General features: G+C 63.5%; 59 protein-coding genes (2 of these 59 only partly in view). 41 read left to right on the forward strand and 18 right to left on the reverse strand.

What is annotated here, in order from left to right:
• Window positions 1-1,168 carry the 5' portion of an LCP family protein gene (locus V3587_RS16780; protein WP_283376997.1) on the reverse strand. It extends 365 nt beyond the left edge of the window, so the window shows 1,168 of its 1,533 coding nt (coding positions 1-1,168); it begins with the start codon at window positions 1,166-1,168; its stop codon lies beyond the left edge, outside the window.
• Between the two features lie 66 nt (window positions 1,169-1,234).
• Here V3587_RS16780 and rfbD point away from each other — a divergent pair, with 66 nt between their 5' ends.
• From rfbD to V3587_RS16800, 4 genes are read left to right on the forward strand one after another with little or no spacing between them, the layout of a single operon-like run.
• Window positions 1,235-2,074: a dTDP-4-dehydrorhamnose reductase gene (rfbD, locus tag V3587_RS16785; protein ID WP_095969078.1), complete on the forward strand. Its 840-nt coding sequence runs from the start codon at window positions 1,235-1,237 to the stop codon at window positions 2,072-2,074.
• Between the two features lie 43 nt (window positions 2,075-2,117).
• The gene (locus tag V3587_RS16790) at window positions 2,118-3,032 is read left to right on the forward strand and encodes a glycosyltransferase family 2 protein (protein WP_095969079.1); all 915 of its coding nucleotides are present in this window, start codon (window positions 2,118-2,120) and stop codon (window positions 3,030-3,032) included.
• On the forward strand, window positions 3,029-4,111 hold the full coding sequence (locus V3587_RS16795) for a sugar phosphate nucleotidyltransferase (protein ID WP_378374021.1): 1,083 nt from the start codon (window positions 3,029-3,031) through the stop codon (window positions 4,109-4,111). Before V3587_RS16790 ends, V3587_RS16795 begins: the two co-directional genes overlap by 4 nt.
• Window positions 4,112-4,143: 32 nt before the next feature.
• Window positions 4,144-4,914, forward strand: coding sequence for an SGNH/GDSL hydrolase family protein (locus tag V3587_RS16800; protein WP_124566413.1), 771 nt, complete (start codon window positions 4,144-4,146; stop codon window positions 4,912-4,914).
• Here V3587_RS16800 and V3587_RS16805 read toward each other — a convergent pair.
• Genes V3587_RS16805 through cofD form a run of 3 tightly spaced genes read right to left on the reverse strand, consistent with a single transcriptional unit; the run spans window position 4,905 to window position 7,843 of the window.
• Entirely contained in the window at window positions 4,905-5,465 is a 561-nt protein-coding gene (locus tag V3587_RS16805; RefSeq protein WP_095969082.1) for an NUDIX hydrolase, read from the reverse strand. The genes V3587_RS16800 and V3587_RS16805 overlap by 10 nt on opposite strands.
• 3 nt (window positions 5,466-5,468) lie before the next feature.
• Entirely contained in the window at window positions 5,469-6,854 is a 1,386-nt protein-coding gene (locus V3587_RS16810; RefSeq protein ID WP_283376998.1) for a coenzyme F420-0:L-glutamate ligase, read from the reverse strand.
• Window positions 6,851-7,843: a 2-phospho-L-lactate transferase gene (gene cofD, locus V3587_RS16815; protein WP_095969084.1), complete on the reverse strand. Its 993-nt coding sequence runs from the start codon at window positions 7,841-7,843 to the stop codon at window positions 6,851-6,853. Before cofD ends, V3587_RS16810 begins: the two co-directional genes overlap by 4 nt.
• Before the next feature lie 380 nt (window positions 7,844-8,223).
• On the opposite strand from cofD, the gene V3587_RS16820 reads away from it, so the two are divergent.
• Window positions 8,224-8,502, forward strand: coding sequence for a WhiB family transcriptional regulator (locus V3587_RS16820; protein WP_020907098.1), 279 nt, complete (start codon window positions 8,224-8,226; stop codon window positions 8,500-8,502).
• Between the two features lie 193 nt (window positions 8,503-8,695).
• Here the strand turns inward: V3587_RS16820 and V3587_RS16825 are convergent, their stop codons facing one another.
• Window positions 8,696-9,184, reverse strand: coding sequence for a metallopeptidase family protein (locus V3587_RS16825; RefSeq protein ID WP_003940797.1), 489 nt, complete (start codon window positions 9,182-9,184; stop codon window positions 8,696-8,698).
• A gap of 80 nt (window positions 9,185-9,264) precedes the next feature.
• Here V3587_RS16825 and V3587_RS16830 point away from each other — a divergent pair, with 80 nt between their 5' ends.
• From V3587_RS16830 to secA, 18 genes are all read left to right on the forward strand, one after another.
• The gene (locus V3587_RS16830) at window positions 9,265-9,651 is read left to right on the forward strand and encodes a DUF3499 domain-containing protein (protein WP_007731177.1); all 387 of its coding nucleotides are present in this window, start codon (window positions 9,265-9,267) and stop codon (window positions 9,649-9,651) included.
• A gap of 127 nt (window positions 9,652-9,778) precedes the next feature.
• Window positions 9,779-11,152, forward strand: a complete 1,374-nt coding sequence (locus V3587_RS16835; protein ID WP_003941022.1) for a phosphomannomutase/phosphoglucomutase — start codon at window positions 9,779-9,781, stop codon at window positions 11,150-11,152.
• 163 nt (window positions 11,153-11,315) lie between these two features.
• Complete coding sequence (locus V3587_RS16840; protein WP_283376999.1) at window positions 11,316-12,410, forward strand: tobH protein; 1,095 nt, start codon at window positions 11,316-11,318, stop codon at window positions 12,408-12,410.
• On the forward strand, window positions 12,411-13,637 hold the full coding sequence (manA, locus tag V3587_RS16845) for a mannose-6-phosphate isomerase, class I (RefSeq protein WP_283377000.1): 1,227 nt from the start codon (window positions 12,411-12,413) through the stop codon (window positions 13,635-13,637). It abuts the gene before it with no gap.
• Between the two features lie 44 nt (window positions 13,638-13,681).
• Window positions 13,682-14,653 carry a cation diffusion facilitator family transporter gene (locus V3587_RS16850; RefSeq protein ID WP_095969279.1) on the forward strand — a complete coding sequence of 324 codons (972 nt, stop codon included), beginning with the start codon at window positions 13,682-13,684 and terminating at the stop codon, window positions 14,651-14,653.
• An 86-nt stretch (window positions 14,654-14,739) separates the two neighbouring features.
• The gene (locus tag V3587_RS16855; protein ID WP_124566408.1) at window positions 14,740-16,236 is read left to right on the forward strand and encodes an amino acid permease; all 1,497 of its coding nucleotides are present in this window, start codon (window positions 14,740-14,742) and stop codon (window positions 16,234-16,236) included.
• 110 nt (window positions 16,237-16,346) lie between these two features.
• Window positions 16,347-17,573: an alkane 1-monooxygenase gene (locus V3587_RS16860; RefSeq protein ID WP_235171902.1), complete on the forward strand. Its 1,227-nt coding sequence runs from the start codon at window positions 16,347-16,349 to the stop codon at window positions 17,571-17,573.
• Window positions 17,573-17,758, forward strand: a complete 186-nt coding sequence (locus V3587_RS16865; RefSeq protein ID WP_095969089.1) for a rubredoxin — start codon at window positions 17,573-17,575, stop codon at window positions 17,756-17,758. The genes V3587_RS16860 and V3587_RS16865 overlap by 1 nt, the downstream gene beginning before the upstream one ends.
• Window positions 17,755-17,937: a rubredoxin gene (locus V3587_RS16870; RefSeq protein WP_095969090.1), complete on the forward strand. Its 183-nt coding sequence runs from the start codon at window positions 17,755-17,757 to the stop codon at window positions 17,935-17,937. The genes V3587_RS16865 and V3587_RS16870 overlap by 4 nt, the downstream gene beginning before the upstream one ends.
• 48 nt (window positions 17,938-17,985) lie before the next feature.
• Window positions 17,986-18,612, forward strand: coding sequence for a TetR family transcriptional regulator (locus tag V3587_RS16875; RefSeq protein WP_095969091.1), 627 nt, complete (start codon window positions 17,986-17,988; stop codon window positions 18,610-18,612).
• 60 nt (window positions 18,613-18,672) lie between these two features.
• Entirely contained in the window at window positions 18,673-20,151 is a 1,479-nt protein-coding gene (ahcY, locus tag V3587_RS16880) for an adenosylhomocysteinase (RefSeq protein ID WP_003940766.1), read from the forward strand.
• An 80-nt stretch (window positions 20,152-20,231) separates the two neighbouring features.
• Window positions 20,232-20,873: a dTMP kinase gene (locus V3587_RS16885; RefSeq protein WP_095969092.1), complete on the forward strand. Its 642-nt coding sequence runs from the start codon at window positions 20,232-20,234 to the stop codon at window positions 20,871-20,873.
• A gap of 116 nt (window positions 20,874-20,989) precedes the next feature.
• Window positions 20,990-21,667, forward strand: a complete 678-nt coding sequence (gene mtrA / locus V3587_RS16890; protein ID WP_003941013.1) for an MtrAB system response regulator MtrA — start codon at window positions 20,990-20,992, stop codon at window positions 21,665-21,667.
• Window positions 21,664-23,403, forward strand: coding sequence for an MtrAB system histidine kinase MtrB (gene mtrB, locus V3587_RS16895; RefSeq protein ID WP_095969093.1), 1,740 nt, complete (start codon window positions 21,664-21,666; stop codon window positions 23,401-23,403). Before mtrA ends, mtrB begins: the two co-directional genes overlap by 4 nt.
• Window positions 23,400-25,178: an MtrAB system accessory lipoprotein LpqB gene (gene lpqB / locus V3587_RS16900; protein WP_124566405.1), complete on the forward strand. Its 1,779-nt coding sequence runs from the start codon at window positions 23,400-23,402 to the stop codon at window positions 25,176-25,178. Before mtrB ends, lpqB begins: the two co-directional genes overlap by 4 nt.
• A gap of 67 nt (window positions 25,179-25,245) precedes the next feature.
• Window positions 25,246-25,944, forward strand: coding sequence for a ComF family protein (locus V3587_RS16905; protein WP_283377001.1), 699 nt, complete (start codon window positions 25,246-25,248; stop codon window positions 25,942-25,944).
• A 175-nt stretch (window positions 25,945-26,119) separates the two neighbouring features.
• Complete coding sequence (gene hpf, locus V3587_RS16910) at window positions 26,120-26,800, forward strand: ribosome hibernation-promoting factor, HPF/YfiA family (protein ID WP_003940893.1); 681 nt, start codon at window positions 26,120-26,122, stop codon at window positions 26,798-26,800.
• Window positions 26,801-26,931: 131 nt separating this feature from the next.
• A complete protein-coding gene (gene secA, locus V3587_RS16915; protein WP_124566403.1) occupies window positions 26,932-29,775 on the forward strand; it encodes a preprotein translocase subunit SecA in 2,844 nt (947 codons plus the stop codon).
• A gap of 36 nt (window positions 29,776-29,811) precedes the next feature.
• On the opposite strand, the gene V3587_RS16920 is transcribed toward secA, so the two are convergent.
• Window positions 29,812-30,330, reverse strand: a complete 519-nt coding sequence (locus V3587_RS16920) for an Rv3235 family protein (protein WP_283377002.1) — start codon at window positions 30,328-30,330, stop codon at window positions 29,812-29,814.
• Window positions 30,331-30,459: 129 nt separating this feature from the next.
• On the opposite strand from V3587_RS16920, the gene V3587_RS16925 reads away from it, so the two are divergent.
• The 6 genes from V3587_RS16925 to V3587_RS16950 all read left to right on the forward strand — a co-directional run bounded on the left by V3587_RS16925 (window position 30,460) and on the right by V3587_RS16950 (window position 36,690).
• Entirely contained in the window at window positions 30,460-30,885 is a 426-nt protein-coding gene (locus tag V3587_RS16925; protein ID WP_283377003.1) for an HAD-IA family hydrolase, read from the forward strand.
• Entirely contained in the window at window positions 30,879-32,288 is a 1,410-nt protein-coding gene (locus V3587_RS16930) for a WS/DGAT/MGAT family O-acyltransferase (RefSeq protein WP_095969099.1), read from the forward strand. The genes V3587_RS16925 and V3587_RS16930 overlap by 7 nt, the downstream gene beginning before the upstream one ends.
• A 23-nt stretch (window positions 32,289-32,311) precedes the next feature.
• On the forward strand, window positions 32,312-32,812 hold the full coding sequence (locus V3587_RS16935; RefSeq protein WP_020969223.1) for a DUF6912 family protein: 501 nt from the start codon (window positions 32,312-32,314) through the stop codon (window positions 32,810-32,812).
• Between the two features lie 92 nt (window positions 32,813-32,904).
• Entirely contained in the window at window positions 32,905-34,023 is a 1,119-nt protein-coding gene (locus V3587_RS16940) for a ferredoxin reductase (protein WP_042450110.1), read from the forward strand.
• Between the two features lie 24 nt (window positions 34,024-34,047).
• On the forward strand, window positions 34,048-35,310 hold the full coding sequence (locus tag V3587_RS16945) for a fatty acid desaturase family protein (RefSeq protein WP_020907111.1): 1,263 nt from the start codon (window positions 34,048-34,050) through the stop codon (window positions 35,308-35,310).
• A gap of 138 nt (window positions 35,311-35,448) precedes the next feature.
• Window positions 35,449-36,690 (forward strand): fatty acid desaturase family protein, encoded by a 1,242-nt coding sequence (locus V3587_RS16950; protein ID WP_003940700.1) that lies wholly within the window; start codon window positions 35,449-35,451, stop codon window positions 36,688-36,690.
• 101 nt (window positions 36,691-36,791) lie between these two features.
• On the opposite strand, the gene rsgA is transcribed toward V3587_RS16950, so the two are convergent.
• Both rsgA and aroA read right to left on the reverse strand, forming a co-directional pair.
• Window positions 36,792-37,829 carry a ribosome small subunit-dependent GTPase A gene (rsgA, locus tag V3587_RS16955; protein ID WP_124566400.1) on the reverse strand — a complete coding sequence of 346 codons (1,038 nt, stop codon included), beginning with the start codon at window positions 37,827-37,829 and terminating at the stop codon, window positions 36,792-36,794.
• Window positions 37,778-39,091 (reverse strand): 3-phosphoshikimate 1-carboxyvinyltransferase, encoded by a 1,314-nt coding sequence (gene aroA / locus V3587_RS16960; RefSeq protein WP_283377004.1) that lies wholly within the window; start codon window positions 39,089-39,091, stop codon window positions 37,778-37,780. The genes rsgA and aroA overlap by 52 nt, the downstream gene beginning before the upstream one ends.
• 49 nt (window positions 39,092-39,140) lie before the next feature.
• Between aroA and V3587_RS16965 the strand changes: the two genes are divergently transcribed.
• A complete protein-coding gene (locus V3587_RS16965) occupies window positions 39,141-39,893 on the forward strand; it encodes an SOS response-associated peptidase (RefSeq protein WP_283377005.1) in 753 nt (250 codons plus the stop codon).
• Window positions 39,894-39,896: 3 nt separating this feature from the next.
• Here V3587_RS16965 and V3587_RS16970 read toward each other — a convergent pair whose 3' ends face one another.
• The gene (locus V3587_RS16970) at window positions 39,897-40,610 is read right to left on the reverse strand and encodes an SIMPL domain-containing protein (protein ID WP_095969103.1); all 714 of its coding nucleotides are present in this window, start codon (window positions 40,608-40,610) and stop codon (window positions 39,897-39,899) included.
• Window positions 40,611-40,634: 24 nt separating this feature from the next.
• Entirely contained in the window at window positions 40,635-41,129 is a 495-nt protein-coding gene (gene ybaK, locus V3587_RS16975) for a Cys-tRNA(Pro) deacylase (RefSeq protein WP_095969104.1), read from the reverse strand.
• A gap of 206 nt (window positions 41,130-41,335) precedes the next feature.
• Between ybaK and V3587_RS16980 the strand changes: the two genes are divergently transcribed.
• A complete protein-coding gene (locus tag V3587_RS16980) occupies window positions 41,336-42,034 on the forward strand; it encodes a sigma-70 family RNA polymerase sigma factor (RefSeq protein WP_095969105.1) in 699 nt (232 codons plus the stop codon).
• Window positions 42,031-42,312, forward strand: coding sequence for a mycothiol system anti-sigma-R factor (gene rsrA / locus V3587_RS16985; RefSeq protein WP_003940722.1), 282 nt, complete (start codon window positions 42,031-42,033; stop codon window positions 42,310-42,312). The genes V3587_RS16980 and rsrA overlap by 4 nt, the downstream gene beginning before the upstream one ends.
• Window positions 42,313-42,413: 101 nt before the next feature.
• Here the strand turns inward: rsrA and V3587_RS30705 are convergent, their stop codons facing one another.
• Window positions 42,414-42,488, reverse strand: a complete 75-nt coding sequence (locus tag V3587_RS30705; protein ID WP_022597109.1) for a 50S ribosomal protein bL37 — start codon at window positions 42,486-42,488, stop codon at window positions 42,414-42,416.
• A 136-nt stretch (window positions 42,489-42,624) separates the two neighbouring features.
• On the opposite strand from V3587_RS30705, the gene V3587_RS16990 reads away from it, so the two are divergent.
• A complete protein-coding gene (locus tag V3587_RS16990) occupies window positions 42,625-42,840 on the forward strand; it encodes a biotin/lipoyl-binding carrier protein (protein ID WP_007731208.1) in 216 nt (71 codons plus the stop codon).
• Between the two features lie 8 nt (window positions 42,841-42,848).
• Window positions 42,849-44,351, forward strand: coding sequence for a sensor histidine kinase (locus V3587_RS16995; protein WP_095969106.1), 1,503 nt, complete (start codon window positions 42,849-42,851; stop codon window positions 44,349-44,351).
• Window positions 44,352-44,470: 119 nt separating this feature from the next.
• Here the strand turns inward: V3587_RS16995 and V3587_RS17000 are convergent, their stop codons facing one another.
• Window positions 44,471-44,725 (reverse strand): WhiB family transcriptional regulator, encoded by a 255-nt coding sequence (locus V3587_RS17000; protein WP_003940950.1) that lies wholly within the window; start codon window positions 44,723-44,725, stop codon window positions 44,471-44,473.
• 255 nt (window positions 44,726-44,980) lie between these two features.
• Window positions 44,981-45,937: a diacylglycerol/lipid kinase family protein gene (locus V3587_RS17005; RefSeq protein WP_095969107.1), complete on the reverse strand. Its 957-nt coding sequence runs from the start codon at window positions 45,935-45,937 to the stop codon at window positions 44,981-44,983.
• Window positions 45,938-45,978: 41 nt separating this feature from the next.
• On the opposite strand from V3587_RS17005, the gene V3587_RS17010 reads away from it, so the two are divergent.
• A complete protein-coding gene (locus V3587_RS17010) occupies window positions 45,979-46,461 on the forward strand; it encodes a hypothetical protein (protein WP_124566395.1) in 483 nt (160 codons plus the stop codon).
• Window positions 46,462-46,465: 4 nt separating this feature from the next.
• On the opposite strand, the gene V3587_RS17015 is transcribed toward V3587_RS17010, so the two are convergent.
• Together V3587_RS17015 and V3587_RS17020 are read right to left on the reverse strand one after the other, a co-directional pair.
• Window positions 46,466-46,945, reverse strand: a complete 480-nt coding sequence (locus V3587_RS17015; RefSeq protein ID WP_003940724.1) for a GNAT family N-acetyltransferase — start codon at window positions 46,943-46,945, stop codon at window positions 46,466-46,468.
• Between the two features lie 17 nt (window positions 46,946-46,962).
• Window positions 46,963-47,586, reverse strand: a complete 624-nt coding sequence (locus V3587_RS17020; protein WP_095969282.1) for an acid phosphatase — start codon at window positions 47,584-47,586, stop codon at window positions 46,963-46,965.
• 71 nt (window positions 47,587-47,657) lie between these two features.
• Between V3587_RS17020 and V3587_RS17025 the strand changes: the two genes are divergently transcribed.
• Window positions 47,658-48,455, forward strand: coding sequence for a ParA family protein (locus V3587_RS17025; protein ID WP_283377006.1), 798 nt, complete (start codon window positions 47,658-47,660; stop codon window positions 48,453-48,455).
• Between the two features lie 13 nt (window positions 48,456-48,468).
• Here V3587_RS17025 and V3587_RS17030 read toward each other — a convergent pair whose 3' ends face one another.
• Both V3587_RS17030 and V3587_RS17035 read right to left on the reverse strand, forming a co-directional pair.
• Window positions 48,469-49,671, reverse strand: a complete 1,203-nt coding sequence (locus V3587_RS17030) for an Rv3212 family protein (RefSeq protein ID WP_283377007.1) — start codon at window positions 49,669-49,671, stop codon at window positions 48,469-48,471.
• A 9-nt stretch (window positions 49,672-49,680) separates the two neighbouring features.
• Window positions 49,681-51,285, reverse strand: a complete 1,605-nt coding sequence (locus tag V3587_RS17035; RefSeq protein ID WP_095969109.1) for a DEAD/DEAH box helicase — start codon at window positions 51,283-51,285, stop codon at window positions 49,681-49,683.
• 377 nt (window positions 51,286-51,662) lie between these two features.
• On the opposite strand from V3587_RS17035, the gene V3587_RS17040 reads away from it, so the two are divergent.
• A complete protein-coding gene (locus tag V3587_RS17040; RefSeq protein ID WP_166809817.1) occupies window positions 51,663-52,358 on the forward strand; it encodes a ferritin-like fold-containing protein in 696 nt (231 codons plus the stop codon).
• Between the two features lie 108 nt (window positions 52,359-52,466).
• Window positions 52,467-52,697, forward strand: a complete 231-nt coding sequence (locus tag V3587_RS17045) for a DUF3107 domain-containing protein (protein ID WP_003942312.1) — start codon at window positions 52,467-52,469, stop codon at window positions 52,695-52,697.
• A 72-nt stretch (window positions 52,698-52,769) separates the two neighbouring features.
• Here V3587_RS17045 and V3587_RS17050 read toward each other — a convergent pair whose 3' ends face one another.
• Window positions 52,770-53,441: a TetR/AcrR family transcriptional regulator gene (locus V3587_RS17050; protein WP_095969111.1), complete on the reverse strand. Its 672-nt coding sequence runs from the start codon at window positions 53,439-53,441 to the stop codon at window positions 52,770-52,772.
• A 328-nt stretch (window positions 53,442-53,769) separates the two neighbouring features.
• Here V3587_RS17050 and V3587_RS17055 point away from each other — a divergent pair, with 328 nt between their 5' ends.
• The 3 genes in view from V3587_RS17055 to V3587_RS17065 are tightly spaced (at most 47 nt apart) and all read left to right on the forward strand, a layout consistent with a single transcriptional unit that may run on beyond the window.
• Entirely contained in the window at window positions 53,770-54,816 is a 1,047-nt protein-coding gene (locus V3587_RS17055) for a DUF3152 domain-containing protein (protein WP_206029098.1), read from the forward strand.
• Between the two features lie 47 nt (window positions 54,817-54,863).
• Window positions 54,864-56,051, forward strand: a complete 1,188-nt coding sequence (gene moeZ / locus V3587_RS17060) for an adenylyltransferase/sulfurtransferase MoeZ (RefSeq protein WP_166809756.1) — start codon at window positions 54,864-54,866, stop codon at window positions 56,049-56,051.
• 45 nt (window positions 56,052-56,096) lie between these two features.
• A protein-coding gene (locus V3587_RS17065; RefSeq protein WP_007731227.1) for a TIGR02569 family protein crosses the window boundary here: on the forward strand, window positions 56,097-56,473 show its 5' portion. It continues 478 nt past the right edge of the window; 377 of the gene's 855 nt are visible here — the first part of the coding sequence; its start codon is at window positions 56,097-56,099; its stop codon lies beyond the right edge, outside the window.

The following is a 56,473-nucleotide window of genomic DNA, read 5'->3' on the forward strand; positions in this document are numbered from 1 at the left end:
CCAACCCTGCGATGTCACTGGCGTTCGCGACGTCGACGGTGATCGAGGACGCATTCACGGTGGTCGGTGCCTCCGAGGTCTCCTCCGAGTCCTCGCTGTCGGCGCCGACCAGTCCGGCGATGTATTTCTTGACGGCCTTGGGATCGACCTTGACGATGGACTCGCCGTAATCGGTCATGCCGTTGATGTCGAGAACGGGGATGGTCTCGAATTGCACCTTGCCGCCGGCCAGATTCTGCAACTGCTTGGCGAATTCGATGAGGTCCCAGTCGTCGTCGATGACGACGGAACGCTGAACGGCCGAGGTCAACTGACTGAGCTTTCCGGGATCGCTCAACGTTTTCGCGCTGAGTACCTTGCTGACGAGAGAAGCCATGAACACCTGCTGGCGCACGATCCGGTCCAGGTCGCCGCGAGGAAGGTCGTGTCGTTGTCGCACGAAGCTCAGCGCGTCGGCGCCGTCGAGTGTCTGTTTCCCGGCTGCGAAGTTGGCTCCGGACATCGGTTCGTCGACCGGCGCATTGAGACAGACGTCGACTCCACCCACGGCGTTGGTCAGCAGGACGAATCCGAGTAGACCGACTTCGGCGTAGTGATCGACGGTGATGCCGGTCAGATTCGCCACGGCTCCGATGAGCGCGGTTCGGCCGGCTTCCGTCGACTTCTTGTCTGCTTCGGTGTCGGACGACCCGTTGTTGACCAACTTCAGTCGCTCGGTTTCCTTGGTGGCACCGAACGCGGCGTTGATCTTCGACATACCGATACCGGGGACGTTGACGTATGCATCGCGGGGAATCGAGATCGCGGTTGCGGAACTTCCGTCGTTGGGGACGCGGATCAAGATGATGGTGTCGGTGTTGGAGGCGACTTCCTCGCCGGCGCGCAACGAGTCGAGCTCGCTTTGCGAGAGCGGGTTGCCGTGTGCGTCGGTGCGACTGTCGGTACCCACCATCAAGATGTCGATGGCTCCGTCCTTGCCCCCACCGAGGCCGAGGCCGCTGGCAGTGGCCAGGCTGTTTCTCAACGAGTCCACACCCCGCCACGCGAACCCGGTGACCAGCAGTACGAGCACGGAGAGCACCGCGACCGCTATGCGAGCCGGGCTCGTCTTGGTCCGAATCGGCGCAGGTCGTGGACGCGCGCGGCGCTGCGGTTGCTGGTGGGACACTCCTTCAGGTTACTGGTCCGATGCTCGGCCGCGGGTACCTCGGCGCGGCGTGCCAGACTCAACCATGTGACGAATATCCTGCTCACCGGCGCCCGAGGGCAGCTCGGAACACGTATCGATGCTCTCGCAACGTCGGCGGGTCACACTGTGACGGCCGTCGGTTCCCGCGAGCTCGACATCACCGACAGCCGCGCGGTCGACGAGTTCGTCTCGCCTGATTCGGTGGTGATCAACTGCGCTGCGTACACGGCAGTCGATGCTGCCGAGACAGACCAGGAGGCAGCGAGGGCGGTCAACGAGATCGGACCGCTGAATCTCGCGCGAGCGTGTGCGCGTGCCGGTTCGCGGTTGATCCACGTCTCGACGGACTACGTATTTCCGGGCGATGCGAGCACGCCCTACGACGTCGATGCCCCGACCGGTCCCGCGACGGTCTACGGCCGAACCAAACTGGACGGCGAGATCGCTGTTCGAGATTCGGGGGCCGACGTGGCCGTCGTGCGTACCGCGTGGGTGTATTCGGGTGTCGGTACCGATTTTGTGGCCACGATGCGAAGGCTCGAAGCAGAACGAGAATTCGTGAACGTCGTGGACGACCAGATCGGGTCACCCACGTACAGCGTCGATCTGGCCGGCGGCATCGTCGAACTCGCGCTGCGGGACTTCACGGGTGCGTCGACATTCCACGTGACCAACAGCGGGCAAGCCAGTTGGTACGAGTTGGCGCGAGCTGTGTTCGAGGAGATCGGCGCGGACCCGGCACGGGTGCGCCCGTGCAGTAGCGCGGAGTTCGTACGCCCCGCCCCGCGCCCGGCATATTCGGTCTTGTCCGAGCGCGCATGGGTTACCGCGGGAATGACGCCGTTGCGTCCGTGGCGAGAGGCTCTGCACGCCGCTCTGGCGTGAGCATTGTTCGGGGCAGTGGCCGCGGACGGCTAGGCTGACCGGCGTGAGTCCCAAGCTGGCCGTGGTAACGGTGACCTACTCGCCAGGCGAGCATCTCGAGAATTTCTTGAGCACGCTCGCTGTGGCGACGACAGAAAAACCCCAGGTCATCATGGCCGACAATGGGTCGACCGATGGTGCCCCCGAGGCCGCTGATGCCAAGTACGAGCATGTCCGTCTGCTTCGTACCGGTGGAAACATCGGGTACGGGGGAGCGATAAATCGGGCTGTCGCGGAGATCGATTCGTCGATCGAATTCGTCGTGATTTCCAACCCGGACGTCCAATGGGCACCCGGTTCACTCGACGAATTGGTGGCTGCGGCAAATCGGTGGCCAAGGGCCGGTGCACTGGGGCCGAAGGTCCTCGAACCGGACGGCAGTGTCTATCCGTCGGCGCGAACGGTGCCCGACATCACCTCGGGCGTCGGGCACGCGTTGCTCGGTACGGTATGGCCGAAGAACCCGTGGACTGCTCGTTACCGTCAGGAGAACGAGGCCGTCACCGAGCGTGCCGTGGGCTGGCTTTCCGGGTCGTGCCTGTTGGTACGACGCGACGCCTTCGACACCATCTCCGGTTTCGACTCTCGTTACTTCATGTACATGGAGGACGTCGACTTCGGTGACCGCCTCGGAAAAGCCGGGTGGCTCAACGTATTCGTCCCCTCGGCTGTCGTCACGCATGCCAAAGGCCATGCGGCAGGACGTCATCCGGAACTGATGTTGCCCGCCCATCATCGCAGTGCGTACCAGTTCCAGGCTGATCGCCATCCGCACTGGTGGCAGGCTCCGTTGCGACTCGCCCTGCGCGGTGGCCTCGCTGTGCGATCCAAGATCGCCGTAGCTTCAGCAGTCCGCGAGCGCGCTCGCACCGACAACTCGACCGACAACCCAACAGTTTCGAACCACGGGGGAAAATGATGTCCGATCAGAATCCGACCGACGCCGTAATCCTGGTAGGCGGCAAGGGCACTCGGCTGCGTCCGCTGACGTTGTCGGCACCCAAGCCGATGCTTCCGACCGCCGGCCTGCCGTTCCTGACACATCTGCTCGCCCGGATCGAGGCAGCCGGTATCAAGCACGTTGTGCTCGGAACGTCTTTCAAGGCAGAGGTATTCGAGGACTACTTCGGCGACGGCTCCAAGATGGGGCTCGAGATCGACTACGTCTTCGAGACCGAACCACTGGGCACCGGTGGCGGAATCCGCAACGTGCTCCCGAAGTTGCGTGGCGACAACGTCATGGTGTTCAACGGTGACGTGCTCGGCGGCACCGATCTCAACGGCATTCTCGAGACCCACGAGAAGACGGATGCCGACGTGACCCTGCACCTGGTTCGCGTGGGTGACCCGCGTGCATTCGGTTGTGTTCCGACCGACGAAGACGGACGGGTCTCGGCCTTCCTGGAGAAGACGCAGGATCCGCCGACGGATCAGATCAACGCCGGTTGCTACGTGTTCAAGCGCGAGATCATCGAGCAGATCCCCGAAGGACGCCCGGTCTCGGTGGAGCGTGAGGTGTTCCCGAACCTCCTCGCCGAGGGTAAGCGCGTGTTCGGCCACGTCGACTCCTCGTACTGGCGGGACATGGGCACCCCCGAGGACTTCGTTCGTGGTTCCGCCGACCTGGTGCGGGGCATCGCTCCTTCGCCCGCTCTCGAAGGTCCGCGCGGTGAGTCCCTCGTTCACCCCGGAGCCGGAATCGCGCCGGGTGCCGTCCTGATCGGCGGCACGGTCGTCGGTCGAGGAGCCGAAGTCGGCGCAGGTGCGCGCCTCGACGGTGCAATTCTCTTCGACGGCGCGGTTGTGGAAGCCGGCGCGGTGGTCGAACGATCGATCCTCGGATTCGGCGTCCGTATCGGACCCCGAGCACTGGTTCGCGACGCCGTCATCGGTGACGGCGCGGACATCGGTGCGCGATGTGAATTGTTGCGCGGCGCACGCGTGTGGCCGGGCGTGACGTTGCCGGACGGTGGCGTGCGCTTCAGCACAGATGTGTGATCGTTAGCTGACCTACTGGAATACTGGTGGGTATGACTTCTCTTCCGAGCCGCTACGTTGCCCTCGGTGACTCGTTCACCGAGGGCGTCGGCGACGCCGACGAACGATTCCCCAACGGTCTGCGCGGGTGGGCAGACCGAGTGGCCGAGCAGCTGGCGGTGAACAATCCCGAGTTCCGCTACGCCAACCTGGCGATTCGTGGTCGCCTACTCGGACCGATCATCGACGAGCAGTTGGAACCCGCCCTGGCGCTGAAGCCCGATCTGGTGACCATCTACGCCGGCGGAAACGACATGATGCGTCCCAAGCTCGACATCGATGCAGTCGTCGCCCGCTACGATTCGGCAATCGGCCGGCTCACTGCATCCGGCGCCCGGGTTCTGATGTTCACCGCGTACGACACCGGATGGTCCGCCTTCTTCGGCAAGCTCCGCGGACGTCTGGCGATCTACAACGAGCTCGTTCGTGAGGTTGCGGACCGCCATGGTGCGACCCTCGTCGACTTCTGGCGATTCTCCGAATATCAGGACCTTCGGATGTGGGACTGGGATCGACTGCACATGTCGCCCGCCGGGCACGAGAACATGGCGACGCGTGTGCTCGACGTGCTCGGTGTCGAACACGGATTGATCCCGCCCGATCTGGGACCGGCGCCGGTTCTCACGAAAGCCGAAACTCGTCGCGAGGATCGTCAATGGGCACGAGAGTTCTTGGTGCCGTGGGTAGCTCGGCGAGTGAAGGGAACGTCCTCGGGGGACGGCGTAAGCGCCAAGCAACCCGAACTGTCCCCGATTCAGTCCTGATTCTTGCGTTGATGTGCGAGCGCGACCAGGTGGTCGATGGTCTCGCGTTCGGCAGTCGGCGGGAGCGCGTCCACCGGCCACCATCGGAGGTCGGTGGACTCTGCGCTCCGGACGATATGCGAATTATCCGGTGCCACAACGAGAAACCGTAGATCGAGATGTCTGGTCGGGACTCCGAGTGAGCACGTGATCGGATGTGTGTGGGCGGAGAGTAAGTCCGCATCTATCCGAACGTCGTGAATTCCGGACTCCTCACGAGCCTCCCGTAATGCTGCATCGACCACCGTCTCGTCGTCGGGTTCGCAGTGGCCGCCGAGCTGAATCCACCTGCCCACCTTGGGATGCAGCGTCAGCAGGACGTGGCAGCCACTCTCGTCGAGAACCAGAGACGACGCTGTGATGTGTCCCGGTGCGTGGCGACGAAGGCAGCCGTCCGGAGCCGAATCGAGGAACGCGAGCATCGTGTGCCGCAGTGACTCGTCCGCTTCGGAGGGCGTCACCCAGCCCTCCAGGACGCCCTTGGCCGAGGCGTGCAGCGATTCGGCTGACATGACCTACATCTCCACCAACGCGTCCCCGGGGGCGGAGACGGTGCGCGGAGTCAGTGGTTCGAGTGGGTGCCCGATTGCGACCGCGCCGAGTGGCTGCCAATCGGCCGGGAGATCGAGGTGTCGACGCACCAGGTCGGCGGCGAAGATCGTCGAGCCGATCCAGCAGCTTCCCACACCGCGTGTGGCCAGCGAGACCAGCAGTCCCTGCACGGCCGCTCCGGCGGCGACCGTGAACATCGTGGACTCCGCGGCGGTACGTCGGGGGTCCGGGTAACTGTGTGCGCCGTCGGGTACACAGAAGGGAATGACGACCTCGGGGGCGTCGAACAGGATGTTTCCGCGTGCAATCCGCGCGTCGACGGATTCGTCGCTGCGACCGTCGGCGCGAAGATCGGCGGCCCACTGCTCACGCATCTTCTCGAGGAGAGCCGTGCGGACGGACTCGGTGCGCAGCCACACGAATCGCACCGGCCTCGTGTGGTGCGGTGCGGGCGCGGTGAGTGCCTCGGCGATCGAGTTGCGAATGATCTCCGCGTCGACGGGGTCGCTTGCGAACTGTCGGACCGATCGACGCAACAGCAGCGCCTGGCCGCGGCCCATCGCCGTAGCCTCCTCGGTGCCCAGCCAGAACAGATCATCCGGGCCGCGGCGAATCAGATCCTGGCCACTCGAACCGTCGTCCTCGAATCGGAGTCCTCGCACGACGGCGACGGGAACGCCGCCGAGTTTGCCCTTGACCAGATCGCCAGCAGCGGCGATCTCGTCGGCGATCGCGATCTCGGTGACGATCAGTTCGTTGCCCTGACTGTCCTGTGCTCCGAGGTAGCCGTGCAGGACCGGAATGCCGGAGGAACCGATTGCGGCGTCAGTCTGCCCATTGCGCCACGCACGACCCATCGTGTCGGTCACGACGACGGCGACGGACTTGCCCGTGCTCTCGAGAATCCGGGCGCGCAGGCCCGCAGCACTCGCATCCGGATCCACGGGGAGCAGAGCCAGTTCGGCACCGTCGACGTTGGAGCCGTCGATGCCGGATGCGGCCTGCACGATGCCGAGTTTGTTCTCGGTGATCAGAGTGCGGCCCTTGCGTGCCACGACGCGGACGGCCTCCTGATCCACCAGGAGGCGTCGTGCTGCGTCGCGCTCTTCCGGATCGGTGGGCGAGGAAACGATGCGCCCCTCGACTTTGGAGAACACCTTGCTCGTGACGACAACGACGTCGCCACTTTCGATCCACGGCGTCGCGTCGACGACGGCGGCGGCCAGATCGTCTCCCGGCCGGAATTCGGGAAGCCCGAGCACGGGAATGACTTCGATTGCGGCACCGGGGGAGTGATCGCCGGGAGAGTGATTTCTGTCGCGGCTTGCTTCGGTTCCGGGTTCGGTCACAGTTCGACTCCGGCGATCTCGAAAGCCGTTCGAACCATTTTTGCGGTCTCTTCGGGGGACGTCATCAAAAGTGGGATGCTTCGCACGTCCACCCCGTCGATGTCGGCCGTGTCACCTTCGTCGACGAGCCAGCCGTCGAGAATGCCGTTGATCGAACGAGCTCCGTAGTGACGACCGATCGCCTCGGAAGTCGTCTCGACCCCGATCACTTCGAGGCACTCGTCAGCCATGCCGCGCAACGGTTTTCCGCCGATGACAGGGGAGAGGCCGACAACCTTGGCGGCGGTGGTGCGCAGGGCTCCGCGAATGCCCGGCACCGCGAGGATCGCGCCGACGCTCACGACGGGATTGGAGGGTGCGATCAGCACGATGTCGGCACCGTCGATTGCCTCGACCACCCCTGGCGCGGGCTTGGCCTGCTCGGCGCCGACGTGAGCGAAGCTGTGAGTTTCCACCTGTGCCCTGTGGCGTACCCACCACTCCTGGAAATGAATCGCCTTCTGCTCACCGTCTTCCGGATCGGTGATCACGACGTGTGTTTCGCTGCGGTCGTCGCTGACGGGAAGCAGTGCGACACCGGGATTCCAGCGATTGCACAAAGCTTCGGTGATCGCGGACAACGGATATCCCGTGCGGAGCATCTGGCTGCGAATCAAATGCGTTGCGATATCGCGATCTCCGAGGCCGAACCAATCCGGCTTCGCTCCGTATGCCGCGAGTTCTTCTTTCGCATTCCAGGTTTCACCGGCGTGCCCCCACCCGCGTTCGGTATCGATGCCACCGCCGAGTGTGTACATACAAGTGTCCAGATCGGGGCAGATGCGCAGACCGTGCATCCAGACGTCGTCGCCGACGTTGACGACGGCCGTGATGCGATGTGGGCCTTCGTATTTCTCGAGGGATTCACCACCGACGATTCCGAGCGCATTTTGCACACCTTGAAGGAAACGGGCCCCGCCGACGCCGCCAACCAATACAGTCACGTTCACGACAACAGAGCCTAGGCGGTCGGCGCGTCGTCGTGTCTGGCGGGCAGAAGGTCCCGTCAATTGGGGGCCGGAATACTAATGGATTCATCTCGTTTAGCTTGACCGCGACACGCTGGACGTGTGTAATCTCAAATGTGTCATTCCAACCGCTACTTGTGAGTTCACTTGCAGCGGGGCCGGTTTCGAACACAGTTTCGAACGGTCGACGGGGTGGGGTTGAAGATGGAGTGAAAATTCTGCGCTATTACAGGTGAGGAGGCGGAACGATGCCCAATGAAAATGTCGAGATCAGTTCTCTCGCAATGACAGTAAGCGACGAACCGCAGACCGATTCCCGAGCAGGCGCAGCAGAAGGTGCCTGCAGCAGTGAGTTCGACGGTATGAGTACTCGGCCAGTGCTGAGTCTCGTCACCGGCTTCGAAGAATTGTTCGACACCATCGAGGATCAGTGGCAGGAGCGTGCTCTCTGCGCGCAGACCGATCCCGAAGCGTTCTTTCCTGAAAAGGGTGGATCGACGAGGGAAGCAAAACGGATCTGCCTCGGTTGTGAAGTTCGTGACGAGTGCCTCGAGTACGCGCTCGCGAACGACGAACGGTTTGGAATCTGGGGAGGGTTGTCCGAGCGCGAGCGTCGGCGACTCAAGCGGGGGATCATCTGATCTGCTGCTGAATCGGTTCTGTCAGCGTCGGGGCTGACGGGCGGTCTTCGAAAGTCTGACCTGCAACGGGGAATTGCAGGTCAAGCAACGACTGTTTTGTTCTTCGTGTGGATTTACTTCTTCGTGTGACATCAGTTTTTTCGTCTGACGGTGCGTCAGTCCTCGTCGGGCAGTATCAGTCCTGGTCGGGCAATCAGTCCTCGTCGGGCAGTGTCGGGTCGATGACCTGTGGGTCGACGCCCAGATACGTGCCGACTTGATGGACCAACACGTCGTGCACCAGATCCGTGAGTTCTTCCGGATCCTTCGCGCGCTGCTCCAACGGGCGGCGAAAGAGCACAATTCTTGCGCGAGTCGTATTTCCGTGACGGTCGATTCCGGCCGGAATCAGTCGTGACAGTGGAACCGGTCCGTCGGCGATGACCTCCGGCGGCCACGTGACGGACTCCGGATCATGTGCGTGAATCTTCGGTACTTCGTCCACTGCGATGTCGAGTTTCGTCAACCGGTCGTGCCACGCCAGGTCGACGGGCGAGAAGGCGTCGAGCACCAGGAGATCGAACTTCTCGGCCCGGGTGCGTCTGGCCGGTACCTCCGGGGGAAGTAGCGGTCCGCGCAGGCCACGGCCGTGTCGTTCGATGGAACGAGTGGTGACCGAGCGTCGGCGGCGGGCTTGTGGCATGGCGCCCAGATTACGACAGAAGAAACTGCTCGGTGTGTCCGAGTAGGTTCCGGACGTGGGGAGGGCTAGGCTCCGTACCTGTGAGATCTCTGCGTCGCTGCTGCCGCCCCGGGTGCAAGAACCCCGCCGTCGCGACGCTGACGTATGTCTACTCGGACTCCACTGCGGTTGTCGGGCCGCTGGCGACCGTCGCCGAGCCCCATTCATGGGATTTGTGTGACACTCACGGCTCTCGAATCACTGCCCCCAAGGGCTGGGAACTCGTCCGCCACGAAGGCGGATTCGCGTCGAGCACTCCCGACGAAGACGATCTGACCGCTTTGGCCGAAGCTGTGCGTGAAGCCGGTCTCGGAGATCGCAGCAAGTCCAACGTCGATGCAGATGAGGACATACGTCCCGCAGCTCCGAGTACTGCCCGTACAGGGCGTCGTGGACACCTCCGCGTTCTGCCCGACCCGTCCAACTGACGCGAGATTCGTCGCCGCAGAGGCTAGGCTCGACCGAGTACTTCCACACCCGAGTACTGCGAATCTCCGGACGCCATGCGCCCGGACGTTCCCGTCTGTGAGGGTGCATGCACAAGGAGAGTTTTCAGTGGGGCGAACAGCCGAGTCGGTTGCTGCAATCATCAAGGCGTACGACGTGCGCGGTGTGGTCGGTGAGCAGATCGACGAAGATTTTGTCCGCGACGTCGGTGCGTCGTTCGCCCGCTTGGTCCGTGACGAGGCCGGCGCCGCCACGACGGTGGTGATCGGCTACGACATGCGTGCATCGTCGCCCACTTTGTCCTCGGCTTTCGGTGACGGCGTGCTCGCGCAAGGCCTCGACGTCGTTTACATCGGGTTGGCCTCGACCGACGAGCTCTACTTTGCATCCGGTTTGCTGAACTGCCCGGGCGCGATGTTCACGGCGAGCCACAATCCCGCCAAGTACAACGGCATCAAGATGTGCCGGGCCGGCGCCAAGCCGGTCGGTCAGGACACCGGCCTGGCAGTCATCTCCGCCGAGGTCGTCTCGGGTGTTCCCGCGTACGACGGACCGGCAGGCACCGCCAGCACGAAGGACGTCCTCGAGGAATATGCGAGCTACCTCCGCGGTCTGGTCGACCTGGCTGCGTTGCGCCCGCTGAAGGTTGCAGTCGATGCAGGCAACGGCATGGGAGGGCACACCGCGCCGGCTGTATTCGGGCCGATGCCCCTCGACGTCCTCCCGCTCTACTTCGAGCTCGACGGCACGTTCCCCAACCACGAAGCCAACCCCCTCGATCCGGCCAACCTCGTGGACCTGCAGGCCTACGTGCGTGAAACCGGAGCAGACATCGGCTTGGCTTTCGACGGTGACGCGGACCGTTGCTTCGTCGTCGACGAGAAGGGCGACCCAGTCTCTCCGTCCGCGGTGACCGCACTTGTCGCCAAGCGCGAACTCGCGAAGGAACCGGGCGCGTCGATCATCCACAACCTGATCACGTCACGAGCAGTGCCCGAACTGGTCGAAGAACTCGGCGGCGTCGCGATTCGTACCCGAGTCGGCCACTCGTTCATCAAGCAGGAGATGGCCGAGACCGGTGCCGTGTTCGGCGGCGAGCACTCCGCTCACTACTACTTCCGCGATTTCTGGGGCGCTGATTCCGGCATGCTTGCGGCGTTGCACGTACTCGCCGCACTGGGCGAGCAGGACCGTCCGCTCTCCGAGTTGATGGCGGAGTACACCCGCTACGCGGCCTCGGGCGAGATCAACTCCACGGTGGCTGACGCGGCCGATCGCACGGCCGCTGTGCTGGCAGCATTTGCGGACCGCACCGAGTCGGTGGATCGCCTCGACGGTGTCACGGTCAGTCTCGAGGGGAATGCCTGGTTCAACTTGCGTGCGTCCAACACCGAGCCTTTGCTGCGACTCAACGTCGAAGCGCCCACGTCCGCCGATGTCGACGCGTTGGTGAACGAAATTCTGGCGATCGTCCGGGCTTGAATCCGAGTCTGATCGGTTTGTCGGTGAGCCGAAGCCCTGGGATAGTTGGGGGACTATCTCGGGGACGACGGACTCGGGAACGAGTGCTTTGCCACCACGGACCGCGTAGAGCTGGAATGCTGGATGGTGCGGGAACTGCTAACGGAGAAGGGGGTGCGGTGAGATGACAGCGCCGATGCCGCTTCTCGACCTCGACGACAGCGACGGTTTGTCGGCTGCCGATTCGGAAGGGCTACTGCGTTCTGTGGCCATGGGGGGCGCACAGATTCGGGCCACCGCATCGGCCGTCGGCGAGGGTGTCATCTCTCGGTTGGCCGGTCTGCGTCCGCGCAGCGTCGTACTGATCCCCGGTGCCGGTGGCGCTCGACACGGAGCCAGGATCGCGCTCGCTCTCGTCGGAGATTCGGTCGGTTGCCCGCTCGTCGTACTCGACCGGACGCCCTCGTGGGCCGGGCCGTTGGACGTGATCGTCGTCGCTGGTGACGATGCCGGTGATCCACGCCTGGTCGAATCCGTCGACAGTGCCGTACGCCGCGGCGCCGAAGTTGTTGTCGCCGTTCCCGACGAGGGGCCCATGCGAGCCGTGGCGGCCGGGCGCACCATGGCTTTGCCGCCGCGGCTCTACGCCTCGCCGCGGCACACGATGACGCGGTTCCTCGCCGTCTTCCTGGCCGTTGCCGCCGAAATCGACGGCAAGGGATCGATCGAGGACCGTTCGGCGGTACTCGGTCGAATCGCCGACGCAGTTGATGCCGAGGCGCTGCGGGACGGGCCGGCCAACGAGGTGTTCCACAACCCGGCCAAGTCGTTGGCCACCAGAATGAGCGGCCGACGGGTTGTTCTGTGTGGAAGTGGTTCCGTGACAACAGCACTCGCAGAGTTCTCGAGTGTTTCGCTGATGGGCTCGGGCCTGAACGCCGCTGCCGCCGAACTGTCCGAGGTGATTCGTTCTGCGCGGGCGTTGTTCGCGCCGGACGCAGCTTCACGTGATTCGGTGTTCCACGACCCGTTCTTTCACGATCCGCAACTCGACGGCGCACTGCCGACCCCGCCGGCGCGGGCATTCGTCTTCGCGACCGAATCCACGCGAGGGGAGGCGAGACGCCGGATGGACGCGCTGGCCGACGCCGATCTGGTGGTGGCGGCGGACGAAGACCAGACCAACGTGGTGATCTCGGAGATGGAGCAGGTATTCGTGTTGGCGTCTCGAGTAGACATGGCCGCGGCGTACGTGCAGTTGACAGGCGGTGCGAAGTAAGTGCGTGAACTCGAAGGTGCACTTCGTTCTTACGCGTGGGGCTCGCGAACGGCAATTGCCGAACTACGCGGTCTTGCGACTCCGTCGAATCATCCCGAGGCGGAATTGTGGTTGGGTGCGCATCCGGGTGACCCGGCGCGCGTGATCACCGAATCCGGAAGCGAGTCGTTGCTCGAGGTCCTGCACCGCGAACCCGAACGCGAACTCGGCCGCGAGAACCTCGAGGCGTTCGGTGAGCGACTCCCATTCCTGCTCAAGCTGCTTGCGGCGGAAGAACCGCTGTCACTTCAGGCGCATCCCAGCGCCGTTCAAGCCGAAGAGGGTTTTCGTCGTGAGAACGCACTCGGCGTTCCCATGGAATCGCCGATTCGCAACTACAAGGACGGCAGCCACAAGCCTGAACTCGTTGTCGCGCTGAGCAGATTCGAAGCGCTTGCCGGATTCCGCGAGCCGACGCGAACTGTCAAACTGCTGCGCGCTCTGGCCGTGGACGAGTTGGAGCCGTACATCGGACTGCTCGAAGGCCAACCCGATTCCGACGGACTCCGAGCCTTGTTCACGACGTGGATCACGCTGCCGTCCACAGTGCTCGGGACGTTGCTCCCTGCCGTACTTGCGGGGTGCATCACCTACGTCGCGCATCACGACGCCGAATTCGTGACCGAGATCCGCACCGCGTTGGAATTGAGTGAGGCGTACCCCGGCGACGCCGGCGTTCTGGCGGCACTGCTGCTCAACCGCGTCACCCTCGAGCCCGGCCAAGGACTCTTTCTCGCTGCCGGCAATCTCCACGCGTATCTCCATGGACTCGCGGTCGAGATCATGGCCAACTCCGACAACGTTCTGCGCGGTGGGCTGACGCCCAAGCACGTCGACGTGCCCGAACTGTTGAGGGTTCTGGACTTCGTCGGGGCCGATATCGAAGTGCTCGATCCGGCCCCGTCATCAGGTCGGTCAGGATCAGGTAGATACGAGTACGTCACGCCCGCACCCGAGTTTCGTTTGACGCGTCTGGAGTTCGACTCGAATTCCACCGACCTCGTTGTCGAAGCCGGCGGCCCCCGGATTCTGATCTGCACCGAGGGTGCGGTCACTGCGACGTGCGGTGCCGACACGCTCGACCTCGACCGGGGGCGAGCGGCGTGGATCGCTGCCGAAGAGCCCGAAGTACACCTGAGTGCGCGAACACCGACTGCGCAGGTTTTCAGTGCCGTCGTCGGTCGATGAACATCTCGGACGATAAGAATCCCGGTCGACAGCGAGGAGACATTGTGTCGGCTCATGGTGGCAAAAAGGCAATTCTGGCGGCACTCGGAGCGAATGCCGGAATTGCCGTAGCCAAGTTCGCCGGATTCTTGATCACCGGATCGTCGTCGATGCTCGCCGAATCGGTGCACTCGGTGGCCGACACGTCCAATCAAGGACTGCTACTCCTGGGGCAGAAGAAGGCCGAACGCGAGGCGGACCAACTTCACCCGTTCGGATACGGGCGCAGCCGATACTTCTACTCGTTTGTCGTCGCGCTCGTGCTGTTCACTCTCGGATCGCTCTTCGCGATCTACGAAGGTATTCACAAGATTCAGCATCCGGAAGAACTCAATTCGGCTTTCGTGGCAATCGCGATCCTGTTGATCGCGATCTGCCTGGAGGGCTACAGCTTCCGGACCGCAGCGAAGGAATCACGACCGCTCAAGGGAAATGCGTCGTGGTGGAACTTCATCCGAACCTCTCGTAGTCCGGAACTTCCGGTAGTGCTGCTCGAGGACACCGGAGCACTGATCGGTCTGGTGCTTGCACTCGGCGGCGTCGGCCTCACGATGGTGACCGGAAATCCGGTGTTCGACGGTATCGGAACCCTGTGCATCGGTGTCCTGCTCGGCATCATCGCGGTCATTCTGATCATCGAGATGCAGTCATTGCTGATCGGTGAGGGCGCAACGCCGGTCGAGACCGAACTGATCCTGAATGCCCTCGTGGACGGAACTCGCATCGAACGTGTCATCCATTGCAAGACGCAGTACCTCGGTCCCGAGGAAATCCTCGTTGCGGCCAAGGTTGCGGTACCACTCGGCTCGACGATCTCCGATGTGGCGACGGCGATCGACGAGGCCGAGTCCCGCGTGCGCGCTGCAGTGCCTGCGGCGCGGGTGATCTACCTCGAGCCGGACCTCGATCGTCTCAGCGCGGATCGACCTGGTTCCGACCGCCCTGAGACAGATCTACAGGCTCCCGACAAACCCTGAACAAAGCCGCGCCTGCGGGCTTAGGCTGATGCCATCTCTCTACTTGCCCATGGTGGGACCTGCGGGTCCCCAGCAAGGAGGCGGCAATGGCTGTCAAGGACGAGCAGGCCGGATCCGGCCGGTCGAAGCTGTTTCGAACCAAATCGATCGAGCAGTCCATCAAGGACACCGACGAGCCGGAAACCAAACTCCGGAAAGAGCTGAACTCGTGGGATCTCACGGTGTTCGGCGTCGCGGTGGTCATCGGCGCCGGCATCTTCACGCTCACGGCGCGGACGGCGGGAAACGTCGCCGGGCCGTCGGTTTCCCTGGCGTTTGTCATTGCCGCCATCGCCTGCGGACTGGCAGCGCTGTGTTACGCCGAGTTCGCGTCGACGGTCCCGGTCGCCGGTAGCGCATACACGTTCTCGTACGCGACGTTCGGCGAATTCGTTGCCTGGATCATCGGCTGGGATCTCATCCTCGAATTCGCCCTGGCGTCTTCGGTGGTGGCAAAAGGCTGGTCGCTGTACCTCGGTGAAGTGATGGGCTCACGCAGCCCGATCGTCGAGTTGGGGCCGATCTCGTTCGACTGGGGTGCGGTGCTGGTGATCGCTGTCATCACGATCCTTCTCGCGACCGGTACGAAACTCTCGTCGAGGGTGTCACTGGTGATCACGGCGATCAAGGTGGCGGTGGTGTTGCTGGTGATCATCGTCGGTCTGTTCTACATCGACACCGACAATTACTCGCCGTACATTCCGCCGTCCCAACCGGGCTCGACGGGGGAGGGCATTCACCAGTCGCTGTTCTCGTACGTGACGGGGGCCGGTGGCAGCACGTTCGGGTGGTACGGATTGCTCGCGGCGGCCAGTCTGGTGTTCTTCGCGTTCATCGGATTCGACGTCGTCGCCACGACTGCTGAGGAAGCGAAGGAGCCGCAGAAGGCGCTGCCGCGAGGCATCCTGGGCTCACTGTTGATCGTCACGGTTCTGTACGTGGCGGTGACACTCGTGCTGACGGGGATGGTGAAATACACCGAACTCGAGGGTGATACGTCCAACCTGGCGACGGCATTCGCGTTCCACGACATCACCTGGGCGAAGAACGTCATCTCGTTCGGAGCGTTGGCCGGTCTCACGACGGTGGTGATGGTGCTGATGCTCGGTCAGACCAGGGTGCTCTTCGCGATGGCCCGCGACGGTCTGATGCCACGACGGCTGGCGCCGACGGGCAAGCACGGAACTCCCGTGCGGATCACGATCTTGGTCGGCGTCGTGGTCGCGGTGCTCGCCGGAGTCTTTCCGATCGGCACCCTCGAGGAAATGGTGAACATCGGCACACTGTTCGCGTTCGTTCTCGTCTCGATCGGGGTTCTCGTGCTTCGGCGGACGCGACCGGACCTTCCGCGCGGGTTCCGGGTGCCACTGGTCCCTCTGGTCCCGATTCTGGCTGTCCTCGCGTGTCTGTGGCTGATGTTCAACCTGTCGGTGGAGACCTGGATGAGGTTCGTGGTCTGGATGGCTGTCGGAGTTGTCATCTATTTCGCCTACAGCAGGCAGCATTCGATGATCGGGAAGCGCGAACGCGGCGAAATCGAGTGATGTACAAAGTTGTCCATTTGTCTATCGCTTGTACAAAATCAGTAGTACTGTCTATCTCGTAGTGAACTGACTCACAGTTACCGAGTTGGTCCGAATCGAGGAGGCAGACCGTGTCGACGCACGTGAACTCGCAGTCCGGGCAGACGCTCCCACCCGAGCAGTGGCGCGACAAGAAGAGGTATCTCTGGCTGCTCGGCCTGGTACCGCCGACGGCGGTCTTCATTGCCGTCGGGTTGGTCGCGTTGTTCAACAGTCTCGGATGGAATGCGATCTCGCCGGTGTGGTGGTGGATCGGACCGCTGCTCGTCTACATTCTGCTCCCGATTCTCGACATCTTCTTCGGTCCGGACGGCGAGAATCCGCCGGACGAGGTGATGGAGCGCCTCGAGAACGACAAGTACTACCGGTACTGCACCTACATCTACATACCGTTCCAGTTGGCCAGCCTGGTCGTGGCCTGCTATCTCTGGTCGGCGACCGACCTGTCCTGGCTCGGAATCGACGGGGGACTGGGGCTGATCTCCAAGATCGGTCTGGCGATCAGTATCGGTTGCGTCGCAGGAATCGGGATCAACACCGCACACGAACTAGGTCACAAGAAGGACGATCTCGAGCGCTGGTTGTCGAAGATCACTCTGGCGCAGTCGTTTTACGGCCACTTCTACATCGAGCACAATCGTGGACACCACGTGCGGGTCGCCACGCCCGAGGATCCGGCGTCGTCTCGCTTCGGCGAGAGCTTCTGGACCTTCCTGCCGCGCAGTGTGTGGGGATCTCTGCGCTCGTCGTGGTCCCTGGAAAAAGCCAGGCTCGATCGACTGGGTAAGAAGCCGTGGACAATTCGCAACGACGTCCTGCATTCGTGGTTGATGTCCGTCGTACTCTTCGGTGTCCTCGTCGCCGTCTTCGGGCTCTCGGTGCTGCCGTTCCTGGTGCTGCAGGCCGTCTTCGGGTTCTGCCTGCTCGAAACCGTCAACTACCTCGAACATTACGGACTGAAGCGTCGTCGTCTGGACAGTGGGCGGTACGAGCGCGCCGCACCGGAGCACAGTTGGAACAGCGATCACATCTGCACCAACATCTTCCTGTATCACCTCCAGCGTCACAGCGACCACCACGCGAACCCGACGCGTCGGTATCAGACGCTTCGAAGCATGGACGGCGCACCCAACCTGCCCAGCGGCTACGCGAGCATGATCATGCTCGCTTACGTTCCGCCGCTGTGGCGAAAAGTGATGGATCCCAAGGTCCTTGCGCATTACGGCGGCGACATCACCCGCGTCAACGTTCAGCCGTCCAAGCGCGATCGCATCCTCGCTCGGTACGGAGCAGCGTGATGAGCAGCTACCGATGCCCGGTGTGCGAATACGTCTACGACGAGTCGAAGGGTGCACCACGAGAAGGGTTTCCGGCCGGTACGCCGTGGGATGCCGTTCCGGACGACTGGTGCTGCCCGGACTGCGGCGTGAGGGAAAAGCTGGACTTCGAAACGATGCCGGCACCGGCGGGGAGTGAATCATGAACGACTACAAGCTGTATCAGTGCGCGCAGTGCGGATTCGAGTACGACGAGGCGGTCGGCTGGCCGGACGACGGTATCGAGCCGGGCACTCGCTGGGACGACATTCCCGACGACTGGAGTTGCCCGGACTGCGGGGCGGCGAAGAGTGACTTCTTCATGGTGGAGGTCGAACGACGGTGAGATGCGTCGGCGTCGAAGAGACCTGAGTGCGGCGGTAGTGTCGTCACCATGACTTCGACGCCCACTCGTCTGCCGCAGAAAGAAGCGTCGCGCCTGCTGCTGCGTACGTCGGTGCTCGATTCGATGCGTGAGTTGTTGACCGAGCGCGACTGGTCCGAGGTGACGCTGACAGTTCTGGCCAAGCATGCCGGTGTGAGTCGTCAGACGCTCTACAACGAGTTCGGTTCGAGGCAAGGGCTTGCCGAGGCGTACGCGCTTCGCCTTGCCGACGGATTCGTCGACGCCGTGGACGAGGCCATGGTGGCGAACGAAGGACGTGCAGTCGAGGCGTTGATGGCGGGCTTCGGATCGTTCTTCGCCTCCAGTGCAACCGACCCGTTGGTGATCTCACTCCTCACCGGTGAGGCCAAGCCGGACCTGCTTCGCCTGATCACCACCGACAGCGCGGTCATCATCGAGCGGGCGTCGTCACGGCTTGCGGAGAGTTTCCAGCGAGGGTGGATACAGGCGTCACCCGCTGATGCCGGGATCTTGGCCAGGGCGATCGCGCGTCTCGGGCTCAGCTACATTTCGATGCCGCCGGAGTCCGGGGCTTCGGTGGCGGAGGATCTGGGCACGTTGCTCGGGCCCTTCATCGACGTGGCGCGAGAGGGGCGGGCGGGAGAGGGCGTCTAACCGATAGCCTGGTACACCGATAGGCTTGTGCATAGTTTGCACGTCAACCAGGAGAGGCAGATGACGACCTCAGTTTCAACAACGCCCGTGGCCGAGAGCCGTAACGGCATCGACTTCAAAGTTGCAGATCTTTCGCTCGCGGAGTTCGGTCGCAAGGAAATCCGTCTGGCAGAGCACGAGATGCCCGGCCTCATGGCGCTTCGTCGCGAATACGCAGAGGTATTGCCGCTCAAGGGCGCTCGCGTTTCCGGCTCGCTGCACATGACCATTCAGACCGCGGTTCTGATCGAGACGCTGACGGCGCTCGGCGCCGAGGTCCGCTGGGCTTCGTGCAACATCTTCTCCACGCAGGATCACGCTGCCGCCGCCATCGTCGTCGGTCCGCACGGCACCCCGGAAGAGCCCAAGGGCGTTCCGGTTTTCGCCTGGAAGGGTGAAACCCTCGAAGAGTACTGGTGGGCAGCGGAGCAGATGCTGACCTGGCCGGGCGAGCCCGCCAACATGATTCTCGACGACGGCGGCGACGCCACCATGCTGGTGCTCAAGGGCGCACAGTTCGAGAAGGCCGGCGTCGTACCGCCCACGGACGACGACCAGGATTCCGACGAGTACAAGGTCTTCCTCGCACTTCTGCGTCAGTCCCTCGAGTCCGACAAGGGCAAGTGGACGGCAATCGCGGAGTCCGTCCAGGGCGTCACCGAGGAGACCACAACGGGCGTTCTGCGCCTGTACCAGGTTGCCGCTGCCGGCGAACTCACGTTCCCCGCGATCAACGTCAACGACTCGGTCACCAAGAGCAAGTTCGACAACAAGTACGGCACGCGCCACTCGCTGCTCGACGGCATCAACCGCGGCACCGACGTTCTGATCGGTGGCAAGGCTGCGCTGGTCTGTGGTTACGGCGACGTCGGCAAGGGTTGTGCCGAGGCACTTCGTGGCCAGGGCGCTCGCGTCGCAGTCACCGAGGTCGACCCCATCAATGCCCTTCAGGCGCTCATGGACGGCTTCGAGGTCAAGACCGTCGAGCAGGCCATCGGTTGGGCCGACATCGTGATCACGTCCACCGGTAACAAGGACATCATCACGTTCGAGCACATGAAGGCCATGAAGCACCAGGCCATCCTGGGCAACATCGGTCACTTCGACAACGAGATCGACATGGCCGGCCTCGAGAAGTCCGGCGACGTCACGCGGATCAACATCAAGCCGCAGGTCGACGAGTTCACCTTCGCCGACGGCCACTCGATCATCGTGCTGTCCGAAGGCCGCCTGCTCAACCTCGGCAACGCGACGGGCCACCCGTCGTTCGTGATGAGCAACAGCTTCTCCAACCAGGTCATCGCACAGATCGAACTGTGGACGAAGCCGGACGAGTACGACAACGAGGTCTACCGCCTCCCGAAGCACCTCGACGAGAAGGTCGCCAAGATCCACGTCGAGGCACTCGGTGGCACGCTGACCAAGCTCACGAAGGACCAGGCTGAGTACATCGGCGTCGACGTCGAAGGCCCGTACAAGCCGGAGCACTACCGCTACTGACTCGGTGATTCGTCGCTGAGAATGTAGTGCCCGCCGTCCCCCGGTCTGTGCAAGCAGGCCGGGGGATAGGCTTGTCCGCCGTGGGAACACTGGTGGCATTGGAAGGCCTCGACGGAGCTGGAAAGCGAACGTTGATCGGCAAAGTGGAGAGCGAACTCCGCCGCGGCGGCACGTCGATCGCAACTCTGGATTTTCCGCGGTACGGAAAGTCGATCCACGCGGATCTTGCTGCCGAGGCACTCAAAGGATCACACGGAGATCTGGCTGAATCCGTGAACGCGATGGCAGTCCTGTTCGCCTTGGACCGCGCCGGTGCTGCGGATCGGATCTCGGAACTGTTGTCCACCAACGACATTGTTCTCCTCGACCGCTACGTGGCGTCCAACGCCGCCTACAACGCGGCGCGCGTGCATCAGGGCGTGGACGGCGAGATGGTCGCCTGGGTCCGTGAATTGGAGCTGGGCCGACTCGCTCTCCCCGCTCCCGATCTGCAGTTGTACCTCGACGTACCGGTAGCGCTCGCCGAGCAGCGCGCCCGCTCGCGTGAGGCCGAGGACGCGTCGCGTCAGCTCGACGCCTACGAGCGCGACGGCGGCCTGCAAGCAAGAACCGGTGAGCTGTACACGCAGTTGGCAGCGACGGCCTGGGTCTCACCCTGGTGGATCGTGGGGCCGGAGACGGACCCGGCCGACCTGGCGCACAGGCTCGCGGATTTCGCGTGATCGGTCACCCTTGCGGCCGTGATTCGAACTTTCCGGCACAGTAGAGGGAAAGACGCGGCACGCCGCACGGCCACGTAACGGTCTGATTCATCGCTCCGAGATGCAACGATAGGGATATGAAACCAAGGATTCTGGTTGTCGACGACGACACGGCACTCGCCGAGATGCTCACGATCGTGCTGCGTGGTGAGGGTTTCGATCCCTACGTGGTAGGCGACGGAACCCTGGCGCTCGCGGCAGTGCGTGAGACTCGGCCCGATCTGGTCCTGCTCGATCTCATGCTTCCCGGAATGAACGGCATCGACGTATGCCGGGTTCTGCGTGCGGATTCCGGTGTGCCCATCGTGATGCTGACGGCCAAGACCGACACCGTCGACGTCGTGCTCGGCCTCGAATCCGGTGCGGACGACTACATCATGAAGCCGTTCAAGCCGAAGGAGTTGGTGGCGCGGGTGCGCGCTCGCCTGCGCCGTACCGAAGAAGAACCGGCCGAACTGCTGAGCATCGCCGACATCGTGATCGACGTTCCGGCACACAAGGTCAGCCGCGGCAGCGAGCAGATCTCGCTCACGCCACTCGAATTCGACCTGCTGGTCGCCTTGGCGCGCAAGCCGCGCCAGGTGTTCACCCGTGAAGTCCTCCTCGAGCAGGTGTGGGGATACCGCCATGCCGCCGACACCCGTCTGGTGAACGTGCACGTTCAGCGTTTGCGCGCCAAGGTCGAAACTGATCCCGAGAATCCCGAAGTGGTTCTGACGGTCAGGGGGGTCGGCTACAAGGCCGGACCGCCGTGAGCGGAGTTTCCAGGTGGCGTCGTCGTCTCAACCGACGGCTGACGCCATTCCTGCGGTGGTGTCACTCGATGAGCAACACCCTCGCGCACACGTGGCGACGCTCGCTCCAGTTGCGAGTGGTCGTCTCGACTTTGACGCTGTCCTTGATCGTCATCGTCATTCTCGGCGTTGTGCTCACCAGCCAGATCACCGATCGGCTGTTGGAAACGAAGATCACTGCGGCGACCGAAGAAATGGACCGTGCCCGCGGCATCGTGGAAGACCAACTCGCCGGCGTCGACGATTCGACGGCACTGAACGTCCAGTTGGAGAGCGCGGCGTCCGGACTGACGAGCCGTCGAAACCAGACCTCGGGCCAGGCCTCCGGTTCGGCCGGCACCTTCGATCCGGTGCTCATCGTGCCCGGGGACGGGCCGCGCCAGCCGACGAGTTCGGGCCCGGTCGATCAGATCCCCGACAACCTGCGCGAGTTCGTCAAACGCGGCCAGATCAGCTACCAATTCGCGACAGTGTCCAACCCGAACGGTTACTCCGGACCCGCGCTGATCATCGGTAGCCCCACCGCGTCGTCGATCTCCGGTCTCGAGCTGTACCTGATCTTCCCGCTGGCCAGCGAAGACCGAAGTCTCTCTCTGGTTCGAAGCACCCTGCTGATCGGTGGAGCGGTGTTGCTGGTGCTCCTGGCGGCGATTTCACTGTTGGTCGCCAGACAGGTCGTCCTTCCCATTCGATCGGCCTCACGGATCGCGGTGCGTTTCGCAGACGGCCGACTCAAGGAACGAATGCCGGTCCGCGGCGAGGACGACATGGCGCGCCTGGCCATGTCCTTCAACGAGATGGCCGAGAGTCTGTCGAAACAGATCACCCAACTCGAGGAGTTCGGCAGTCTGCAGAAACGCTTCACCTCCGATGTCAGCCATGAACTCCGCACTCCACTGACGACGGTCCGAATGGCAGCCGACCTGATCTACGACGGCAGTGAGAACCTCGACCCGATGCTGCGTCGGTCGTCGGAACTGCTTGTCGCCGAACTGGACAGGTTCGAGGGGCTACTGGCAGACCTCCTCGAGATCTCCCGCCACGACGCCGGCGTCGCGGAACTCGCGTCCGAACAACTCGACGTGCGTATGTGCGCTCGAGCGGCGGTTTCCACGGTTCGCCATCTCGCCCGCGAATCCGGCACCGAACTGATCGTGGACATGCCCGACGAGCCCGTCATGGCCGATGTGGATCCGCGCCGCGTCGAACGCATCCTGCGAAATCTCCTGGCCAACGCCATCGATCACGGTGAAGGGAAGCCGATCCTGCTTCGCCTTCGCGCCGACGACAATGCTCTCGCCTTCATCGTCCGTGACAGTGGCGTGGGATTGCGGCCAGGGGAGGAGAAGTTGGTCTTCAATCGGTTCTGGCGATCGGACCCGTCCCGCGTGCGCCGCAGTGGTGGCACCGGACTCGGCCTCGCGATCAGCGTCGAGGACGCGAATCTGCACGACGGCAAGCTCGAAGCCTGGGGCGAACCAGGCGTCGGTGCCTGCTTCCGGCTGACGCTCTCGCGTACCCGCGGCAAGAAAGTCGTGTCGAGTCCGCTGCCGCTCAAGCCGACGACCACCAAATTCGTGCGCACACCGAGCGAAGCCGACATCGTCGCCGATACCGTCGGCGAGGTCACGTCGTCCCTGCCGACGCCGCGTGAACCGGACTCGCGGAACGAGTCCAGCGGCGGCGATCGATCATGATCGGAACCCGTCGTCGTCTGGGACTTCTCGCAACAACGCTCAGCGTGCTGTTGCTGACCGGCGCGTGCGCGAGTCTGCCCGAGTCCTCGTCGCCGCAGGCAATCGGAACTCTGGCAACAGCCGTGCCCGGAACCTCCGTCGAATCACCGGCATCAGGGCGAGAGCCGGACCTGCTGGTACGCGACTTCGTCAAGGCGAGTACCGATCCGTCCAACCGGCATGCCGCAGCACGTCAGTACCTCACCAAAGACGCGTCGGCGCGCTGGGACGACGCGTCCAGCGCCGTCATCGTCGACAAGATCGACACCCTGTCCGCATCGCGAACCAGTTCCGAAGCGGTGTACACGATTCGGGTGAACAAGGTAGGTCGCCTCGATCCGGGCGGACTGTACGTTCCCGAAGAGGGCAGCTTCGAAGCGAGGATGACCCTGACGTTGACCGACGGCGAATGGCGGATCAGTGATCTGCCACCCGGTGTGATCATGGAGCGCCCGCAGTTCCTCGGCGCCTATCAGCGCAAGTCGTTGTTCTTCCTCGACCCCACGAGTCAGACGGTCGTCCCTGACCTTCGCTGGATTTCCGGCGGACAGGACCAGGTGGCAGCTCAGCTGATCGGCCTGATGATCGACGGACCGAAGGCAGCGCTGGCGCCGGCTGTACGAAACGAACTCGGCAATGGCGTGTCGGTGATCGGTCCGATCACCAAGGCCGACGGCAAGCCGGGACAGGTCGGTGTCGGGCTCGGTGGCGTGCGCATCAACTTCCGCCTCGACAACCCGATGGATGCTGCTACTCGCGGTTTGTTTGCAGCACAGGTCATTTGGACGCTCGCCAATGCCGATGTCGCGGGACCGTATGTACTGGAGATCGACGGCGAACCGCTGGACGCAGCTCATGCGGACGGCTGGACCACCGCTGACGTCGCATCCACCAACCCGCTGGCCACCACGAGTGCGACCGTCGGACTGCACGCCCTGCGCAACGGCTCACTGGTGAGCGTCACCGAGCAGGAGGCGGCTCCGGTGCCCGGCTTCGCGGGCACTGCGGGCAACCTCACAGCGGCCGCTCTCTCCCGGGACGGCAAGTTGGTGGCAGCCGTCGCGGACACTGCTCGGCCGGATCCAGCCACAAGATTCGACTTGTCGCTCGGGACCTACGGCGAAGGATCCGTTCCGGTACTCGAAGGCAGTGCCATCACCCGACCTTCGTGGGAGCTGGACAACAACGCGGTCTGGGCGGCCGTGAACGGCAATACCGTCGTACGGGTCGTCCGTGAACCAGGCACCGGCCGGGTGTCGGTCACCAATGTCGATGTCGGGGCCCTGACGTCGGTCGGTTCCACGATCTCGGAACTACGACTCTCCCGTGACGGTGTGCGAGCGGCGATGATCATCGACGGCAAGGTCTACCTGGCCGTAGTCGTGCGCACAGCCAGCGGCGTCTACGCCCTGACGAGTCCACGCGCAGTGGCCTCCGGTTTGGGCAGCACCGCGCTCTCGCTCGACTGGAGCAACAGCGACACCATCGTGATCGCGCGCAGTGGAGCCGACATACCGGTCGTCCAGGTCGCGATCGACGGTTCCCGAATGGACGCGCTGCCGAGTGGAAACCTGACGGCTCCCGTCACCTCCGTGGATGCGTCGCCGACCACCGAGTACGTGGCCGACGCGCGCGCGGTGTTCCAACTGAACAACAACGACCCCGCCGGGGATCGTCGTTGGCGTGAAGTGACCGTGCTGACCGGACAGAAAGCCATCCCGGTTCTACCTGGCTGACGCGTCTCCACCCGGCTGACGCGTCGGCGCTCGGTTTCATGTCGGTGCCCCAGGTCACGATTCGGCCATGGGGGACAAGAAATTCGGTGCCGGCCTGCTCGATCTGTTGTTGCCACGCGAGTGTGGTGGGTGTGGCCGCACGGGGACTCTGTGGTGTCGTGAGTGCGCGGAACTGATGCGTGACCATCCGGTTCAACTGAGTCCGCGCGTCGACCCGGGCGTGCCGGTGTGGGCACTCGGCCGCTACGACGGCCCCAGACGGCGCAGTGTGATCGAGATGAAGGAACGGGGTCGTCGGGACCTCGCGACGCCTCTGGGGATCGCTGTGGCCGGTGCATTGGCCACGCTGGAACGGTGGGGCGAGCTCGGCGCCGGGATTCGGGACCCGATCGTCCTGGTGCCGGCACCCACACGCGCCCGCGCGGCGCGCTCTCGCGGGGGTGATCCCGTGCGCCGGGTAGCCGAGAGTGTGCGCGAAAAGCGCGAAACCGGTTCTGCTGTGGCTCGTCCGATACGAGTGTGTCCGATTCTCCGGATGACGCGGGGCGTACGTGACTCGGTCGGGCTGTCCGCGGCCGACCGGGTGACCAATGTGAACGGTCGTGTGTCTCTCGACACCACAGCGATCTCTTCCATGGCGCAGGACAGCGACATCGTCGTGCTCGACGACGTCCTGACCACGGGAGCGACTGCGGCAGAGTCGGTTCGGGCTCTCTCGCTCAGTGGGATTCGGACAACTCTCGTGCTTGTCCTTGCAGGGGCTTAGATGAATTTCGTTGGAACAGTGGCACTCGCGCGCGTTACGTACTAGCGTCGGCGGCACACCCGAAAATACTGGTAGGAGGTGGTACTTCGATACTGGTGCCGGGCGGATCCCCTCTCGGTACTTGCAGAATTTGCCGCCGCCCACCGTGGGGCGGGGCCGTAATTGGGAGGTACGAGTGACGACCCCTTCGCAAGCCTCGTTTTTCATCGAGGACGCCACCATCGAGCGTTCCGAGAATGCCGCAGCTCCGAGATCCGACGTCGTAGTCAAGGGACGAAATGTCGAGATCCCCGATCACTTCCGAATCTACGTTTCGGAAAAGCTGGCGCGACTCGAACACTTCGACCCCTCCATATTCCACTTCGACGTGGAACTCCAACATGAACGCAACCGACGACAGGCGAAGAGTTGCCAGCGCGTCGAGATCACCGCTCGAGGTAAAGGCCCGGTGGCCCGAGCCGAAGCGTCCGCAGACAGCTTCTACGCCGCCTTCGAATCGGTGATCGACAAGCTCGAGAGTCGCCTCCGTCGAACCAAGGACCGCAAGAAGGTCCATTACGGTGACAAGCGACCGGTATCCGTCGCGGAGGCAACCGCCTCCCTCGTCGACGCAGACTCACTCGGAGTCACACCGGACATTTCGCTGAACGGTCAAGAGCCGGACGAGTACGACGGCCCCGGACGCGTGGTCCGCACGAAGGATCACCCGGCCGAGCCGATGACCATCGACGACGCTCTCTACGAGATGGAACTGGTCGGACACGACTTCTTTCTCTTCCATGACAAGGAGTCGGACAAGCCGTCCGTCGTCTACCGTCGTCACGCTTTCGACTACGGATTGATCCGCCTGACATGACCCAATCGGTGGTGGGTTTGCTCGCTCGCCGCCGGTAGCGCCTACCATGGAATCCGGCCGGAGTTTTCGGACCCCGGCCGGATTTTCAGTGTGTGACCCCCTGTCGCCGAAGATTGAGGACGAAGAAGACTGTGCCGTCGCTGTCGCTATCGAAGCTGCTCCGTGTTGGTGAAGGTCGCATGGTCAAGCGGCTCAAGCACATCGCCGAGCATGTCGAATCTCTGTCGCCCGATGTCGAAGGCCTGACAGACGAGCAACTCAAAGCCAAGACCACCGAGTTCCGTGAGCGCTACGCCGCCGGGGAATCCCTCGACGAGCTGTTGCCCGAGGCATTCTCCGTGGCCCGCGAGGCGTCGTGGCGCGTGATCGACCAGAAGCACTTCCACGTGCAGATCATGGGTGGCGCGGCCCTGCACTTCGGCAACGTCGCCGAGATGAAGACCGGTGAGGGCAAGACCCTGACCTGCGTTCTTCCGGCATACCTCAACGCGATCGCCGGCGACGGCGTCCACGTGGTCACAGTCAACGACTACCTCGCCAAGCGTGACTCGGAGTGGATGGGCCGCGTTCACCGCGCCCTCGGCCTCGAGACCAGCGTGATCCTCTCGGGCATGACGCCGGCCGAGCGTCGCGTCGCCTACGCAGCGGACATCACCTACGGCACCAACAACGAGTTCGGTTTCGACTACCTGCGCGACAACATGACGCATTCGTTGGACGACCTGGTTCAGCGTGGCCATGCGTTCGCCATCGTGGACGAGGTCGACTCGATCCTCATCGACGAAGCCCGAACCCCGCTCATCATCTCGGGCCCGGCTGACGGCTCCAGCAAGTGGTACAGCGAATTCGCGCGCATCGCGCCGCTGCTGAAGAAGGACGTTCACTACGAGGTCGACATCCGCAAGCGCACCATCGGTGTGCACGAGGCGGGCGTCGAACTGGTCGAGGACCAGCTCGGTATCGACAACCTGTACGAAGCCGCGAATTCGCCGCTGGTGAGCTACCTGAACAACGCGATCAAGGCCAAAGAGCTCTACACCAAGGACAAGGACTACATCGTCCGTGACGGTGAGGTCATCATCGTCGACGAGTTCACCGGCCGCGTGCTGGTCGGCCGCCGCTACAACGAGGGCATGCACCAGGCGATCGAGGCCAAGGAGAAGGTGGAGATCAAGGCGGAGAACCAGACCCTTGCCACCATCACCTTGCAGAACTACTTCCGTCTGTACGACAAGTTGTCGGGCATGACGGGTACCGCCGAGACGGAAGCTGCCGAGCTTCATCAGACCTACACCCTCGGCGTGATTCCGATTCCGACCAACCGTCCGATGGTTCGAGTCGACAACGGCGACCTCATCTACAAGACCGAGGAAGCCAAGTTCGACGCGGTGGTCGACGACGTCGTCGAGCGCCACGAGAACGGCCAGCCCGTCCTCATCGGTACCACCAGCGTCGAGCGCTCGGAGTACTTGTCCAAGCAGTTCACCAAGCGCGGCGTCGCCCACAACGTCCTGAACGCGAAGTTCCACGAGAAGGAAGCGACCATCATCGCCGAGGCCGGTCGGTCCGGTGCGGTCACTGTCGCGACCAACATGGCCGGCCGCGGTACCGACGTCGTGCTCGGTGGTAACCCGGACATCATCGCCGACATCGCGCTGCGCAAGAAGGGCCTCGATCCGGTTACGACGCCGGACGAGTACGAGGCAGCGTGGGACGCAGTTCTGGACGAGGTCAAGGCCGAGGTCAAGGCGGACGCCGAGAAGGTCCGCGATGCCGGCGGCCTGTACGTCCTGGGCACCGAGCGTCACGAATCGCGTCGTATCGACAACCAGTTGCGTGGTCGTTCCGGACGTCAGGGTGATCCCGGCGAATCGCGGTTCTACCTCTCGCTCGGTGACGAGCTCATGCGCCGCTTCAACGGTTCGGCACTCGAGTCGATCATGACGCGCCTGAACCTGCCCGACGACGTCCCGATCGAAGCCAAGATGGTCTCGAAGGCCATCAAGAGCGCTCAGACCCAGGTGGAGCAGCAGAACTTCGAGATTCGCAAGAATGTCCTCAAGTACGACGAGGTCATGAACCAGCAGCGAACGGTCATCTACAAGGAGCGCCGCCAGATCCTCGAGGGTGAGGACATGGAGGGTCAGGTCGAGCAGATGATCACCGACGTGGTCACCGCCTACGTCGACGGCGCCACCGCTGAGGGATACGTCGAGGACTGGGATCTCGAGCAGCTGTGGACCGCGCTCAAGACGCTGTACCCGGTCGGCATCGATCACAAGACGTTGGCGGGGGAGGACGGCGCAGGCATCAACAGTGACCTGAGTCGTGACGACCTGCGAACCGCTTTGCTCGAAGACGCCCACGCGGCGTACAAGAAGCGTGAGGCCGAGATCGATGCGATCGCTGGCGAAAACGGTATGCGCGAACTCGAGCGTCGTGTCTTCCTCTCGGTCCTGGACCGCAAGTGGCGTGAGCATCTCTACGAGATGGATTACCTCAAGGAGGGAATCGGTCTGCGTGCGATGGCCCAGCGCGATCCATTGGTCGAGTACCAGCGCGAGGGTTACGACATGTTCATCGGCATGCTCGACGGATTGAAGGAAGAGTCCGTCGGATTCCTCTTCAATCTCCAGGTCGAGGCAGCGCCGGCTCAGCCCGCGAGCGGAATTTCCGTCACCGCAGGCTCGGCCGCCGCGGCGTCGGCCACGGCACCCAAGCCGCTCCCGACGCAGGAAGCTGCGGCCAGGACTGCCGGAACTGCTGCCCCGACGGCGTTGCGCGCCAAGGGACTTGACGACGAAGGTCCGTCACGACTGACGTACACCGGCCCGGACGAGGACGGCAAGGCGAAGGCAACTCGCGACTCGGCCGCCGACTCCGGTGACGGCGCCGCCTCGCGTCGCGAACGTCGTGAAGCAGCGCGGACGCAGTCGAAGAGCAATCGGGCTCCGAAGTCCAAGCGCAAGCGCTGAGAAACCAGCGCAGGTAGTACTCGGCAGGCTGGACGGTCACACCACGTGTAGTGCGGTGACCGTCCAGCCTGTTCCGTCTGTGCGGTCGATCCGACCCGCGACGGCAAACGTCTGCGTGCCTCGTGTGTACGTCGCACAGACTTCGGCGGTACTCTCCGACACTGCTTGAACGTGGGTGCGGTGAACGGCCGCGCCGCCCAGCTTTCGGGCCGAAAACTCCGAAGTGTAAAGTCGTGCAACAACTTCCAGGACGGACGGCGTCAACACGCCCTTGAGCTGTCGTGGATTTCGTCGTCGGTCGACGGTTTCGAGAACCAGGCGAAGCGATCGATTCCAGAAGATGTCGGCACCTGCCAAGCGCGGTTCCGGAGTGTGAGTGAACCCGGCACTGGGCGACGTTCCGTTGTGCGGCGACCTTCGCGGGCGATGCAGCATCCGGTCTGTTCGACACTGCATTCGGTCTGGCCGACACTGTGGCCGCACCAGCACGACGGTGTGTGCGTGCGGCTCGAAGTGCGGCGCCTGCTCGAGAATGATTGCGCAGTCCTGCTCCATGACATCCCCCCGGATGATCGTGCGTCCGAGACAACCGTCTCGACTTCGCTCCCCCGAGCGATGGTGAGAAGCATGACACGAAACGCTCGAGATGTCGCCGTGATCACCATCGCGACTTAGGGTGATGGCGTGCGGGGACTTCTGTTGGATGTCGGTGGCGTGCTGTTCGGTCCGGGATCGGATCTCGACGGCTTGAGCGCGGTCGTGCGCGCGGTGAGGGCCCGCGGAATCGTGACGGGAATCGTCAGCAACGATCCCGGCGGTGCCAATGCTCAGTGGTTGCGGGATCTCGGTGACGGGGTCTTGGTCGACGACGTGATCTTGTCCGGTGACGTCGAGATGGCGAAGCCCGACGCCGAGATCTATCTGTTGGCTGCGAGTCGGTTGGGCGTCGATCCGGGGGAGCTCGTCTTCGTGGACGATCTCGAGGTGAACGTTCGCGCGGCGGTGGCCGTCGGGATGGTCGGGGTCCATCACGTCGGCTCGGAATCGACCATCGAGGAGTTGTCGATTCTGTTCGATCTCGGCGAAGGAGGGGACACGAAGCCATGGTGAACAGACTGACCACTCAGGACGCGGCCTTCTACTTCCTCGAAGCCGGGACGACGCCGATGCATGTCGGCTCGTTGGGGATATTCCGGCAATTGCGAAACGGGATCGATCACGAGGAACTGCTTCGCCTGGTCGAAGATCGGCTCGGATCGGTTCCGCGGTACCGCCAGAGAGTTCGTGAGGTGGCGTTCGGGCTGGCCCGCCCGGTGTGGGTGGACGACTCGGATTTCGACATCACGTATCACGTACGTCGATCGGCTCTGCCCAAGCCGGGGTCCGACGAACAGCTGATGGATCTGATCGCGCGGCTGACGTCGAGACCTCTCGACAGCACGAGACCGCTGTGGGAGATGTACCTGGTCGAGGGTCTGAGCAGAAACAGATTTGCCATCTTCACGAAGTCCCATTCGTCGTTGGTGGACGGCGAGGCGGCTCCCGAGATCAGTCAGGTGATCTTCGATCCGGAGAAGAATCGAGCGCCCGGCCCCGAAGAATTGTGGATGCCCGCCAGGCCGCCGAGCGATACCAGCTTGTTGGTCAGCGCGCTGGCGGATCTCGTGACGAGCCCGGGGGAGGGGATCGCGCGGGCGCGTGCGGCGTTCAACGACGTGACCACGTCCGTCACCGAGGCGGTGAGCGCGCTGGGAAAGCTCGCAGAAGTGGTTCGAACGGCGACGCAGGTTGCCCCGTCGAGCCCGCTCAACGCCACCATCTCGCGCAATCGACGCCTCGCGGTGGCCAAGACGTCACTCGAGGACTATCGACGCATTCGCGCGCGGTACGGGTGCGAGATCAACGACGTGATTCTGACCGTCATCGCCGGAGCGATGCGGAACTGGTTGCTCTCGCGTGGCGAGCCGGTGACCGAGGCGACCATCGTGCGGGCGATGGTGCCCATGTCGGTCTACACGGATGGCCCCGAGAGTCCCGACGTCGACGATCCGCAGGCGCCGGGACATGTTTCCTCGTTCCTCATCGACCTGCCTGTCGGTGAACCCAACGCTGTGGTTCGGCTCTCGCACGTGGCGCATGCGACGGAGGCATTCGCGCGTCAGGGTCGGCGGGTCACCGCGCAGACGATGGTGCGAATGTCCGGGTTTGCGCCGGCGACGCTGCATGCGATGAGCTCCCGGGCGGCCAGCAGTCTGTCGCAGCGAATGTTCAACTTGATGATCACCAATGCGCCAGGGCCGCAGTTCCCGCTCTACCTCGGCGGAGCTCGGATGCTGGAGATGTATCCGGTGTCGCCACTGCTCAAGAATCAGACACTCAGCATTGCCCTGACGTCGTACGACGGAAATGTCTACTACGGTTTGAATGCCGACCGTGACGCGATGTCGGACGTCGACGTCGTTCGTTCGCTGATCTTCGAGTCACTCGAGGAATTGACGGATGCGAGTCGGTGACGAACGAGCATGAAGGTGGTCTCATGAGGGTGTACGTACCGGCGACGGTCGAGATTTTGCAGAAGTTGGTCGCAGATCAGGAGTTCGACCCGATGAGCCGGACGGCTTTTGCGGTCACCCCGACGTTGCGTGAGTCGTACGCGGCGGGGGACGACGACGAGTTGGCCGAGGTCGCCATGGGTGAGGCTGCGCGTGCGTCGCTGCGGCTGATCGCCGGAACCGAGGGCGACGTCACCTTCCGGCGTGCTGTCGTTGCCGCCGACGTCGACGATGCCGATGTGAAGTTGCGGCCCGATCTCGACGATTCGGTAGTCCGATTGGCAGGTCCTGTCACGATGGCTCAGGTTGCATCTGTGCATGTCGACCTCGAACAGGCAGAATCGGACATCGAGCGCGCTGCTGGCATAGTCGACGCGGCGGATCTCGGTGATGCCGATGCCGAGTTCACGCTCGGCGACGCGGAGGACCACGAGTTGGCGTGGTACGCCGCGCAGGAGTTGCCGTTCTTGCTCGACCTGCTGTAAATGTGCTTACCGTCAAGTAACCTACGGTACCGTAACCTGATAACCTACGGTACCGTAGGCAGTGGGTTCGGAAGGTGAGAGGTGGAGGTCTGATGGGTCTGAAGGACTGGATCGAGGCACCGGCGGCGTCGGTAGTTCCGGCAGCGCGGTCGAAGCTCAATCTGCTTCGCGGTGCGGCGGCTCGGCTGACCACACCGTTGCTTCCCGACGACTATCTGCACCTCGCAAATCCGTTGTGGTCCGCCCGCGAGCTGCGTGGTCAGATCGTCGAAGTCCGGCCCGAGACCACGGATTCGGCGACCATCGTCATCAAGCCGGGTTGGGGATTCGACTTCAACTACCAGCCGGGGCAGTACATCGGCATCGGCCTGCATATCGACGGCCGGTGGCACTGGCGGTCGTACTCACTTACTTCTCCTCCCAACTGGGAGAACAAGCGCATCTCCATCGCGGTCAAGGCCATGCCCGAGGGCTTCCTCTCGAGCCACCTCGTCAGCGGCGCGGTGCCGTCGGGAACCATCGTTCGACTGGCCACGCCGTCGGGCAACTTCGCATTGCCTGATCCGCCGCCGGAGAAGATCCTGTTCATCACCGCGGGCAGTGGCATCACTCCGGTCATGGGCATGCTGCGGACGATGAACCGGCGCGGTCAATTGCCCGACGTCATGCACATCCACTCGGCTCCGACGGAATCCGACGTGATGTTCGCCGACGAACTCACGGCACTGCATGCAGAGCACGAGGACTTCGTGAGCCACGTTCAACTCACGCGCCGTGACGGAAAGTTCAAACTCAGTTCACTCGACACGGTCTGCCCCGACTGGCGTGAGCGCCACGCCTGGGCGTGTGGACCACTTCCGTTGCTCGACGAGCTCGAAGACGTCTGGAAGGCGGAAGGCATCGAGGATCGACTCCACATGGAGCGGTTCGCGGTGTCGCGCATCGACGCTTCGGCGGACGGCGGCACGGTCACGTTCGAGAAGTCGGGTAAGACGATCACCGTCGACGGCGCGACGACCCTTCTGGAGGCCGGCGAGCAGTCCGGTGCCTTGATGCCCTTCGGTTGCCGTATGGGCATCTGCCAGACGTGTGTCGTACCTCTCGTTGCCGGCCACGCGATCGATCTACGTTCGGGTAAACAGCACGCGGAGGGTGAGCGCATTCAGACGTGCATCTCCGCTGCCGCCGGCGACTGTACGCTGGACGCATAGCTTCTAGGCACACGGAGGACCACGGTGGCCATCACCGATATCAAAGAGTTTTCGCACCTCACCGAGGCCGATGTCGAAGCTCTCGGACGTGAACTCGATCAGATTCGACTCGACATCGAAGACTCTCGTGGAATCCGGGACGCCCGCTACATTCGTCGCGTCATTCGCGTCCAGCGGGCGTTGGAGCTCGGCGGGCGTATCGCGCTGTTCGGCAGTCGGTACCGACCGGCATGGCTGGTCGGTACGACCCTGCTGAGCCTGTCGAAAATCATCGAGAACATGGAACTCGGGCATAACGTCATGCACGGGCAATGGGACTGGATGAACGATCCCGAGATTCACTCCGTCTCGTGGGAGTGGGACCAGACCGGTCCTTCCGAGCACTGGAAGCGCGCCCACAACTACCAGCACCACACGTACACCAACGTCGTCGGTATGGACGAGGATCTCGGTTTCGGGATCCTGCGTATGACGCGTGACGAGCCGTGGAAGCCGATCAACCTGTTCCAGCCGATCGCCAACGTGATCTTGGCGGCCACGTTCGAGTGGGGCATCGCGCTGCACGACCTCACGGCGGCAGCCGAGTTGGAGGGCGCGGAAAAGGGACAACTGAACTCGCAGGCGAACAAAGACTTCGCGCGCAAGATCTTTCGTCAGGTGGGCAAGGACTTCATCTTGTTCCCGGCTCTGACGGGGCCGGCGTGGAAGTCGACCATGACGGCCAATGCCACCGCGAATCTCGTGCGCAACCTGTGGGCGTACGTCGTCATCTTCTGTGGCCACTTCCCGGACGGTGCCGAGAAGTTCACGGTTGCCGAATTCGAGCAGGAGACTCGTCACGAGTGGTACCTGCGCCAGATGCTCGGTAGTGCGAACTTCAATTCGGGCAAGCTCATGGGACTCATGAGCGGCAATCTGAGTTACCAGATCGAGCATCACGTGTTCCCTGATCTGCCGAGTAACCGCTATCCCGAAATCGCTGTGAAGATGCGTGCATTGTGCGAGAAGTTCGATCTCCCGTACACCACCGGTTCGCTCTTCAAGCAGTATCTTCTGGCTCTGCGCACGATCCACAAGTTGGCTTTGCCGGACAAGTGGCTGACCGCAACCTCCGACAATGCTCCGGAAACCTCTTCGGAACTACGGTTCCGCGACTCGGGATTCCGGGACGCAGCCATGGCGATGGTCGAGGACCTTCGTACGGATCCGGTCACCGGTAAGCGTCTCGGTTTGTTGACCGCACTCAAGTCGCAGGCCCGTTCCCGCATGCCGAAGCGTCGGAAGTGATATAGGTTACATCGGGAAAAACCTAACCTACGGTGCCGTAAGTTACGCTACAGTAGGTGCAGTTGATCTGAACGATTCGCATTCATGATCGTTCTGCACTTACTACTTTGCGCCTAACTCACTGCTAGGAGGCTTTCCATGGCGATTGCAGATGTCAAGGAATACGCACATCTCACGGACGCCGACATCGAGGCGCTCGGCCGCGAACTCGACGCGATCCGTCGCGACATCGAGGAGTCGCGCGGCGAGAAGGACGCGCGCTACGTGCGCAACGTCATTCGCCTGCAGCGTTCGCTCGAAATCGGGGGCCGCGCAGTGCTTTTCGCCAGCCGTCGTCGTCCGGCGTGGCTTGCCGGTGTTGGTCTGCTGACGCTCTCGAAGATCATCGAGAACATGGAACTCGGGCACAACGTGATGCACGGGCAGTGGGACTGGATGAACGACCCGGAGATCCACTCCACCTCGTGGGAGTGGGACGTCACCGGCCCGTCTGCACACTGGAAGCAGACCCACAACTACCTGCATCACAAGTACACCAACGTCCTCGGAATGGACGACGACGTCGGATACGGCCTCCTTCGCGTCACCCGCGATCAGCGCTGGAAGCCCTTCAATGCCGGCAACCTGGTCTACAACACGCTGCTTGCTCTGTTCTTCGAGTACGGCATCGCCGCTCAGCACCTCGAGCTGGGCAAGGTGGCCAAGGGCCGCGCCGACAAGGAAGAGACGCAGCGCAAGCTTCGCGAGGTCGGCGAGAAGATCGGCAAGCAGGTCCTGCGCGACTACGTCATCTACCCGGCCATCACCGGCCCGGCGTGGAAGAGCACGTTGTCGGCCAACTTCACCGCCAACACCCTGCGGAACGTGTGGACCAACGCGGTCATCTTCTGCGGTCACTTCCCGGACGGTGCCGAGAAGTTCACCAAGGAAGACATCGACAAGGAAACACAGGCTCAGTGGTACCTGCGTCAGATGCTCGGCAGCGCCAACATCGAGGGCAGCGCGCTCATGGACTTCATGACTGGCAACCTGAGCTACCAGATCGAGCATCACCTGTTCCCCGATCTGCCCAGCAACCGCTACAAGGACATCGCGGTCACGGTGCGTCAGCTCGCGGACAAGTACGACTTGCCGTACACGACGGGCCCGCTTGCCGTGCAGTACGCCAAGTCCTGGCGCACCATCGCCAAGCTGTCGCTGCCCAACAAGTACCTCAAGGACACCGTCGACAATGCGCCCGAGACGGCGTCGGAGCGGATGTTCGACGGCGAACTGACGTCGACCGTCGATCCCGTGACCGGGCGTCGCAGCGGCCTCAAGAGCGCCATCGCACGCAAGCGTAAGAGCGGAAAGCTGCGCAGCCTCCTGGGCCTTCGCTGATTTCCCGCCTGCGCTGACCAGAACAGAAGCGGCCCGACACCATTCGATGGTGTCGGGCCGCTTTGCTGTTCTCGCGCTGGGACGTCGTGCAGGGGTGTCGCTCAGTACTGATCGTTGGACTTGATCGCTTCGAGCAGTTGTCGCACCGCGACGACGCGTCGAGCTGATTTGCCCTCCAGCAGGTCGAGCTTGCATTCGGGATCCGCCGGCGGCCCCAGGTGTGTGCATCCGCGCGGGCAATCCTCGATCGCCGCGGCAAGGTCCGAGAATGCCGCCACCACATTCTCGGGTGAGATATGTGCAAGGCCGAACGAACGGATGCCGGGAGTGTCGATGACCCAGCCGCCGCCGGCGAGGGGGAGTGCCACCGATTGTGTCGACGTGTGCCGGCCCTTGCCGACGCCGGACACGATGCCGACCGCTCGATTGGCATCGGGGACAAGACGATTGACCAGTGTCGACTTTCCGACGCCGGAATGCCCGATCAGGGCGGTCAGCTTGTGCTCGAGGATCTGCGTCAGTTCGTCCAGTGGATCGTCGCGACCGGCGACGACCACTTGGATGTCGAGGTCGGCGAAAGTGCTCGCGAATTCCTCGGGTGGTTCGAGGTCGCTCTTGGTCAGGCAGACGATCGGTGTCAGGCCGCCCACGTAGGCGGCGACCAGTGCGCGCTCGACGAAGCCGGTGCGCGGCGGGGGATCGGCGAGTGCCACGACGATGAGTAACTGCTGCGCGTTCGCGACGACGATGCGTTCGAAGGGATCGGTGTCGTCCGCGGTTCGGCGCAGAACCGTCGAACGCTCGGAGACCCGGACGATGCGAGCCAGAGTATCGGTTTTACCCGACAGGTCGCCGACAATGTCCACCTGATCGCCGACGACGATCGGGGTGCGGCCCAACTCGCGGGCGCGCATCGTGACGATCAGCCGGTCGGGATCACCGCCGAGGACGCAACCCCAACGACCACGATCCTTCGACACCACCATCCCCGATTCAGCCGAGAGATGCTCGGGCCGAGTCTTCGTACGGGGGCGGGATCCGCGTCCGGGGCGTACCCGGACGTCGGACTCGTCGTACTGCCGCGGACTCAGAAGCTTGCCTTCGGCGTCGCAGTCGAACTCTCGAGCATGTCGACCCACATGTTCTCGAAGCCGGGCAGTGTCTTGGCGGTGGTTCCTACATCGTCGACCTCGACGCCGTCGACGACCAGGCCGATGATGGCGCCGGCTGTTGCCATGCGGTGGTCGGCATACGAGAGCCATTGTCCGTCATGAAGTTCCGCGGGAACGATCGTCAGGCCGTCATCGGTTTCGGTGACGGAGCCGCCGAGCTTGTTGATCTCGTCGGCGAGGGCGGCCAGACGGTCGGTCTCGTGCCCGCGCAGGTGTGCAATACCCCGTAGATGCGAGGTGCCCTCGGCGAGGGCGGCCAGGGCCGCGACGGTGGGGGTCAGCTCTCCCACGTCGTGGAGATCGATGTCGATGCCGCGCAGTTTCTCCGGGCCGCGAACGGTCAGCACACCATCGGCGAGAGTGACGTCGGCGCCCATCGAGGCGAGGATCCCGCGGATCGCGTCGCCGGGTTGCGTGGTCGACGACGGCCACATCGGAACGCTGACGGTTCCGCCGGTCACTGCGGCAGCGGCCAGGAACGGGGTGGCGTTGGAGAGATCGGGTTCGATCGCCCAGTCCACGGCGCGCACCGGCCCCGGTGCCACACGCCAGGTGTCCGCGTCACCGCCCGTGGCTGGTGTCGTCACGGAAACTCCGGCTTCGCGGAGCATCTCGACGGTCATGTCGATGTGCGGCATGGACGGGACGGGCTTGCCGTCGTGGTGGACGGTGACACCCTCTTCGAAGGCAGCAGCCGAGAGCAGGAGACCGGAGACGAACTGCGACGAACCGGATGCGTCGATGGTGACCGTTCCGCCGCGTAGGGATCCGGTTCCGGTGACGGTGAACGGGAGTGCGTCACCCTCGATGTGTGCGCCGAGACCGCGGAGGGCTTCCAAGATGGTGCCGAGCGGTCGTGTGCGTGCCTGCTCGTCGCCGTCGAAGCGAACGATGCCGTCGGCCGTCGCGGCGAGCGGCGGCAGGAAGCGCATCACGGTGCCTGCCAGGCCGCAGTCGACCTCGCCGCCGCGCAGGGGCCCAGGGGTGATGCGAAGCGTGGTCGGATCGCCGGCTTCCTCGACACCGATGCCGAGGTCACGCAGAGCTGCGATCATCAGGTCGGCGTCACGGCTGCGGAGTGCACCGGTGATCGTGGACGGACCATCCGCAAGTGCGGCAAGAATCAGAGCTCGATTGGTGATGGACTTGGATCCGGGCAGCGTCACCACTGCATCGACGGGTGCTTGGGCCCTCGGGGCGCTCCACAGACTCAGACTCACATGGTCCATCTTCTCTCATCGGTGGGGGAATGGTCGAAACCGTGCCACCCTGGGTGTCATGTGCGGAAGGTATGCGACCACAGCGGACCCGGCCACCCTGGCGGTGGAACTCGATGCGCTCGACGAGACCGACCACTTGGCGTCCGTCGAAGCCGACTACAACGTGGCCCCGACGACCGAGGTGTTGACCGTCGTCGAACGCCACGATCGGGAAAACCCCGACAGCGATCCGACCAAGAGGATTCGGCGGATGCGCTGGGGACTGGTCCCGTCGTGGACCAAGGAACTGGGCAAAGGCCCGGTCCTGTTCAACGCCCGTGCCGATTCGCTGGCGGAGAAGCCGGCGTTTCGGACCGCCTTCAAGTTCAAGCGTTGCCTGGTCCCCATGGACGGGTGGTACGAGTGGCAGACCGAGGCCACCGGCGGGAAGAAGGCAGCGAAGATTCCCTACTACATGCACCCCGACGACGGATCACGGCTGTTCATGGCGGGTGTGTGGTCTGCCTGGCGGGACCCGAGGGGCGAGAACGCGAGCCCCGTCCTGAGCTGCTCGATCGTCACAGTCGACTCTCTCGGTCACCTCGAGCAGGTTCACGACCGCATGCCCCTCGCCCTGCCTCGCGACCGCTGGGAGCCATGGCTCGATCCCGACAACACCGTCGATTCGGCCCTGCTCGAGCCGGTACCGGATCTCTTCGAACGAATCGACGTCGATCGAGTCCGGCCGCTGGTCAACAGTGTCAAGAACAACGGACACGAGTTGATCGAGCCGGACGTCGACCGTGCCGGCGAGCAGATCAGCCTGCTCTAGCAGTCAGCCGAGGGCCCAGGTAACGGTCACTTCGAACGAGACCTGCTGGGTTCCCGGGGCGAGAACCATGTCGGACATCGAGGCGTCGGGAGCGCGCATGGTCTGACCGCCACTCGTGTCGTGCGCCTCGGTGATGGTCACGACGTTCTCGAGCGAAGTGCCGGACAGATCCGCGTACTGCTCGGCACGGTTCTTCGCGTCCTCGAAAGCTCGGGTGCGAGCGTCGGCCAGAAGCTGAGAGTCGTCGTCGATGGCGAAGGCGACGTTGCCGAGCCGTGCCGCGTTTCCGCCCGCCGCGATGCCGGCGTCCAAGACAGAAGAGGCCTTGTCGAGATCGCGGACGACGATCCGTACCGAGTTGGTTGCCCGGTAGCCGGTCACGTTGCCGCCGATGAACGGTCCACCACTCGCGTCGTACTGCGGCTGGACGGACAGATCGCTTGTCTGTACGTCCTCGGGGGCCACGCCGGCGGCGACTATCGCGTCGATCATCTGACGGGCCTTGTCATTCGACTCCGAGACCGCTCCCGATACATCCGGGGCAACCACCTCGATACCGATGTCGGCATTGAGGATGTCCGGCGCTCCGCGGACCTGCCCTGATCCGACTACCGTGACTTCCTTGGCGGCACTGTCCGAACTCCCGCAGGCCGTCAGCGAGACGGTGAGGGCTGCCGCTGCAGCGGTCAGTGCCAGAGTTTTCAGGTGTGGTCGCATGGTGAGACCGTAGCGACCGGATACTCAGCCCGCCGTGATTTGCGCCGTGACCGCGCCACTCAACTGCACGAGGTCCGTCGGAGCCAGCTCGATCTCGAGCCCGCGTCGACCGGCGCTGCAGAGAATGCGGTCCCAGTCGAGCGCCGACGCATCGATCACGGTCGGCAGTTTCTTGCGCTGGCCGAGCGGTGAGATACCGCCGAAGACGTAGCCGCTCGAGCGCTCGGCTTCGACGCGATCGGCCATGACTGCTTTGCTCGCACCGAGGGCAGCGGCTGCAGCCTTGAGCGAGAGCTTGTCCGGGACCGGCAGAACCGCGACGGCGAGCTTGCCGGTGTCGAGTTTGACTACCAGGGTCTTGAAGATCTGGGCAGCCTCGACGCCTGTCGACTCGGCCAGCGCGTCCACGGCTTCGTCGCCGAACGATTCGGCGCGAGGATCGTGGTCGTAGCTGTGGACTCGGTGCGGTGTCTTCGACTTGTCGAGAAGTACGGTCGCAGGGGTCGCAGTTCCGGCCATGAGGACACCCTATGCGGATCGCCGACAGGTGCATCCGACCAGGCCGGGAACAGAGTCGCAGACTCCCGTGTTGGTACCAGTTGATGAAACTTGTCCCGAGAAGCGAAGGAGCGACCGTGCTGGCTGTGTGTGAGCCACCACCGGCCCGTGGGTCGGATCTTCAGTTGGCGGTAACCTTGATCCCTACGGCTAGTGAAGGGATCAGAGTGCTGGAACACGACCGGCCCAAGGACGAACCGTCAGGGGTTACCGAACCTGCCGACGGCGCAGTGTCCGAAACGCCCGAAACTGCGGATGAGTTGATTGCCCGGTTCGAGCGCGACGCGCTCCCGCTGCTCGACCAGTTGTACGGCGCTGCCCTGCGTATGACTCGGAATCCGGCTGATGCCGAGGATCTCGTGCAGGAGACGTACGTCAAGGCGTACACCGCTTTCCGCTCGTTCCGTGCCGGTACCAACCTGAAAGCCTGGCTGTACCGGATTCTCACCAACACCTACATCAACTCGTACCGTAAGAAGCAGCGCCAACCCGCGCAGTACCCGACGGACGAGATCACCGACTGGCAGTTGGCCGCGACCGCTGAGCACACGTCCACAGGTCTGCGTTCGGCCGAGGTGGAGGCGCTCGACGCGTTGCCCGACGACGACATCAAGGCGGCGCTGCAGTCGCTTCCCGAGGAATTCCGGATGGCGGTGTACTACGCCGATGTCGAAGGATTCCCGTACAAGGAGATCGCGGAGATCATGGGCACACCCATCGGAACGGTGATGTCGCGACTGCACCGTGGTCGCAAGCAATTGCGTGGTCTTCTGGCCGATGTCGCAAAAGACCGGGGATTCAATCGGGACGGCGCAGTCGACACAGCCACAGTCGCAGCCACCGAGACGGAAGGTGTCACACGATGAGTGAGCAGGACGAATTCGAAAGGCTCGACTGCTCGGCAGTCATCGCCGACGTCTGGTTGATGCTCGACGGTGAATGTGACGATTCCAGTCGTGCTCGCCTGCAGCGTCATATCGACGATTGCGGATCGTGCCTCGAGGCCTACGGGATCGAAGAGAAGGTCAAGAGCCTGATCAACCGTAAGTGCGGCGGAGACCACGCGCCGGAAAGTCTGCGTCAGCGGCTCACCGTCGAGTTGCGTCGGACCATCGTCATAACGACTACCGAAACCGACAGCTAGCCCGTCAGCGACGATCTGAGCGGTAGTAGCGTAAGGCAGTAACGCCGAGGGGCGGGGAAGCAATGCTTCCCCGCCCCTCGGACGTTTTGTTGCGCTACATGTCAGGCGTTTGGACGCTTGCCATGGTTAGCGGCGTTGCCCTTACGGCTGCGCTTCTTACGACCACGCTTACCCATGATTGGTCTCCCTTCTGTTTCTTTCGCGTCATTGTTTCACGCCGATGCCGGTGTGGTTCCATTGGCAGGTCGATCGAGTGATCCGTCGACGTATTTTCGTGGTCAGAGTGCAGTTCCGACAGAAGTGAGGTTCACGATGGCAGAAGACGTCCGCGCCGAGATGGTTTCGACGGTCTACCAGGTGGTCGTGAGCGAGGGAGACGTCGTTGCGGACGGCGACACCCTGGTCATCCTCGAATCCATGAAGATGGAGATTCCGGTCCTGGCCGAGGTTCCGGGAACGGTGACGACGGTGGGCGTCAAGGTCGGCGATGTCATTCAGCAAGGCGATCTGATCGCCGTGATCTCCTAAGTCGGACGATGTCCACTCTCAGTGACCTCCTCGCCGAACACACCGATCTCCCGGGTGCGGCGGTCGACCACCTCCAGCGCGTAGTGGGCGAGTGGCAACTGCTCGCCGACCTCTCCTTTGCCGATGTTCTTCTCTGGGTGGGCACCGAATCGGAGAAGAACCGTTCGGAGGGGTCGGTCATCTGCGTCGCGCACTGCCGGCCGACAACGGCATCGACGGCTTTTCCCGAGGACGCGGTCGGGACGGTCGTTTCCGAGTCCGAGCACCCGCAGGTTCTCCGCGCTCTCGTGGAGGGCCGCGTCGTTCGCGGCGAAGACGAGACATGGCGTGAAGGAATGCCGCCACGTAAGGAAGCCGTCCCCGTGCGTCTGGACGGGCGCGTCATCGCGGTTCTGAGCCGCGACACCAACCTGTCGCACCAGCGAGCGCAGAGTCCGCTCGAGCTCGCGTATCTCGATTGCGCCGAAGACCTGTGTCAGATGATCAGCGACGGAACCTTCCCGATCCGAGAATCGCGCTCGGACACGAACTCGAGCCCACGTGCGGGCGACGGGTTCATCCGTCTCGACACCGAAGGCACCGTCGTCTACGCCAGCCCGAACGCGCTCTCGGCCTATCACCGGATGGGCTTGAGTTCGGATCTGGTGGGCCAAGACCTCGCGGCGTTGACCCGTTCGTTGGTCACCGACCCGTTCGAGTCTTCGGAAGCTGCGGGATACATCCGGGATACGTTGGCGGACAAGCCCGGTCGCCGTATGGAGATCGAGGCGCGCGGGGCGACCGTTCTGCTGCGAGCCCTGGTCCTCAAGCCGGGCGGTCGGCACGTCGGTGCTGCGGTCGTCGTCCGCGACGTCACCGAGGTCAAGCGTCGTGATCGCGCGCTCCTGAGCAAGGACGCGACCATCCGCGAGATTCACCACCGAGTGAAGAACAACCTGCAAACCGTCGCGGCGCTTCTGCGTCTACAGGCCAGACGAACCGGCAACGACGAAGCGCGACAAGCGTTGACAGAATCGGTGAGGCGCGTGACGTCCATCGCCCTCGTTCACGACACCTTGTCGATGTCGGTGGACGAAGAGGTGGATCTCGACGAGGTGATCGACCGGTTGGTTCCCATGCTCTCCGATGTCGCGGGAGTAGGTGTGCCGGTGACGATTCGGCGTGAGGGAAGTTTCGGAGTGTTCTCCGCCGAGCGTGCCACCCCGTTGGTCATGGTGCTGACGGAGTTGGTGCAGAACGCCATCGAGCACGCTTTCGATCCAGGTATTACCGGCACGGTCACACTGAGCGCCGAGCGTTCTGCACGCTGGTTGGACGTGATCATCCACGACAACGGGCGCGGGCTCCCGGAAAATTTCGACCTCGAGAAATCCGATCGCCTCGGACTGCAGATCGTTCGGACTTTGCTGGGCGCCGAACTCGGCGGCTCACTCGGACTGCACCCGGGGAGCGGCGGTGGCACCGACGCGGTTCTGCGTGTGCCGCTCGGTAGGCGTACTGCGCGTTACTGATTCGCGCATCGTAACTGATTCGAGCAGACAAAAAGCCCGGCACCATGTGGTGCCGGGCTGTCGTCTTCGACTGTGCGGAGGGGCTGTTCTCCGTCGCGAGTCGAACGTCTCGGTTCTACCTAGACGGAAGTGCGTGCACGGGTACGTGCGTTACGGCGCTTGAGTGCGCGACGCTCGTCTTCGCTCATTCCGCCCCACACGCCTGCATCCTGACCGGACTCGAGAGCCCAGGACAGGCACTCGGCGGTGACGGGGCAGCGGTTGCAGACAACCTTGGCATCAGCGATCTGAGCGAGGGCCGGTCCGCTGTTTCCCACCGGGAAGAACAGTTCGGGATCCTCGTCGCGACAGATTGCGTTGTGGCGCCAGTCCATCTTTTTTCGCTCCTTAATTGGGTGTGTATTCACACCATTTGGTACCAATGAGTTTGTGTGTGCGTCATCAATGTTTCCGCACTGTTACTTGTGAATGCTTTCACGAACTCGCGGTATGTCAATAGGTTTGAACGGGTTCGTGGGCCAACTCACTAATTTGTGACACACCTGACGGCCACCTGGGCGTCACCGGCATTTTACCCGATTTCGGCTATTCGGCACCAGAGTATTTGCAGGTCAAACGTGTTGCCTGACTCACGTCGCAATCGGCGCGAACACTTCCAGTGCATCCGGGACAGAGGTGAATTCGACCTTTTCGCGAAGTCCGATGTAGTCGCCGTCCATCTGCAGTCCGATCGGTCGCGACGATTCGATGGTGATTGACGGGACGTCGTCGGTGCGGAGAAGAACCTTCGATTTCGGCTCGGCGCCGCGTGCGAGGAGCTGTCGCACAACCCGCAAGGACGGTAGGACTTTGGTGCTCGTCATGGCGAAGATGCCGAGTCCGCTGTCGAAAGTCGTTCCCGGATTGGTGTGTACGGGGCGCTCTTCCAGATATGTCCACGGGCTCGAGTTCGACACGAACGCGTAGTGGACTCCGGAGACGGGATCCTGATCGGGAAGGTGGACGGTCAGTGCTGGTTCGGCTCGCTTGGCACGGAAGAACGCCGCGATTGCGGTTCGGACGTACCGGGCGGGTGTGGCGGCGTCACCGTTTTTGCGGCTGGCGTCGACGGCCTCGCAGACATCGGCGTCGAGGCCCATTCCGGCGTTGAACGTGAACCAACGGTTGTCGCAGTGTGCGAGTCCGATTCGGCGTCTCGTCCGCTCGGAGAGAAGGTCGACGAGTTGGTTCGTGGCATCGATCGGGTCGGCGGCGATACCGAGTGAGCGCGCGAAAACGTTTGCCGAGCCTCCGGGGACGACTGCGATCGTCGGGATCGGACCGACCGGAACCGATTTCATGGACGTGGGATGCGGTGACCCGAGCAGTCCGTTGACCACTTCGTTGACCGTGCCGTCGCCGCCGTGGACGATCACCGAGCCGAACCCGTCTTCGTGGGCTTCGCGCGCCAGTTCGGCAGCGTGTCCCCGATGTGTGGTGTGCGCCACAGTAAGTCGCACCCGACTCTCGAGGGCGTGTGCCAACAGGTCACGACCGGCAGCGGTGGTGGAGGTGGCATTGGGGTTGACGATCAGCAGTGCGCGCACGGGGCATGAGCCTATCCGGTGTCGTGTTCTAGGCTGGCCTCGTGCCGAATACCGCCAGTCCGAACGCCCTGCCCAAGACAGTCACATGGGCAGGTGCCCTCGTGACGCTGCAAGGGCTCGTTGCCGCCGGGTTCGCGATCGTCGCAGTGATTCGCGGTGCAACCGGCCACGATCAGAGCGTCACCAACGGATACGGATTTGCCGCCTGGGTCGCGATCCTCGGCGGCGCGGTGTTGGCTGCCGGTATAGCGCTGTTGACCGGTCGCCGGTGGGGCCGGGCCATCGCCGTCGTCGCCCAGCTGCTGCTCCTGCCGGTTGCCTGGTCGCTGCTGACCGATTCACATCAGGTTCCGCTCGGCATCGTTCTGGGTGTCGTCGTTCTCGGTGCCCTCGGCTGCCTGTTCTCGGCTCCGACGTCTCGGTGGATGGCAGCGGAGTACGGAGCGTATGCCGACGAGGCGTCATCGGACGAGGAACGTCCGGACGCCGAAGGAACCGGCGACACCGGGCGCAAGAAAGACTGAACTCCTACTCGGCCTCGGCCGCGAGCGCCCCCAGGTGGGTGCCGGTCAGGCGATATGTGGTCCACTCTGTCTTCGCGTCGGCACCGAGTGACTCGTAGAACTTGATCGAGGGGGTGTTCCAGTTGAGCACCGACCAGGACAGCCTGGTGTAGTCGTTGTCGGTGCACTCCTTGGCGAGCGCGGCCAGAAGAGCCTTCCCGTGCCCTGATCCGCGCTGGCTGGGCTTGACGTACAGGTCCTCGAGGTAGATGCCGTGCGCGCCGTCCCACGTGGAGAAATTGCGAAACCACAGCGCCATGCCGACGACGTCGTCGGCGGAATTCACAGCGACGTGCGCGAAGGCCGTCGCGGCCGGTCCGAACAAGGCCTCGCCGATCTGTTCCGCCTTCACGGTGCACTCGTCGAGGGCCTTCTGGTAGTCCGCCAACTCGTAGATCATGTCGGTGATCGGCTGGACGTCTGCGGGCGTGGCGCGTCGGATCATGCAGAGGATCTTAAGCCTCACGCCTCCACGAGCGGTGGCACGTTGTGGTGGAGGAGGTGAGTAGCCCCGTGCTCGTAACCGAGAACCGTGTATGCGCCGGGCGACAACGCGAAGCGCTTTCCTTCCGTCACGGGGAGCTCGAGCCAGCGAGCGATGAGTGCGCGTGAGAAGTGGCCGTGCCCGATCAGGATCACGTCCCGCTCGGGTAGCTGCGAACGCACCATCGACAGCACCATGTCGGTGCGGGCATGGATCTGGTCGGCCTGCTCACCGCCGGGGCACGGGTGCGTCCAGACGGTCCAATCGGGCACCGTTGCCCGGATCTCGGGTGTCGTGAGGCCCTCGTAGTCCCCGTAGTCCCATTCGGACAGTGCATCCCAGGTCCGCTCCTCCGGAAGGCCGGCAAGATCACCCGTCAGCTGTGCGCGCAAACGTGGACTCGTCAGAATCATGGGATTGCGGAGGTCGAGTGTCCGCAGTCGGTTTCCGGTCGCGGTGGCCTGCATTTCGCCGAGCGGAGTCAGTGGAACCTCGGTCCGTCCGGTGTGTTTTCCGGTCCGTGCCCACTCGGTTTCACCGTGGCGCATCAGTACGACGCGAGCACCGAGAGGGATCGACGAGGGGGTGGACTGGGAGGTCATGTCGACCATCATTGCAGGCTGCCTCGCGTGTGTAGCTCGCCTCCTGGCGCGAAGTGCGCAAGGATCTACGTGTGACGACGGTTCTCGCAGTGGCGAATCAAAAGGGCGGCGTGGCTAAGACCACTACCGTCGCCTCTCTCGGTGCGGCTTTGTCCGCGCTCGGACAACGAGTCCTGGTGGTGGATCTCGACCCGCAGGGCTGCCTGACGTTCTCGCTCGGCCACAACCCGGATCGCCTCGAGCGTTCGGTCAACGAGGTCCTGGCGGGTGATCTCGACGCGGTCGACGCCGTGCTGAAGACGGACGACGGCGTGGACCTGCTGCCGGCCACGATCGATCTCGCGGGCGCTGAAGCGTTGCTTCTGATGCGACCCGGCCGAGAGTTCGCGCTCAAGCGGGCGCTGTCTCCGCTCCTGGGTTCTTACGACGTCGTCATCATCGACTGCCCACCGTCGTTGGGTGTGCTCACACTCAACGGATTGACTGCGGCGCAGTCGGTTCTGGTTCCACTGCAATGCGAGACCCTCGCGCACCGCGGCGTCGGGCAGCTGCTGCGTACGGTTCGTGAAGTCCAAGCCATCACCAACCCGGATCTTGTTCTGCTCGGCGCACTTCCGACTCTGTACGACGCTCGAACCACGCACAGTCGCGACGTGCTCGCCGACGTCAGCGACCGTTACTCCCTCGCCGTTCTGGCGCCGCCGATCCCACGCACCGTCAAGTTCGCCGAGGCGTCCGCGTCGGGCGCGACGGTCCTCGCCGGACGAAAGAACAAGGGCGCGGATGCTTATCGCGAACTCGCCGACAATCTCGTAAAGCATTGGGCTGGAAACGAAGTCGTGACTTTCGCGCCGGAACTGGCGCTCTGAGGAAGGCGAGCTTCTAGCGCAGCGCGAACAAGGTATCGCCGCGCTGTTCCAGAATCGTCTCGCCCGCACTGGCGAGCACGATCGGTGTCGCCGTCTCACCGCGGTCGACGGCGATCATGCGCTGCACCGCTCCGTCCGACGGGCTGACGGCTGCAATGCCGCCCGGAACGGGGATGAGCATCTGACCGGCGACCATGCTTCCGGGCCCGGACGTTCCGTTGACGATCCACGTCGGAGCCAGATCGCTCAGTCGGAGGTTGACCGTCTGCGAGCCGGTCCACCATGTGATCGAAGCCTTGTCGGCGTGGGTGCGGGCACCCTCGGTCACCGCTCCCTCGATCGGATAGTCGACGATCGGGCTGCCGGATCCGTCGAAAATGCTGATGCGAGAAACAGTTCCGTTGGCGGCGGGGAGGTAGACCGCCGTTTTCTCGCCGGCCACGGCCAGCAGGCGGGCGCCCTCGGAGTCGAGGAGAATCGAGGATCCGTACTCCTCGGGTTCCTGGGCGTCCTTGGGAGCGGGATTCATCACCGTCAACCTGTTGGAGGCTTCACCGGGGCAGCGTTCGAGTACCGAGACACGGTTGGCGCTCGACGCGGCGTCGAGCAGCGTGCATCCGGTGCGAGGTTGCTTGTTGGGATTGACCTTCGCGTCGACCCGGCCGTACTCGAGGGTTCGGACAAGGTCCGAGCGCCACAGTTCCATTCGCTCACTGCCGCGGGAGATCAGGTAGGTGCCGTCCGCCGACAAACTGACCGCGGAATCGGCGTCGCTGTTGCGCTGGTCTTTTCGGGCGCCGGTGTCCGCGACCAGTGACGTGACCTGGGAGCAACCGCGATCGTCCTGATAGACGCTGACGACGCGATCCCATGAACCGATCGCACCGCACAGGGGTATGTTGCGCGCGTAACGCCACACTTCTTCACCCGTTGCCGGATCGCGGCCGATCACTTCGGAGCCGTCGGCGGTGACGACGGCATTGCCGACGGTGATCGGCACCGTCGAATCGGCACTGGCGGATTCCCACGTCTGCTTCAGGATGTCGGGCAACAACACCGACGTCGAGAGAGGCGGGAGAGACGTGTCTGCGGTGACCGAGGTGGTTCCGTGCGCATCACTGCGCAACCACACCACGGTCACCGCTACGACTACGGCCAGCGCGAGAGCCAGCGCACCGATCAGATCTGAGCGAGTACGCCTTTCGGGAGCCAGCACATCGGCAGCTTACTCTGCGGCGCCTGCCGTCGCGGTAGCCGCGGGGCGGCGACGCCGACGGCGACGCGGCTTGGCTGCTCCGTCGTCGTCCGTGTTCTCGGCACCGGTTGCGGCGGGTGCCGAGGGGGGAGCGGTGGTCGCGGTAGCCGTGGTGGACGTCGCGGCGTCGGCCGAAGCGCCGGCGCGGGTGCGGCGACGGGTCCGGTTGCGGCGGGGAGCGGCCTTCTCTTCGTTGCCGTCGGAGTCGGTCGTCTTCGGCGCGTCGGCCTTGTCCGTTGCGGCTTTGTCGGTTGCAGCCTTCTCAGGCGCAGCTTTGGCCTTGCGAACAGTGCCCTTGGCGTCGGCCGGGATCGACAGCTCCTCGTAGAGGTGCGGCGAGCTCGAGTACGTCTCGACCGGATCGGGGATTCCGAGGCTCAGTGCCTTGTCGATGAGCTGCCAACGAGGGATGTCGTCCCAGTCGACCAGCGTGACGGCGATGCCGGTGCGTCCGGCGCGGCCGGTACGACCGATGCGGTGGACGTAGGTCTTCTCGTCTTCGGGGCACTGGTAGTTGATGACGTGGGTGACGTCGTCGATGTCGATACCGCGTGCAGCGACGTCGGTGGCGACGAGAACGTCGACCTTGCCGTTGCGGAAGCCCTTCAGTGCCTTTTCACGGGCGATCTGTCCGAGGTCGCCGTGGACCGCGCCGACGGAGAAACCACGCTCGGCGAGATCGTCGGCGACTTTCTGGGCGGTGCGCTTGGTACGGGTGAAGATCATCGTCGCGCCGCGGCCTTCGGCCTGCAGTACGCGGGCAACCATCTCGGCTTTGTCGAGAGCGTGCGCACGGTAGATGTGCTGGCTCGTGCGGTCGTGCACTGCGGAGGATTCGGCTTCCTCGGCGCGGATGTGCGTCGGCTGCGTCAGGAAGGTGCGAGCCAGAGTGATGATCGGGCCGGGCATCGTGGCCGAGAAGAGCATTGTCTGACGCTTGTCGGGGACCATGCCCATGAGGCGTTCGATGTCGGGGAGGAAGCCGAGGTCGAGCATTTCGTCGGCCTCGTCGAGGACGAGAACGCCGACCTTGCCCAGGATCAGGTGCGACTGGTTGGCGAGGTCGAGCAGGCGACCCGGGGTGCCGACGACAACGTCGACGCCCTTCTGGAGTGCCGAGATCTGCGCCTCGTACGGCCGGCCGCCGTAGATGGGCAGAACCTGCAGACCACGGTCGCCGACGCGGAGGTACTTGCTGGCGTTCTCGAGGTCGCGGGCGACCTGGATGCACAGTTCGCGGGTGGGAACGATGATCAGCGCGCGGGGAGTGCCGTCGAGGACCGCCGTGCCGTTCTCGGCGGTGACGATGCGATGCAGGAGCGGGACGCCGAAACCGAAGGTCTTGCCCATACCGGTTCGTGCCTGACCGATGAGGTCGTCACCGGCGAGAGCCAACGGGAGGGTGAGTTCCTGGATGGCGAAGGTGCGCTCGATGCCGATCTCGTTCAGTGCGCGGACGATTTCGTCGCGGACACCGAGTTCGGCGAAGGTCGGGGGTACATGGGTGTCGTCGAGCTGGACGGAAACGGTGTTCTCGGTTGCTTCGTCTTCGTGGTCGACAGTGATCTTGCTCAGGGGACTAGCCTTTCCTCGTGGCGGTACGCACGCACAAGGTAAGGGGCCAGGCCGTAAGTCGGCCGATGTCGATGCCCTCTTTTTCTTCGGTCATGCCTACGCCTCAGCACTGAATTCCACTCGGACGAATTCGAACCGTCCGGCGATCTCGGCGAAGCGGGCAACAACCGTCGATGCAGGTGCGCGCACATTATCGGTGGGGTTCGTGTGAAGACAGCCGTCCCGGCTAACCAAATGGCCCGGGGGAACTGGCGAACTCCCAAGACCATTGTAGCTGCACGTTGTCCGTCCCTCGCGATGACATGTCGAAGATCACCGAATCGGACATGCGGTCCTTGGCGGTCGCGTCGGCCGTCGAAGCACTACAGTTCGTAGTCATGGGCGCACACGATCTTGATGCTTCGACGGACGCTGGAACCGGAGGCCGAGTCGCTTCCGATCACCCGGGCGTGATCGATTTGTTTGCCGTTCTCGCGTATGGCGAGATTTCGGCGTTCTACCGTTTGGCGGAAGACGCACAAATGGCTCCGGACCTGCGCGGCAAGGTGGCGTTTGCCAGCATGGCCGCCGCCGAGATGGACCACTTCGAGACTCTGGAAACGGCCCTGACGGAACGTGGCCACGAGATCTTTGCCGTCATGGATCCGTTCGTGCGCGCGCTCGACAACTATCACGCGTCGACGACGCCGTCGACGTGGCTGGAATCGCTCGTGAAGGCATATGTCGGAGACGGAATCGCTGCCGATTTCTATCGCGAGATCGGCCACTCCCTCCCGGCGGACGTCGCCGAGATCGTGGAGGACGTGCTCTCGCAGACGGGCCATTCGGAGTTCGTGGTGCTCGAGGTGAAGGCCGCGGTAGAGGCCAGCACCCGCGCCAAGGACCGGTTGATGCTGTGGGGACGCCGACTCCTCGGTGAGGCGATCACCCAGGCACAGTTCGTGCTGGCGCAGCGTGAGGACCTCACGGATCTGGTGATCTCGGCCTCCGGCGACCTCAACGGAGTTGTCGCGTTGTTCGACGGTATGCAGGCAAAGCACGCCGAGCGGATGGCGGTTCTCGGACTCGTCTAGGTGACGTGTTCGCTCTGGGCACAGCGTGCGGAGGAGCGTGGGCGGTCTCTGCTGCATTAGCCTTGCGTCGACAACGGATGTAATTCACGAACAGTTCGGAGGTTGACCGTGGAGGTCAAGATCGGTGTAATCGACAGCCCGCGTGAGCTCATCGTCAACAGCGAACAGACCCCTGACGAGGTCGAGACACTGGTCGCGGCCGTCCTCGGTGGCCGTGAGCCGGTTCTGGCACTGGTCGACGACAAGGGCCGCAAGTTCCTGGTGCAGGCTTCCCGTGTCGCGTACGTGGAGATCGGTCCGTCCGATATCCGCAAGGTCGGATTCGCGCCTACCGTCTGACGCGTAGCTGTAACAGCAGAAAGGGCGGGCAGTCGTGAGACTGCCCGCCCTTTCGCGTGTGAGTGTGGCCGATTACTTGGTTTCGGCTTGCAGTGGCACATGGGAGAGACCGCCCCACGCCAGGGTCACCGTGATTTCCACGGCCTCTTCCTTCGGGATCGGCCGCGCAGCTTCGAGCCAGTATCGAGCGGTGAACTGGCTGGCACCGACAAGACCGACCGCGAGGATGCGCGCGCGATACGGATCGAGTCCGGAATCCTGGCTGACCAGGTCGAACACGGCGTCGACGCAGGCTTCGGTGGCTTGTTCGACGCGTGTCTGGACCTGAGGTTCGCCCATGATGTCGGACTCGAACACCAGGCGGAAGCCCTGGGAGTCGTTGTCGACGAAGTCGAAGAACGCCTGCACTGCGGCGCGGACACGCTGTTTGTTGTCCGTCGTCGATCGCAGGGCCTGGCGTACACCCGAGATGAGGCTGTCGACGTAACTCTGCAGGACTGCGACATACAGTTCGAGTTTGCCTGGGAAATGTTGGTACAGGACTGGCTTGCTGACACCCGCACATTCGGCGATCTCGTCCATGCCGGCCGAGTGGTACCCGTTCGCGACGAATACCTCGCTTGCAGCTGCGAGGAGCTGGAGGCGGCGCGCATCGCGGGGGAGTCGGGTGCTGCGACGTGTTCCGGCAGGCTTGCCAGCCGATGTACCGCGATCGGAGTCTGTCCGATCCGCGAGTTCTGTCATGTCGCTTCCAATCTGAGCAAAAGTAATTCGGTCGGCGCGCGGATCCGCGAGTCGCGTGTGCGTACCCGCCAGTATCCTCCGTCACACCGGTCGTAGCCGAATGAACGATACCGTGTGTCGGCCGGGCGAGTCGCGCGCGCCTCGGTGAGCGAGACCAGCGGTCTTTCTCGTTACAGGACGGGTTGCCATGACACGCCAGGACCAGCGGGTTTCGGTCAGCCCGGGCGAGCGACTTGCCGTGTGTGAGATTCTGGACGACGTGACTGACCCAGGGGGACCGCGCATGCGTGGACGAACTACGCAGAACCCTGAACGTGAGGAACGTCGAATGCGTAGCGGAACTGGAGCGCCTCGCGACGAACGTCGGCCAGAGGTGCCGGATGATCGTGCCTACGGCGAGCGCGACTATCGCGGCATTTCCTCCCATCAGCCCTTGCGTGCCCAGTGGGATCCGACCAAACGAGAAGTGGGCCGAACCCCGCGTAATCCGCGGCCGGACCGGGCAGCGCGAAAGCAGAGCAAGCTCGGGCGCTTCGTCTCGACCTACGGCTGGCGTGCGTACGCGATTCCGGTTCTCGTGGTGCTCACCATCCTCGTCATCGTCGACGCCGTACGTCCGGACACCACCGACTCAGCGAGCAAGACGTCGGCCACCGCAGACCTCGCACACAGCACGGACGGAACCGACGTCATCGGCGCGCCGCCGGCTGGCGACGGAACTTTTGCGTCGTCGATACCGTCCGGCGCACTTCCCGACGGTGGTCCGTTCACCGTCGCGGGCGGCGGAACGTGGCACGTCGTACCGGGTACGACGGGCAAGGTCGGCCAGGGAACCGAACGCGAGTTCACGTACACGGTCGAGATCGAGGACGGCGTCGACACGACCGGCTTCGGCGGTGACGAATCGTACGGACGCATGGTCGATCAGACGCTGGCCAATCCGAAGAGTTGGACCAACGATCCCAAGGTCGCGTTCCGGCGTGTCGACGCGGGCGAGCCGGACTTCCGTATCTCCCTGACCTCGCAGATGACTATCCGCGAAGGCTGTGGATACGAAATCGAACTCGAAGGATCCTGCTACAACCCGAGCATGGACCGAGTCCTGCTCAACGAACCGCGATGGGTGCGAGGCGCTATTTCGTTCCAGGGTGACATCGGCTCGTATCGGCAGTATCAGATCAATCACGAGGTCGGCCATGCCATCGGATACGCCGCTCACCAGCCGTGCGAGACCGAAGGCGGCCTCGCACCGATCATGATGCAGCAGACCTTCGGAACTGCGAACAACGACATCGCTAGGCTTGATCCCGAGGGCGTCGTTCCGATGAACGGACTCACGTGCCGCTTCAATCCGTGGCCGTACCCCCGAGCGTGACCGGATCGAGAACCCCCGATCTCGTCTTGAACTAGGAGTGTTTCGCGGTGTCTGCAACACCCGTCGTATTGCCACCACTGGTGGAGCCGGCAGCCGAGTTGAGCCGGGAGGAAGTTGCCCGGTACAGCAGGCACCTGATCATCCCGAACGTCGGTATGACCGGCCAGAAGCGTCTCAAGAATGCACGGGTTCTGTTCATCGGCGCCGGTGGATTGGGTTCGCCTGCACTGCTCTATCTCGCGGCCGCGGGAGTGGGCACCATCGGGATCGTCGAGTTCGACGAGGTCGACATGTCGAACCTGCAGCGTCAGGTGATTCACGGACGCTCGGACGTGGGACGCCCCAAGGCGGTCAGCGCCCGCGAGTCGATTCTCGAGATCAACGAGCACGTCGACGTCCGGCTGCACGAGTTCCGTCTGGACAACTCCAACGCGGTCCAGCTGTTTTCCGAGTACGACCTGATTCTCGACGGCACGGACAACTTCGCGACGCGGTACCTCGTCAACGATGCCGCAGTCATCGCCGGAAAGCCGTACGTGTGGGGCTCGATCTACCGCTTCGAGGGGCAGGTGTCGGTCTTCTGGGAAGACGCCCCGGACGGCGCGGGACTGAACTATCGCGACCTCTACCCGGAGGCCCCGCCGCCGGGCATGGTCCCCTCCTGTGCCGAGGGCGGTGTTCTCGGAGTCCTGCCCGCGACCGTCGGTTCGATCATGGCGACCGAGGCCGTCAAGCTCATCACCGGAATCGGTGAACCGCTTCTCGGACGCCTGATGATCTACGACGCACTGGCGATGACCTTCCGGACGATCCGCCTTCAGCGTGATCCGACCCGCGTGCCCGTCACCGCCTTGATCGACTACGACGCGTTCTGCGGTGTCGTGTCCGAAGAGGCGAGCGCTGCTGCCGTCGGTTCGACGATCACGGCGCCCGAACTGGAGGCCATGATCGGCGAGGGACGATCGATCGAGCTGGTCGACGTACGAGAACCGGTTGAATGGGACATCATGCATCTGCCGGGGGCCGTGCTGATCCCGAAGGACCGCATCCTTTCCGGTGAAGCTCTGGCGACGTTGCCGCAGAACAAGCAGATAGTGCTGTACTGCAAAACCGGCATCCGTTCGGCCGAGGCACTGGCCTTTCTCAAGAAAGCCGGTTTCTCCGACGCAGTTCATGTTCAAGGCGGCGCGATCGCCTGGGCGAACCAGGTGGATGCGAGTCTGCCGGTCTACTAGGCGCGCCTCGCGGGAGGCGGCGCCGCGCACCGGTAGCGTTGGGGTGTGAGCACAGGCCAACCTCCCCAGCACGTGTGCTCCACCTTCGGCCTCCGTGAAGTCGATCCCATCCCACTCGGTGCGGATTGGGACGGCGGGTGGCTGTGTGGAGACGTCGTCCTTTCAGCAGTTGCGGATCATGCCCGCGCAGCGTGGTCGGCGAAGGTGCGAGAGAACCTCGAAGTCGACGGCGTCCGGCTCGCTCGACCGGTCCGTTCTACCGACGGTCGTTACGTCGTCTCGGGCTGGCGCGCCGACACATTCATCGTCGGATCGCCGGAACCGCGTCACGACGAAGTGGTCTCGATGTCGTGCCGACTGCATGCGGCGACGGCCTCGCTCGAGCGCCCGCGCTTCCTTGCACAACCGCCGGTGCCGCCGTG

This window comes from Rhodococcus sp. IEGM 1306, assembly GCF_036541985.1.
In the GTDB taxonomy this organism is placed as follows: Bacteria; Actinomycetota; Actinomycetes; order Mycobacteriales; family Mycobacteriaceae; genus Rhodococcus_F; species Rhodococcus_F qingshengii.

Excerpts from the sequence above, each read along its gene's own strand:
- aroA (WP_283377004.1), bottom strand. The coding sequence starts at position 39,091 with ATGGACCATGTGAGTCTGAGTCTGTGGAGCGCCCCGAGGGCCCAAGCA.
- V3587_RS16935 (WP_020969223.1), top strand. The coding sequence starts at position 32,312 with ATGAGGGTGTACGTACCGGCGACGGTCGAGATTTTGCAGAAGTTGGTC.
- lpqB (WP_124566405.1), top strand. The coding sequence starts at position 23,400 with ATGATCGGAACCCGTCGTCGTCTGGGACTTCTCGCAACAACGCTCAGC.
- ahcY (WP_003940766.1), top strand. The coding sequence starts at position 18,673 with ATGACGACCTCAGTTTCAACAACGCCCGTGGCCGAGAGCCGTAACGGC.
- mtrA (WP_003941013.1), top strand. The coding sequence starts at position 20,990 with ATGAAACCAAGGATTCTGGTTGTCGACGACGACACGGCACTCGCCGAG.
- V3587_RS16940 (WP_042450110.1), top strand. The coding sequence starts at position 32,905 with ATGGGTCTGAAGGACTGGATCGAGGCACCGGCGGCGTCGGTAGTTCCG.
- V3587_RS16820 (WP_020907098.1), top strand. The coding sequence starts at position 8,224 with ATGAGTACTCGGCCAGTGCTGAGTCTCGTCACCGGCTTCGAAGAATTG.
- V3587_RS16995 (WP_095969106.1), top strand. The coding sequence starts at position 42,849 with ATGTCCACTCTCAGTGACCTCCTCGCCGAACACACCGATCTCCCGGGT.
- V3587_RS17020 (WP_095969282.1), bottom strand. The coding sequence starts at position 47,586 with ATGACCTCCCAGTCCACCCCCTCGTCGATCCCTCTCGGTGCTCGCGTC.
- V3587_RS16855 (WP_124566408.1), top strand. The coding sequence starts at position 14,740 with ATGGCTGTCAAGGACGAGCAGGCCGGATCCGGCCGGTCGAAGCTGTTT.
- V3587_RS16875 (WP_095969091.1), top strand. The coding sequence starts at position 17,986 with ATGACTTCGACGCCCACTCGTCTGCCGCAGAAAGAAGCGTCGCGCCTG.
- V3587_RS17050 (WP_095969111.1), bottom strand. The coding sequence starts at position 53,441 with ATGACAGAACTCGCGGATCGGACAGACTCCGATCGCGGTACATCGGCT.
- V3587_RS16930 (WP_095969099.1), top strand. The coding sequence starts at position 30,879 with ATGGTGAACAGACTGACCACTCAGGACGCGGCCTTCTACTTCCTCGAA.
- V3587_RS16950 (WP_003940700.1), top strand. The coding sequence starts at position 35,449 with ATGGCGATTGCAGATGTCAAGGAATACGCACATCTCACGGACGCCGAC.
- V3587_RS16795 (WP_378374021.1), top strand. The coding sequence starts at position 3,029 with ATGATGTCCGATCAGAATCCGACCGACGCCGTAATCCTGGTAGGCGGC.
- rsrA (WP_003940722.1), top strand. The coding sequence starts at position 42,031 with ATGAGTGAGCAGGACGAATTCGAAAGGCTCGACTGCTCGGCAGTCATC.
- V3587_RS17040 (WP_166809817.1), top strand. The coding sequence starts at position 51,663 with ATGGGCGCACACGATCTTGATGCTTCGACGGACGCTGGAACCGGAGGC.
- ybaK (WP_095969104.1), bottom strand. The coding sequence starts at position 41,129 with ATGGCCGGAACTGCGACCCCTGCGACCGTACTTCTCGACAAGTCGAAG.
- V3587_RS16865 (WP_095969089.1), top strand. The coding sequence starts at position 17,573 with ATGAGCAGCTACCGATGCCCGGTGTGCGAATACGTCTACGACGAGTCG.
- V3587_RS16840 (WP_283376999.1), top strand. The coding sequence starts at position 11,316 with ATGACAGCGCCGATGCCGCTTCTCGACCTCGACGACAGCGACGGTTTG.
- V3587_RS16905 (WP_283377001.1), top strand. The coding sequence starts at position 25,246 with ATGGGGGACAAGAAATTCGGTGCCGGCCTGCTCGATCTGTTGTTGCCA.
- V3587_RS16805 (WP_095969082.1), bottom strand. The coding sequence starts at position 5,465 with ATGTCAGCCGAATCGCTGCACGCCTCGGCCAAGGGCGTCCTGGAGGGC.
- V3587_RS16970 (WP_095969103.1), bottom strand. The coding sequence starts at position 40,610 with ATGCGACCACACCTGAAAACTCTGGCACTGACCGCTGCAGCGGCAGCC.
- V3587_RS16870 (WP_095969090.1), top strand. The coding sequence starts at position 17,755 with ATGAACGACTACAAGCTGTATCAGTGCGCGCAGTGCGGATTCGAGTAC.
- V3587_RS17055 (WP_206029098.1), top strand. The coding sequence starts at position 53,770 with ATGCGTAGCGGAACTGGAGCGCCTCGCGACGAACGTCGGCCAGAGGTG.
- V3587_RS16825 (WP_003940797.1), bottom strand. The coding sequence starts at position 9,184 with ATGCCACAAGCCCGCCGCCGACGCTCGGTCACCACTCGTTCCATCGAA.
- V3587_RS16920 (WP_283377002.1), bottom strand. The coding sequence starts at position 30,330 with ATGGAGCAGGACTGCGCAATCATTCTCGAGCAGGCGCCGCACTTCGAG.
- V3587_RS16990 (WP_007731208.1), top strand. The coding sequence starts at position 42,625 with ATGGCAGAAGACGTCCGCGCCGAGATGGTTTCGACGGTCTACCAGGTG.
- V3587_RS16965 (WP_283377005.1), top strand. The coding sequence starts at position 39,141 with ATGTGCGGAAGGTATGCGACCACAGCGGACCCGGCCACCCTGGCGGTG.
- V3587_RS17015 (WP_003940724.1), bottom strand. The coding sequence starts at position 46,945 with ATGATCCGACGCGCCACGCCCGCAGACGTCCAGCCGATCACCGACATG.
- V3587_RS17000 (WP_003940950.1), bottom strand. The coding sequence starts at position 44,725 with ATGGACTGGCGCCACAACGCAATCTGTCGCGACGAGGATCCCGAACTG.
- V3587_RS16800 (WP_124566413.1), top strand. The coding sequence starts at position 4,144 with ATGACTTCTCTTCCGAGCCGCTACGTTGCCCTCGGTGACTCGTTCACC.